Source organism: Rhizobium sp. L51/94, from assembly GCF_019355555.1.
Lineage (GTDB): Bacteria > Pseudomonadota > Alphaproteobacteria > Rhizobiales > Rhizobiaceae > Rhizobium > Rhizobium rhododendri.
Genome location: NZ_CP072141.1, coordinates 2,207,929 through 2,265,599 on the forward strand (window position 1 = coordinate 2,207,929; position 57,671 = coordinate 2,265,599).

The 57,671-nt window shown below is 60.3% G+C and carries 48 protein-coding genes, 2 tRNA genes and 2 pseudogenes (2 of these 52 only partly in view); 38 read left to right on the plus strand and 14 right to left on the minus strand.

Features of this window, described 5'->3' with window-relative positions:
• The 3 genes from clpX to J5274_RS10860 form a co-directional block, all read left to right on the plus strand.
• Nucleotides 1-562, plus strand: the 3' end of a protein-coding gene (gene clpX / locus J5274_RS10850; protein ID WP_111220562.1) for an ATP-dependent Clp protease ATP-binding subunit ClpX. The gene continues 716 nt to the left of window position 1, outside the view; only the last 562 of its 1,278 coding nucleotides appear in the window; its start codon lies beyond the left edge, outside the window; it ends in the stop codon at nucleotides 560-562.
• Nucleotides 563-972: 410 nt separating this feature from the next.
• Nucleotides 973-3,393, plus strand: a complete 2,421-nt coding sequence (lon, locus tag J5274_RS10855) for an endopeptidase La (protein WP_142829496.1) — start codon at nucleotides 973-975, stop codon at nucleotides 3,391-3,393.
• A gap of 206 nt (nucleotides 3,394-3,599) precedes the next feature.
• The gene (locus J5274_RS10860; protein ID WP_111220564.1) at nucleotides 3,600-3,875 is read left to right on the plus strand and encodes an HU family DNA-binding protein; all 276 of its coding nucleotides are present in this window, start codon (nucleotides 3,600-3,602) and stop codon (nucleotides 3,873-3,875) included.
• Between the two features lie 83 nt (nucleotides 3,876-3,958).
• Here J5274_RS10860 and J5274_RS10865 read toward each other — a convergent pair whose 3' ends face one another.
• Entirely contained in the window at nucleotides 3,959-4,945 is a 987-nt protein-coding gene (locus J5274_RS10865) for an aldo/keto reductase (protein WP_142829494.1), read from the minus strand.
• A gap of 210 nt (nucleotides 4,946-5,155) precedes the next feature.
• On the opposite strand from J5274_RS10865, the gene J5274_RS10870 reads away from it, so the two are divergent.
• The 3 genes from J5274_RS10870 to J5274_RS10880 all read left to right on the plus strand — a co-directional run bounded on the left by J5274_RS10870 (nucleotide 5,156) and on the right by J5274_RS10880 (nucleotide 10,844).
• Nucleotides 5,156-6,025 carry an aldose 1-epimerase family protein gene (locus tag J5274_RS10870; protein ID WP_142829492.1) on the plus strand — a complete coding sequence of 290 codons (870 nt, stop codon included), beginning with the start codon at nucleotides 5,156-5,158 and terminating at the stop codon, nucleotides 6,023-6,025.
• A 121-nt stretch (nucleotides 6,026-6,146) separates the two neighbouring features.
• Nucleotides 6,147-7,391, plus strand: coding sequence for a DNA repair exonuclease (locus J5274_RS10875; protein WP_142829490.1), 1,245 nt, complete (start codon nucleotides 6,147-6,149; stop codon nucleotides 7,389-7,391).
• A gap of 3 nt (nucleotides 7,392-7,394) precedes the next feature.
• On the plus strand, nucleotides 7,395-10,844 hold the full coding sequence (locus J5274_RS10880) for a YhaN family protein (RefSeq protein ID WP_142829488.1): 3,450 nt from the start codon (nucleotides 7,395-7,397) through the stop codon (nucleotides 10,842-10,844).
• Nucleotides 10,845-10,846: 2 nt separating this feature from the next.
• Here J5274_RS10880 and J5274_RS10885 read toward each other — a convergent pair whose 3' ends face one another.
• The gene (locus J5274_RS10885) at nucleotides 10,847-11,350 is read right to left on the minus strand and encodes a DUF3833 family protein (RefSeq protein WP_142829486.1); all 504 of its coding nucleotides are present in this window, start codon (nucleotides 11,348-11,350) and stop codon (nucleotides 10,847-10,849) included.
• A 404-nt stretch (nucleotides 11,351-11,754) separates the two neighbouring features.
• Here J5274_RS10885 and J5274_RS10890 point away from each other — a divergent pair.
• From J5274_RS10890 to J5274_RS11015, 26 genes and pseudogenes are all read left to right on the plus strand, one after another.
• Nucleotides 11,755-11,831: transfer RNA gene (locus J5274_RS10890), tRNA-Asp, on the plus strand.
• Nucleotides 11,832-11,907: 76 nt separating this feature from the next.
• A tRNA-Asp gene (locus J5274_RS10895) sits at nucleotides 11,908-11,984 on the plus strand.
• Between the two features lie 376 nt (nucleotides 11,985-12,360).
• Complete coding sequence (locus J5274_RS10900; protein WP_111220802.1) at nucleotides 12,361-12,726, plus strand: NADH-quinone oxidoreductase subunit A; 366 nt, start codon at nucleotides 12,361-12,363, stop codon at nucleotides 12,724-12,726.
• The gene (locus tag J5274_RS10905; RefSeq protein WP_142829058.1) at nucleotides 12,717-13,301 is read left to right on the plus strand and encodes an NADH-quinone oxidoreductase subunit B family protein; all 585 of its coding nucleotides are present in this window, start codon (nucleotides 12,717-12,719) and stop codon (nucleotides 13,299-13,301) included. Before J5274_RS10900 ends, J5274_RS10905 begins: the two co-directional genes overlap by 10 nt.
• Before the next feature lie 18 nt (nucleotides 13,302-13,319).
• Nucleotides 13,320-13,937 carry an NADH-quinone oxidoreductase subunit C gene (locus J5274_RS10910; protein WP_143123307.1) on the plus strand — a complete coding sequence of 206 codons (618 nt, stop codon included), beginning with the start codon at nucleotides 13,320-13,322 and terminating at the stop codon, nucleotides 13,935-13,937.
• Nucleotides 13,938-13,973: 36 nt separating this feature from the next.
• Nucleotides 13,974-14,363, plus strand: a complete 390-nt coding sequence (locus J5274_RS10915; protein ID WP_224128272.1) for a four helix bundle protein — start codon at nucleotides 13,974-13,976, stop codon at nucleotides 14,361-14,363.
• Nucleotides 14,364-14,429: 66 nt separating this feature from the next.
• A complete protein-coding gene (locus tag J5274_RS10920; RefSeq protein ID WP_142829055.1) occupies nucleotides 14,430-15,620 on the plus strand; it encodes an NADH-quinone oxidoreductase subunit D in 1,191 nt (396 codons plus the stop codon).
• Nucleotides 15,620-15,922: a hypothetical protein gene (locus J5274_RS10925; RefSeq protein WP_142829054.1), complete on the plus strand. Its 303-nt coding sequence runs from the start codon at nucleotides 15,620-15,622 to the stop codon at nucleotides 15,920-15,922. Before J5274_RS10920 ends, J5274_RS10925 begins: the two co-directional genes overlap by 1 nt.
• Before the next feature lie 16 nt (nucleotides 15,923-15,938).
• A pseudogene (gene nuoE, locus J5274_RS10930) lies at nucleotides 15,939-16,805 on the plus strand (NADH-quinone oxidoreductase subunit NuoE); the annotation flags it as partial.
• Nucleotides 16,806-16,840: 35 nt separating this feature from the next.
• On the plus strand, nucleotides 16,841-17,086 hold the full coding sequence (locus J5274_RS10935) for a hypothetical protein (protein ID WP_142829052.1): 246 nt from the start codon (nucleotides 16,841-16,843) through the stop codon (nucleotides 17,084-17,086).
• Between the two features lie 4 nt (nucleotides 17,087-17,090).
• A complete protein-coding gene (gene nuoF, locus J5274_RS10940) occupies nucleotides 17,091-18,395 on the plus strand; it encodes an NADH-quinone oxidoreductase subunit NuoF (RefSeq protein ID WP_142829051.1) in 1,305 nt (434 codons plus the stop codon).
• A 326-nt stretch (nucleotides 18,396-18,721) separates the two neighbouring features.
• A complete protein-coding gene (gene nuoG, locus J5274_RS10945; RefSeq protein ID WP_142829050.1) occupies nucleotides 18,722-20,803 on the plus strand; it encodes an NADH-quinone oxidoreductase subunit NuoG in 2,082 nt (693 codons plus the stop codon).
• A gap of 12 nt (nucleotides 20,804-20,815) precedes the next feature.
• Nucleotides 20,816-21,859 (plus strand): NADH-quinone oxidoreductase subunit NuoH, encoded by a 1,044-nt coding sequence (gene nuoH, locus J5274_RS10950; protein ID WP_142829049.1) that lies wholly within the window; start codon nucleotides 20,816-20,818, stop codon nucleotides 21,857-21,859.
• Nucleotides 21,860-21,898: 39 nt separating this feature from the next.
• Entirely contained in the window at nucleotides 21,899-22,390 is a 492-nt protein-coding gene (gene nuoI, locus J5274_RS10955; RefSeq protein WP_111220581.1) for an NADH-quinone oxidoreductase subunit NuoI, read from the plus strand.
• A gap of 153 nt (nucleotides 22,391-22,543) precedes the next feature.
• Entirely contained in the window at nucleotides 22,544-23,158 is a 615-nt protein-coding gene (locus J5274_RS10960) for an NADH-quinone oxidoreductase subunit J (protein ID WP_142829048.1), read from the plus strand.
• A gap of 30 nt (nucleotides 23,159-23,188) precedes the next feature.
• Nucleotides 23,189-23,497 (plus strand): NADH-quinone oxidoreductase subunit NuoK, encoded by a 309-nt coding sequence (gene nuoK / locus J5274_RS10965; protein WP_004122490.1) that lies wholly within the window; start codon nucleotides 23,189-23,191, stop codon nucleotides 23,495-23,497.
• Nucleotides 23,498-23,504: 7 nt separating this feature from the next.
• Nucleotides 23,505-25,490 carry an NADH-quinone oxidoreductase subunit L gene (nuoL, locus tag J5274_RS10970; RefSeq protein WP_219274588.1) on the plus strand — a complete coding sequence of 662 codons (1,986 nt, stop codon included), beginning with the start codon at nucleotides 23,505-23,507 and terminating at the stop codon, nucleotides 25,488-25,490.
• Nucleotides 25,490-26,998, plus strand: coding sequence for an NADH-quinone oxidoreductase subunit M (locus tag J5274_RS10975; RefSeq protein ID WP_142829046.1), 1,509 nt, complete (start codon nucleotides 25,490-25,492; stop codon nucleotides 26,996-26,998). The genes nuoL and J5274_RS10975 overlap by 1 nt, the downstream gene beginning before the upstream one ends.
• Nucleotides 26,999-27,015: 17 nt before the next feature.
• The gene (nuoN, locus tag J5274_RS10980; RefSeq protein ID WP_142829044.1) at nucleotides 27,016-28,455 is read left to right on the plus strand and encodes an NADH-quinone oxidoreductase subunit NuoN; all 1,440 of its coding nucleotides are present in this window, start codon (nucleotides 27,016-27,018) and stop codon (nucleotides 28,453-28,455) included.
• Complete coding sequence (locus tag J5274_RS10985) at nucleotides 28,452-29,216, plus strand: biotin--[acetyl-CoA-carboxylase] ligase (RefSeq protein ID WP_224128257.1); 765 nt, start codon at nucleotides 28,452-28,454, stop codon at nucleotides 29,214-29,216. Before nuoN ends, J5274_RS10985 begins: the two co-directional genes overlap by 4 nt.
• 16 nt (nucleotides 29,217-29,232) lie before the next feature.
• Complete coding sequence (locus J5274_RS10990) at nucleotides 29,233-30,903, plus strand: ribonuclease J (RefSeq protein WP_111220587.1); 1,671 nt, start codon at nucleotides 29,233-29,235, stop codon at nucleotides 30,901-30,903.
• 22 nt (nucleotides 30,904-30,925) lie between these two features.
• Entirely contained in the window at nucleotides 30,926-31,330 is a 405-nt protein-coding gene (gene mce / locus J5274_RS10995) for a methylmalonyl-CoA epimerase (RefSeq protein WP_143123311.1), read from the plus strand.
• 116 nt (nucleotides 31,331-31,446) lie between these two features.
• Nucleotides 31,447-31,722: a DUF1467 family protein gene (locus J5274_RS11000; RefSeq protein ID WP_111220589.1), complete on the plus strand. Its 276-nt coding sequence runs from the start codon at nucleotides 31,447-31,449 to the stop codon at nucleotides 31,720-31,722.
• Between the two features lie 603 nt (nucleotides 31,723-32,325).
• Nucleotides 32,326-33,648, plus strand: coding sequence for a proline--tRNA ligase (gene proS / locus J5274_RS11005; RefSeq protein WP_142829039.1), 1,323 nt, complete (start codon nucleotides 32,326-32,328; stop codon nucleotides 33,646-33,648).
• Nucleotides 33,649-33,665: 17 nt separating this feature from the next.
• A complete protein-coding gene (locus J5274_RS11010) occupies nucleotides 33,666-34,979 on the plus strand; it encodes a lipoprotein-releasing ABC transporter permease subunit (RefSeq protein WP_142829037.1) in 1,314 nt (437 codons plus the stop codon).
• Between the two features lie 16 nt (nucleotides 34,980-34,995).
• Nucleotides 34,996-35,679: an ABC transporter ATP-binding protein gene (locus tag J5274_RS11015; protein ID WP_142829072.1), complete on the plus strand. Its 684-nt coding sequence runs from the start codon at nucleotides 34,996-34,998 to the stop codon at nucleotides 35,677-35,679.
• A 12-nt stretch (nucleotides 35,680-35,691) separates the two neighbouring features.
• On the opposite strand, the pseudogene J5274_RS11020 reads toward J5274_RS11015, so the two are convergent.
• Together J5274_RS11020 and J5274_RS11025 are read right to left on the minus strand one after the other, a co-directional pair.
• Nucleotides 35,692-36,155: pseudogene (locus J5274_RS11020) on the minus strand (DUF5680 domain-containing protein).
• A gap of 107 nt (nucleotides 36,156-36,262) precedes the next feature.
• The gene (locus tag J5274_RS11025; RefSeq protein ID WP_219274589.1) at nucleotides 36,263-36,850 is read right to left on the minus strand and encodes a hypothetical protein; all 588 of its coding nucleotides are present in this window, start codon (nucleotides 36,848-36,850) and stop codon (nucleotides 36,263-36,265) included.
• A 358-nt stretch (nucleotides 36,851-37,208) separates the two neighbouring features.
• Here J5274_RS11025 and dnaE point away from each other — a divergent pair, with 358 nt between their 5' ends.
• Entirely contained in the window at nucleotides 37,209-40,703 is a 3,495-nt protein-coding gene (dnaE, locus tag J5274_RS11030; protein WP_142829035.1) for a DNA polymerase III subunit alpha, read from the plus strand.
• A gap of 4 nt (nucleotides 40,704-40,707) precedes the next feature.
• On the opposite strand, the gene J5274_RS11035 is transcribed toward dnaE, so the two are convergent.
• Nucleotides 40,708-41,970, minus strand: a complete 1,263-nt coding sequence (locus tag J5274_RS11035; protein ID WP_142829033.1) for a L,D-transpeptidase family protein — start codon at nucleotides 41,968-41,970, stop codon at nucleotides 40,708-40,710.
• A gap of 350 nt (nucleotides 41,971-42,320) precedes the next feature.
• Between J5274_RS11035 and J5274_RS11040 the strand changes: the two genes are divergently transcribed.
• On the plus strand, nucleotides 42,321-43,400 hold the full coding sequence (locus J5274_RS11040) for a glycosyltransferase family 2 protein (protein ID WP_202617108.1): 1,080 nt from the start codon (nucleotides 42,321-42,323) through the stop codon (nucleotides 43,398-43,400).
• A gap of 30 nt (nucleotides 43,401-43,430) precedes the next feature.
• On the opposite strand, the gene J5274_RS11045 is transcribed toward J5274_RS11040, so the two are convergent.
• The gene (locus J5274_RS11045; RefSeq protein ID WP_142829066.1) at nucleotides 43,431-44,348 is read right to left on the minus strand and encodes a LysR substrate-binding domain-containing protein; all 918 of its coding nucleotides are present in this window, start codon (nucleotides 44,346-44,348) and stop codon (nucleotides 43,431-43,433) included.
• 180 nt (nucleotides 44,349-44,528) lie between these two features.
• Between J5274_RS11045 and J5274_RS11050 the strand changes: the two genes are divergently transcribed.
• Both J5274_RS11050 and J5274_RS11055 read left to right on the plus strand, forming a co-directional pair.
• Nucleotides 44,529-45,221, plus strand: a complete 693-nt coding sequence (locus J5274_RS11050; protein WP_142829031.1) for a type 1 glutamine amidotransferase domain-containing protein — start codon at nucleotides 44,529-44,531, stop codon at nucleotides 45,219-45,221.
• Nucleotides 45,222-45,469: 248 nt separating this feature from the next.
• Nucleotides 45,470-47,323, plus strand: a complete 1,854-nt coding sequence (locus tag J5274_RS11055; protein ID WP_219274590.1) for an ABC transporter ATP-binding protein — start codon at nucleotides 45,470-45,472, stop codon at nucleotides 47,321-47,323.
• A gap of 71 nt (nucleotides 47,324-47,394) precedes the next feature.
• Here J5274_RS11055 and J5274_RS11060 read toward each other — a convergent pair whose 3' ends face one another.
• The 3 genes from J5274_RS11060 to J5274_RS11070 form a co-directional block, all read right to left on the minus strand.
• Entirely contained in the window at nucleotides 47,395-48,690 is a 1,296-nt protein-coding gene (locus J5274_RS11060) for a DNA polymerase IV (RefSeq protein WP_142829027.1), read from the minus strand.
• Between the two features lie 110 nt (nucleotides 48,691-48,800).
• Nucleotides 48,801-49,442, minus strand: coding sequence for a hypothetical protein (locus tag J5274_RS11065; protein WP_142829025.1), 642 nt, complete (start codon nucleotides 49,440-49,442; stop codon nucleotides 48,801-48,803).
• A gap of 2 nt (nucleotides 49,443-49,444) precedes the next feature.
• Nucleotides 49,445-49,753 carry a DUF3572 domain-containing protein gene (locus J5274_RS11070; RefSeq protein ID WP_142829023.1) on the minus strand — a complete coding sequence of 103 codons (309 nt, stop codon included), beginning with the start codon at nucleotides 49,751-49,753 and terminating at the stop codon, nucleotides 49,445-49,447.
• Between the two features lie 132 nt (nucleotides 49,754-49,885).
• Between J5274_RS11070 and J5274_RS11075 the strand changes: the two genes are divergently transcribed.
• Entirely contained in the window at nucleotides 49,886-50,257 is a 372-nt protein-coding gene (locus tag J5274_RS11075; RefSeq protein ID WP_111220600.1) for a response regulator, read from the plus strand.
• 17 nt (nucleotides 50,258-50,274) lie between these two features.
• Nucleotides 50,275-51,645: a PleD family two-component system response regulator gene (locus tag J5274_RS11080; RefSeq protein ID WP_142829021.1), complete on the plus strand. Its 1,371-nt coding sequence runs from the start codon at nucleotides 50,275-50,277 to the stop codon at nucleotides 51,643-51,645.
• Nucleotides 51,646-52,496: 851 nt separating this feature from the next.
• Here the strand turns inward: J5274_RS11080 and rpmG are convergent.
• From rpmG to topA, 5 genes are all read right to left on the minus strand, one after another.
• Nucleotides 52,497-52,664: a 50S ribosomal protein L33 gene (rpmG, locus tag J5274_RS11085; protein ID WP_111220602.1), complete on the minus strand. Its 168-nt coding sequence runs from the start codon at nucleotides 52,662-52,664 to the stop codon at nucleotides 52,497-52,499.
• Nucleotides 52,665-52,757: 93 nt separating this feature from the next.
• On the minus strand, nucleotides 52,758-53,942 hold the full coding sequence (locus J5274_RS11090) for an MFS transporter (protein ID WP_142829019.1): 1,185 nt from the start codon (nucleotides 53,940-53,942) through the stop codon (nucleotides 52,758-52,760).
• A 243-nt stretch (nucleotides 53,943-54,185) separates the two neighbouring features.
• Nucleotides 54,186-54,641: a DUF983 domain-containing protein gene (locus J5274_RS11095; protein ID WP_142829018.1), complete on the minus strand. Its 456-nt coding sequence runs from the start codon at nucleotides 54,639-54,641 to the stop codon at nucleotides 54,186-54,188.
• Nucleotides 54,642-54,669: 28 nt separating this feature from the next.
• Nucleotides 54,670-57,060 (minus strand): ribonuclease R, encoded by a 2,391-nt coding sequence (gene rnr, locus J5274_RS11100; protein ID WP_219274591.1) that lies wholly within the window; start codon nucleotides 57,058-57,060, stop codon nucleotides 54,670-54,672.
• A protein-coding gene (topA, locus tag J5274_RS11105; protein WP_142829014.1) for a type I DNA topoisomerase crosses the window boundary here: on the minus strand, nucleotides 57,057-57,671 show its 3' end. Its footprint extends 2,079 nt past the window's final position; 615 of the gene's 2,694 nt are visible here — the last part of the coding sequence; the start codon falls outside the window, past its right edge; it ends in the stop codon at nucleotides 57,057-57,059. The genes rnr and topA overlap by 4 nt, the downstream gene beginning before the upstream one ends.

The window sequence follows — 57,671 nt, forward strand, 5'->3', positions numbered from 1 at the left end:
GGTCGACACGACCAATATCCTGTTCATCTGCGGCGGTGCGTTTGCCGGTCTCGACAAGATCATCTCTGCGCGTGGCGAGAAGACCTCTATCGGCTTCGGCGCTTCGGTCAAGTCGCAGGACGATCGCCGCGTCGGTGAAGTGCTCCGCGAACTCGAGCCGGAAGACCTGGTCAAGTTCGGCCTGATCCCGGAATTCATCGGCCGCCTGCCTGTCTTGGCGACGTTGGAAGACCTGGACGCCGATGCGCTGATCCAGATCCTGTCCGAGCCCAAGAACGCGCTGGTGAAGCAGTATCAGCGGCTGTTCGAGATGGAAGACGTGGAACTCAACTTCCACGAGGACGCTCTTCGCGAAATCGCCCGCCGGGCAATCACGCGAAAGACCGGCGCTCGTGGCCTGCGGTCGATCATGGAGAAGATCCTTCTCGACACGATGTTCGATCTGCCGGCACTCGAAGGTGTTCGCGAAGTTGTGATTTCAGACGAAGTCGTGCGCGGCTCCGCCCGGCCGTTGTACATCTATGCTGATCGTCCCGATGAGAAGGCCAATGTGTCGGCCTGATGTCTGACGCAATAGTGCAGCAATCTTAAGGGGCTCGTCGGTGACGGGCTCCTTTCTGTTTGAAATACCATGCAGTTTGCTGTTAGACTTTCGAATATGGTGGTCACTGATCCGGCGTAGTCGTTGCACTTGAGATCACCGGCGGCCATGATGGCGTGATTCTTCGAGCGTTCTCGCATCAGCCATTCCGTTCCGTACCGGTGGACATGGCAGGGAGGCGAGGCGCCGGACGAGCCCGATTTGTTTTGCGTTGATCGTTGTAATAAGCCTGTCACATCTGCCACGGCCGGCAGGCGGCATGGCTTGAAATTGCCAAGGTGAAACTCCACTTCTACATCAAGTGAGAGAGGCCGGCGCACTGAATACTGCCGGCGCTTATCCCGGAAACGGGACGATGGAAAGGAATTGAAATGTCGAAGAAAACGTCTGCTGCACACGAGAGCACCGCTTATCCGGTACTTCCGTTGCGCGATATCGTGGTCTTCCCGCACATGATCGTGCCGCTGTTCGTCGGTCGCGAAAAGTCGATCCGCGCTCTGGAAGAAGTCATGGGTTCCGACAAGCAGATCATGCTCGTCACCCAGATCAACGCCAGCGACGACGACCCCGCGCCGGAAGCCATTCATAAGATCGGTACGATCGCCAACGTGCTGCAGTTGCTGAAGTTGCCAGACGGAACCGTCAAGGTTCTCGTCGAAGGCCGCTCGCGCGCCGAGATCGATAACTACACCAATCGCGAAGACTTCTACGAGGCCATGGGCCACGCTCTCGAAGAGCCGGTCGAAGATCAGGTAGAGCTTGAAGCGCTGAGCCGCTCGGTCGTTTCCGAGTTCGAAAGCTACGTAAAGCTCAACAAGAAGATCTCGCCGGAAGTCGTTGGCGCTGCTAGTCAGATCGAGGATTACTCGAAGCTGGCCGACACCGTCGCTTCGCACCTTTCGATCAAGATCACCGAAAAGCAGGAGATGCTGGAAACCACCAGCGTCAAGGGCCGCCTGGAAAAGGCGCTCGGCTTCATGGAAGGCGAGATTTCGGTCCTGCAGGTCGAAAAGCGTATCCGCTCGCGCGTCAAGCGCCAGATGGAGAAGACCCAGCGCGAGTACTATCTGAACGAACAGATGAAGGCGATCCAGAAGGAACTCGGCGACGGCGAGGAAGGCCGCGACGAGATGGCCGAGCTGGAAGAGCGCATCAACAAGACCAAGCTTTCCAAGGAAGGCAAGGAGAAGGCCGATGCCGAGCTGAAGAAGCTGCGGCAGATGAGCCCGATGTCGGCGGAAGCCACCGTCGTGCGCAACTATCTCGACTGGCTGCTCGGCATTCCGTGGAACAAGAAGTCCAAGGTCAAGACCGATCTCGCTGCTGCCGAGAAAATCCTCGAGGACGACCACTTCGGTCTCGACAAGGTCAAGGAGCGCATCGTCGAGTATCTCGCCGTGCAGGCCCGTTCCTCCAAGCTGAAGGGACCGATCCTCTGCCTCGTCGGTCCTCCCGGCGTCGGCAAGACATCGCTTGCCCAGTCGATCGCCAAGGCGACCGGCCGCGAGTATGTCCGTATGGCACTCGGCGGCGTGCGCGACGAGGCCGAGATCCGCGGTCACCGCCGCACTTATATCGGCTCGATGCCCGGCAAGGTCATCCAGTCGATGAAGAAGGCCAAGAAGTCCAACCCGCTCTTCCTGCTCGATGAAATCGACAAGATGGGCCAGGATTTCCGCGGCGATCCATCTTCGGCTCTGCTGGAGGTGCTCGATCCGGCGCAGAACGGCACATTCCAGGACCACTATCTGGAAGTCGAATACGATCTTTCGGACGTGATGTTCATCACCACGGCCAATACGCTGAACATCCCTGCGCCTTTGATGGACCGCATGGAAGTGATCCGTATTGCCGGCTACACGGAGGACGAAAAGCGGGAAATTGCCAAGCGGCACCTGCTGCCGAAGGCTATCAAGGAACATGCGTTGCAGCCGCACGAATTCTCGGTCAGCGACGATGCCCTGATGGCGATCAGCCAGCAGTACACCCGCGAGGCCGGCGTTCGCAGCTTCGAGCGTGAATTGATGAAGCTCGCCCGCAAGGCGGTCACCGAGATCATCAAGGGCAAGGCAACCTCTGTTGCCGTGACCGCAGACAATATCGACCAGTATCTGGGCGTTCCCCGCTTCCGCCATGGCGAAGCCGAGCGCGAGGATCAGGTCGGCGTTGTGACCGGTCTGGCATGGACGGAAGTCGGTGGCGAGTTGCTGACGATTGAAGGCGTGATGATGCCAGGCAAGGGCCGCATGACGGTCACCGGCAATCTGAAGGAAGTGATGAAGGAATCGATCTCGGCAGCGGCGTCCTACGTCCGTTCGCGAGCCGTCGATTTCGGTATCGAGCCGCCGCGCTTCGACAAGTCGGACATCCACGTCCACGTTCCGGAAGCGGCAACGCCGAAGGACGGTCCGTCTGCAGGCGTCGCTATGGCCACCGCCATCGTGTCGATCATGACCGGCATCCCCGTCAACAAGGATGTGGCCATGACCGGTGAGATCACGCTGCGCGGTCGCGTTCTGCCGATTGGCGGCCTGAAGGAAAAGCTGCTCGCTGCCCTTCGCGGCGGTATCAAGACGGTGCTTATCCCGGAAGAAAACGCCAAGGACCTGGCGGAGATCCCGGACAACGTCAAGAACGGCATGGAGATCATTCCGGTGTCGCGCATGGGCGAGGTGATCAAGCATGCGCTGATCCGCCAGCCTGTGGCTATCGAGTGGGATGGATCGATCGAAACGCCGCTAATTGCGACCGTCGAAGGCGTCGATGACTTCGGCAATGCGATTGCGCATTGATGTTGGCTTTTGCCATACTTGTGCCGAATTGACATAATTCACCAAAAAGGCCGGCTTAATCGCCGGCCTTTTCTGTGAAAACAACGCAGGAATGCTTGCTTTTCCTTGCTTTGCAGGGCTTTTGGGTTGCGACGGGCCAGAGCTTACGTATTCTGCGCCCGGCTTAAACGATTGAGTCGTTTCATACCGAAGAAAGGGTTGGAAACATGAACAAGAATGAACTCGTGTCTGCTGTGTCCGAGAAAGCCGGCATCACCAAGGCTGATGCAGCATCCGCTGTTGACGCTGTTTTTGAGGTTGTGCAGGGCGCACTGAAGAGCGGTGGCGACGTTCGTCTCGCCGGTTTCGGTAGCTTCACCGTTTCTCACCGTGCAGCGTCCAAGGGTCGTAACCCGTCGACCGGCGCTGAAGTCGACATTCCGGCTCGCAACGTGCCGAAGTTCACGCCCGGCAAGGGCCTGAAGGAATCCGTTAACAGCTGATTTCGCTTTGCCGGCCGGATCATGGCGATCCATGCTGGCGGCGCTTGTAAAGAGGGTCCGGTTTTTGCCGGACCCTTTTTCGTTTACCAGCGCTGATGCACGTGCGGTGCGACGAGCCTGTCGTAGACGTCGCGCGTGGCCGCCATGACGTCGGCCGATAGCGGCGCCAGATCGGCTGCGGCGGCATTTGCCTTCGCCTGCTCGCCGTTTCTAGCGCCCGGAATGACCACCGTCACGGCGTCGCTCATGAGGATCCAGCGCAGCGCGAAGGCCGCCATGGTCGTTCCCTCCGGCACCAGCTTGCGGACCTCCTCGACAGCCTGCAGCCCGACTTCGAACGGCACGCCGGCAAAGGTCTCGCCGACATCGAAGGCCTCGCCGTTGCGGTTGAACTTGCGGTGGTCGTCGTCAGCGAATGCGGTGGCGGAGTTGATCTTGCCGGAGAGCAGGCCGCTTGCCAGCGGCACGCGGGCGATGACGGCAACATTCTTGCGTCGTGCCTCTGCGAAAAACAGGTCGGACGGCCGCTGGCGGAAAATATTGTAGATGATCTGGATGCTGACGACGCCCGGGAATTCGATCGCCTTCAGGGCTTCTTCGACCTTTTCGACGCTGACGCCATATCCCTTGATCTTGCCCGCCGTCTGCATGGCGCCGAGGGCCTCGAAGACCTCAGGCCGATATAGGACTTCCGTCGGCGGGCAATGCAGTTGCACCAGATCGAGGCTGTCGACGCCAAGGTTGTTCAAGCTCCGGTCGACAAAGGCCTCGATGTTGGCCTTGGTGTAGCCGTCCGCAACATGCGGATCGAGCCGCCGGCCGGCCTTGGTAGCGACCATCGGCCGCTCGCCGCTACGCGTCTTCAGCACTTCGGCGATGATTTTTTCCGAGCGGCCGTCGCCATAGACGTCAGCAGTATCGATGAAGGTCATGCCGGCATCGAGCGCTGCGTTCAATGCGGCCCGCCCATCGGCCTCGCTGACGTCGCCCCAGGCGCCGCCGATCTGCCAGGCGCCGAAACCGACGTCGCTGACGATGAATGGTGTGCGGCCGAATGCGTGATATCTCATGGTATTCCTCCTCCAGTGGGGTGGGTGTCGGCGTAGCAGGCGGCTCGGTTTGCAGCAAGCGCACCTCGTGTACGACCGGGACGCAGATAGAGGCGGGCTGCAGCGCGGCAACCAACGTCGTGGTCGGCGCCGGTAAATTCGTCTCCTCGCTGGAAATCCCGAGGCCGCCCCGGTAAGCTCCATCTCGACTCGAAGTCATGAGGATCCGCCATGCCGACGCCCATTCGCCTCTCCAACGAATTCCTCACAGTCGACATTTCGTCTCTCGGCGCTGAAATGCAGGCGCTGACATCAGCCGATGGGCGTTCCTATCTCTGGAATGGCGATGCCGCGTTCTGGACCGGCCGCTCGCCGATCCTGTTTCCGATCGTCGGCAGGGCTCCTGACGACCAGCTGACGATCGATGGCAAGACCTATCCCATGGGGCAGCACGGCTTTGCCCGGCGCAGCGAGTTTGTCCTCGCAGCATCGACCGCGACCATGAGCCGGCACGAACTTGCAGCCTCGGCAGAAACGCGAGCGGTCTACCCCTTTGAATTCCGGCTCGCCGTCGAGCATCGGATCGCGGGGCGGGCGGTGACGGTTGCTGCCGAAGTCAGCAATCTCGGCAACACGCCGATGCCGTTCGGCCTCGGCTTCCACTCGGCCTTCGTCTGGCCGCTGCCGGGATGCGAAGGAAAGCCACACGGTGTCACCCTCGATAACGGCGCCGAACCGCCGCTGGTGAGGCTCCAGGGCGGTCTCGTGAAGCCCGGCACCCTTCCATCGCCGTTCAAGGCCGGCCACCTGCAGCTCGAACATGCAATGTTCGATGCGGATGCGATGATCTTTCCGGAGGGCGCAGGGCAGGGGCTCACCTATGGCGCGGAAGGCGGGCCACATCTTCGTTTCGCGTTCGAAAATCTCCCGAACCTCGCGCTGTGGTCCAAACCCGGTGCCCCGTTTCTGTGCGTCGAACCCTGGCATGGCACGGCAGCGAAGATCGATGGCTCGAAGGAACTGGCCGACAGGCCATACTCCGAGATCCTCGCTCCTGCGGCAACCGCACGCTTTTCGTTCACGGTCGAAATCCCGGCATAGGCAGCGTGCTGGCGGCAAGCCGTTAATGCTGGATAACCCCGGGACGAGCGACCCGTCGCCATAGCATTCGCTGCCGAAGACGCTTAAAAAAGGCGCTCGACGCCTTTGCTGTCTGGAGCGCATGTCCGCATTCACCTTCATCCACGCCGCCGACCTCCATCTTGGCAGTCCCTTCCAGGGGCTGGCACTGAAGGATGCCGACATTGCAGCTGTGTTCGTCGATGCCAGCCGTAAGGCCTTCTCGACGCTGGTCGATCGTGCGGTCGAGCGCAGGGTGGATTTCTTCGTCATCGCCGGTGACGTCTATGACGGCGACTGGAAGGACAACAAGATCGGGTTGTTCTTCAACCGCGAGATGGCGCGGCTGGAGCGGGCTGGAATCCCCGTCTATCTGCTGAAAGGCAACCACGACGCCGAAAGCGTCATCACCCGGACGATCACGCTGCCCGACAACGTCCACCAGTTCCCGACCGGAAAACCCGGCACTTTCAAGCTGGAGGCCTTGAAAGTCGCGCTGCACGGGCAGGGCTTCGCCGACCGCTCGGCAACCGACAACCTGGCGCTCGGTTATCCGGCCGCGGTCCCCGGCTGGTTCAACATCGGCGTGCTGCACACCTCGCTGACCGGCCGCGAGCCGCATGCCAACTATGCCCCTTGTTCGCTCGACGACCTGCGCTCGCGCGGCTACGACTACTGGGCGCTCGGCCATGTTCACGAATATGAGTTGCTGGCTGAAAACCCGGCGATCATGTTTCCCGGCAACCTGCAGGGGCGAAGCATCCGCGAATGCGGCCCAAAGGGCGCGCTGCTGGTGAGTGTCGAGGATGGTATCGCCACCCACACCCGGATCATCGTCGATGAGGCGCGCTTCGGCGAACTCGCCGTCCTCGTCGATGTCGATGACGATCAACCGGCGATCCTGCGTCGTATCCAGCAGGCAGTCGAGCCGCTGGTCGAGGCTATGGAGGAACGCATCCTGGCCCTGCGCATCCGGCTTTCTGGCGAAAGCCACGTCCGCAAGGCGATCATTGCCCGCCGCCAGGATTTTCACGACGAAGTACAGGCAGCCTGCCATCGTGCGCACGCCGACATCTGGTTGGAGAAGCTTGAGATCAGGCTTGAGGATCCGGCAGGTCGCGCTGTCACCGCCAGCGCGACTGCCGGGCTGGACCTGGACGCCTTGATCCCGCCGGCGTCAGACTTGCCGCCGGCCGTGATCTCGGAGGCTGAGGCCCGTCTATCGGAAATCGTCGCCAAGCTGCCGGGCGGTCTCGGCGCCCAGGAACAGCCGCTGGACGTCGATCTGCAATCGCTGCTGGCCGAAGCCCGCGACCTGCTGGTTGCCCGGTCCGGAGGGGCGGTCTAGCCGATGCGTTTCAAGAGCCTGGAAATCCTGCGCTACGGTGCGCTCACAGACCGCACCCTGACATTCCGGCCGGACGCGCGGCTGCACATCATCTACGGGCCCAACGAGGCCGGAAAGTCGTCGGCTCTGGCTGCGATTTCCGATCTGATGTTCGGTTTCCCGACGGCTGCCGAATACAGTTTCCTGCACGAGGCCAACACATTGCGGGTCGGCGCCGAAATTGTCAGCCAAGGTGGCCAGAGCCTTGCCTTCCGCCGCCGTCGTGGCCGCAAGAACACGCTGCTGTCGGCAGACGCCGCGGAAACCGCGTTGCCGGAGGATGCGCTTGCAGCCTTTATCGGGAGTCTCAACCGTGATGTTTTCGAGCGTGCCTTCGGGCTGAATTCCGATCGTCTGCGCCGTGGTGCTGCCGCGATGCTGAAAGGTGGCGGCGAGATCGGCAGCCTGCTGTTTTCGGCGGCCTCCGGTCTGCTCGGCCTGACGCAGCTGAAGCAGTCGCTGGAGAATGAGGCCGATCTCATCTTCGGGCCGCGAAAATCCAAGGATCGATCGTTCTACCAAGTGCTCGAGCGCCATGACGAGGCCAAGCGCGCCGAGCGGGACAGCGAGCTGAAATCCGGCGACTGGAAACGGCTTTTGGCCGATGCTGCCGATATCGAGGCACAGCTGGCCGCGCTTCAGGCGGAGCGACAGGAGACCAGGCACACCCTGGACCGCCTGACGATGCTGAAAACGCTGGAGCCGGTGCTGGCAGAAATCGATGCGGAGCAGGATCGGCTAGCCGAGTTCGTCGACCTTGCCCCGCTGCCGCAGGCTTTTGCAACGGAGCTGGCGCAAGCACTGGCGCGTCGTCAGGCGGTAGAGGCTGCGATCCGCGTTGCCGATGCCGAGATGGACCGCATTGCCGACGACATCAGCGCCACCCCTGTAGATGAGGCGATACGGGCAGCGGCGCCGGCGATCATGGCCCGCTACGCCGAGACAGCCGATTATCGTTCCAAGACCAAGGACATGCAGCGCGTGTCGGGCGAGATCGATGAATTCGACGCCCGTCTGGTGCAGTTCGCCCGCAGGCTTGGCCTTAGCGATGTGGCCGAGGTCGAGCGCGTTCAGCCCAGCGACGCGGAACTCGCGCGCATCCGCAGGCTCACAAGCGCGGGCATCGCCCTCCATCGCGATCATTCGGATGTCGGCCAGAGACTGGCCGAGGCGCGTGACCAGTTGCGGCGCCTTGAGGAGACGGCGGCGAGCGGCAGGCTCATCGACCCCAAGCCCTATCAGGAGCAGATGACCGTTCTGCAGCCCGATCTGTCTGAACTGTCGCGTCTGGATGCCGTTGCCGTTCAGGTGGAGCGTCTGGAGAGAGACCTCGAGGCGGCCACCGCCCGAATGTCGCCTGCGATAGACGACCTCGAGCGTCTGCTGTCCGTTCCCCTGCCGGACATCGCCGCACTTGCCAAGCAGGGCGACACGCTGGCAGAGGCCGAGGCCGATAGCCGGGACGCTGCCAACCGACTGGCGGCGCTGGAGAACGAAGCCAGCCAGATCGTCGCAAAGATCGCCGGTATGCAGCACGAGGGCTCGATCGTCACCCGCGAAGAGATCGCCGAAGCGCGCACCCTGAGAGACGGGGTTTGGCAATCCTTCGCTGCCGCACCGAAATCTACCAAGGACAATGCAGAAGTCGTGTCGCAAGCCATCCGCGAAGCCGACAGGTTGGCCGACCTGGCGCTGGCCAACGCCGACCGCGTCTCGCGCCACACGCAGCTACGTCTGCGGCAGGCCGAACTCGAGCCGCAACTGGAGGCCGCACGGTCCGAGAGCTTCACAAAAGACAAGGCGCTCGAGGCTGCGCGTAAAACGTACCGGCAGCTGTTCGAGCCGGCCGGTGTCAAACCGTTGTCGCCGGACCGCATGATCGACTGGCGCCGCGCCGTCGACGCTCTCTCCAGGCAGCGTGAAACCCTCAACGACATCAGGGATGAACTGGCTGAACTGAAACGCAAGGAAGCGCGGCTCGGACCGGTGCTTGCAGACCTCGCCGATGCGACCGGATATAGCGCCACCGCCTCCCTTGCGCCATCGGCGCTGGCTCGTGGCCTGTCGCGACACATCGAGACGATAGCCGAGCGCTGGACCGATAGCCGGTCGCTCGAGGGCAAGCGCGCTGCGGCGCGGGAAAACATCGCCGGTCTCGAACAGCGCCAGTCGGATATCAACGTCTCCATCGCCAAATTCGAGGCAGCCTTTGCCAACGCCGCGCTGGCGATAGGGCTACCGGAAGGCACCACCGTCGATATGGCGGAGGCGGCGATCGAGATATGGAAGTCGTTGCCGGAAACGCTGACGGAGCGGGAAAACCGCCGCCGCCGCGTCCGTGGCATGCAGCGCGATACGACAGCCTTCGAGCACGCCGTACGGGATCTCGTGAACGCCATCGCGCCGGACCTGAAGCCGCTGGCGCCCGATGCCGCCGCAGAAGCGCTGCACGAGCGGGCCGTGTCGGCCAATGCCGGCGACCAGCGCCGCGCGGCTCTGGAAAAGGCCCGCCAGCAGGCCGGGTTACGGCTGGCACGATGCCGGTCGGATCTGGAGGAGGTCGAGGCCGAACTCGCCGCACTTTCAATACAGGTGCCGGCTGAGCATGACCTCGATGCGCTTCTGGCGCGGCTTGAGGAGCGCCGCCGCCTGCAAAGCCGGCTCGCTGAAAGCCGGGCGCGATTTGCACTGCAGGCAAACGGACAGGATGAGGCACATGTCCGGGCCGGCCTATCGGGTTTCGACCGGGTCGTGGCGGAGCTCGAAATCGAGCAACTCGCAGCCCGGGACCAGACTCAGCTCAGCCGGTTTGCCGACCTGAACGTGCGGCTCGCGGAAAACCAGCGGCAACGCCAGCTGCTCGAGAACGGTGCGGGCGCGGAACTGGCGGTCTTCCAGAAATACGCGGCGGAAGCGGAGGCCAAGGCGCTCGCCCGCGAGTGGCTCGTCCTCAAGCTGGCATCGAGCCTGCTGGCGTCATCCATGGAAACCTACCGAGAGCGGCAGGCAGATCCTGTGATGCGCCGGGCAGGGGAGTTGTTCTCTGTGCTGACAGGTGGCCGTTTTTCGCGCCTGGTGCAGCTGTATGACGACAGGGACGAGCTGCAGCTACAGGCGGAGCGGACGGGTGGCGAGAAAGTGCCGCTCGACGGCCTCAGCGAAGGCACCGGCGACCAGCTGTACCTGGCTCTGCGGCTTGCCTTCCTCGAGGACTATTCAGCGCGCAACGAGCCAGCGCCGCTGATTGTCGACGACATTTTCCAGACGTTCGACGATGATCGCACCGCATCGGGCCTCAAAGCTCTCTGCGGTACGGCTGATCGGTTCCAGACGATTCTCTTCACCCATGAAATGAGTGTCGTCGATATCGCCACCCGCGAGATCGGCAAGGAGCTCGATCTCATCAGGCTTTAGGCTCAGGGGCGCGTGAAGACCACATGCGTGCGCGCAACGGGGAAGCCATATTTCGTTACCCAGGCGTTGTTGATCATGCTGCCATCCGGTTGGACGACCATCGAATCATGGAACCGGACGATGTTGGGTTTGCCCTTCGGTTCGAGGTTGACCAGGTACGTGAATCTCGCGGTCTGGCCGGTAATCTTCACCTCGGTGTCGCCGACCACATCCTCTCGCGTACCGCGATAAGTGTTGGGTCCGGTGCGCGTGAAGCGCCAGGTCTTGCGGTCGGTCTCGCCGTCCGCATAGCGAAAGTCCTCGCGCAGGGAAAAATGCTTGCCCGACGATGTGCCCGTAAGCTTGACCTTGAAATCGCGGCTGACGCCGTTGATTGCGCCAAAATGCCCGGTCGCCACGGTGTGCCCCGCAAAGTACTGTTCAAGCCGCAGATCGGCGGCGGATGCTCCGGCCACGCCCACCAGCTGCAGCAGGGCGGCGGCGATAAGGGTTCGTCCAAAACGCATCTATTCTCTCCCGTGATTGCCGGCGTCACCCGTTGGCACGCCGTTGCAAGACATACGCCGGCATCCCGGGCATGGATCATAGCAAGGGCTCCGCACACGAGGTGCCGCGAGCCTGCGGGGAGGGCTGTATTCGAACCAACCAATGCGGCGAGCACGAATCGGCTCCGGATTTCGGCCGAGGGCAAAGGCAACGCTGCTTCGGGCTCGATGGTTTTGGCTGCAAACGGCGGCTCCAACGTGCTTTGCGGGAAGCCCCGGATGGTCATCCAAAACAAATCACCGGCGGTCATGGAATTGTCTTCAAAGCTGCTTGACACCAAAAGGCGAACCTCGTAGTTAGCCGCTCATCGAACGGCGAGCCGCTCGGTTGGATACGCAAGTGTCCGGAATGCTTGAAATGAATTGCGGGTGTAGCTCAGTTGGTTAGAGTGCCGGCCTGTCACGCCGGAGGTCGCGGGTTCGAGCCCCGTCACTCGCGCCATTTCAAGTTAAGCAGATCTTCTGAAGATCGCCTTTCCGGTTGTTTGGGGCCACGGCTTTAGGGCCACATAATATGCGCGGGTGTAGCTCAGTTGGTTAGAGTGCCGGCCTGTCACGCCGGAGGTCGCGGGTTCGAGCCCCGTCACTCGCGCCATTAGCCAACGCTGATGACCCCTCCCAGAAAACCTTCGAAAGTGCGGCATAGTGGCATCGAAGCCGTGCGGTTTCTCCTGCTACGTGATCCGATGTCTGGTCACTCAAGACATTGCGGCTTCCGATAAGTCTTTATTTTCAATCATAATTCGGTACCTTGCCGACCTGTGCTGCCCTGTCGGTTTCTCTGTCTGCGCGCATAGGTATTAAGCTTTGCAGCCGACGTGTCCTGATGCGCGTCCAAATCCCCCGTCAAAGCTCTTGCACCGGCGCGTCGCCTGCGCTAACCACGGCGTGTTGCAATGCTCTTTCGCTTGCTGGGCAATCGCCCCGAGGTGCCGCCCCGGCGCTTCCCCCCGCAGGCAGGGATGGACACCATGACTGGACTTCTGAGCGCCTATATTCCGATCGCAATCTTCATCGGAATTGCCCTGATCATCGGCCTTGCGCTGCTGGTCACGCCTTTCGCCGTCGCCTTCAAGGCACCGGATCCGGAAAAGCTTTCGGCTTTCGAATGCGGCTTCAACGCCTTCGACGATGCCCGCATGAAATTCGACATCCGCTTCTACCTGGTATCGATTCTCTTCATCATCTTCGATCTGGAAGTTGCCTTCCTGTTTCCGTGGGCAGTGTCGTTCTCATCGATCGGCTGGTTTGGGCTGTGGTCCATGATGGTATTTCTCGGCGTGCTGACCATCGGATTCGTCTATGAATGGAAAAAGGGAGCCTTGGAATGGGAGTAGGCAATAGCAACGCGACGCTGATCGCGCCGCAGCCGAAGGGCCTTGTCGATCCGTCGACCGGCCGTCCCATCGGCAGCAACGATCCGTTTTTCGGCGAAGTGAACAACGAGCTGGCCGACAAGGGCTTCTTGACGACAACCACCGACAACCTCATCACTTGGGCTCGTACCGGCTCGCTGATGTGGATGCAGTTCGGGCTCGCCTGTTGCGCCGTGGAAGGCCTGATGCAGGTCTCCGGTCCGCGTTACGACATGGAGCGCTTCGGTGTTGCACCGCGCGCCTCTCCGCGCCAGTCCGACGTGATGATCGTGGCGGGCACTCTCACCAACAAGATGGCCCCGGCGCTCCGCAAGGTCTACGACCAGATGCCCGAGCCGCGCTATGTGATCTCGATGGGATCCTGCGCCAATGGTGGCGGCTACTACCACTATTCCTACTCGGTCGTGCGCGGCTGCGACCGCGTCGTGCCTGTCGATATCTACGTCCCGGGCTGTCCTCCTACGGCAGAAGCGCTTCTCTACGGCGTGCTCCTGCTGCAGAAAAAGATCCGCCGCACCGGCACGATCGAACGCTAGATCGAGGGACAAAGTATCATGACTGAAGCCCTGAGCGAACTTGCTGCCTACATCGGCGAAGCGCGCGGCACGCTGGTTTCCTCGTCGGAGATCAAGTTTGGCGAACTGACGCTCACAACGGATGTTGATAACATCGTCGCGCTCCTGACATTCCTGCGTGACGATCCGAAATGTGCGTTCATCGCGCTCACCGATATCTGCGGCGTAGACTGGCCACAGAGGCCGGAGCGTTTCGACGTGGTTTATCACCTTATGTCGCCGACGAAGAACCTACGCATCCGCATCAAGCTCGTTACGACGGAAGACCGTGCCGTTCCGTCCGCCGGCGGTGTATTTCGCGGTGCAGACTGGTTCGAGCGCGAGGCATGGGACCTGTTTGGGATCACATTCTCCGGCCACACGGACCTTCGCCGTATCCTTACCGACTACGGTTTCGAGGGTCATCCGCTGCGCAAGGATTTTCCGACAACGGGCTTCGTCGAAGTACGCTACGATGATCTGGCCAAGCGGGTCGTCTACGAGTCGGTCGAACTGAAACAGGAATTCCGCAATTTCGACTTCCTCAGCCCCTGGGAAGGCACAGACTACGTCCTGCCGCCCGTGGTGCTGCCGGGTGACGAGAAGGCGAAGCAGTAGGCGGCAGATTAGGCTATGGGGAATAGGCAGTAGGCAATAGTAGGGGAGACTGCGACGGCGATTAACTCTTATCAGGATCTGATAGTGTGGAAGCGCTCGATGGATATTGCAGTTGACTGCTACAGCCTGACCAAGACTTTTCCCAAAGACGAAATCTACGGCCTCGTTTCGCAGATAAGACGTTCCGCGGCCTCTGTTGCGGCGAATATTGCCGAAGGTTACGGACGAGAAACGACGGGCGCGTACCTTCATCATCTGAAGATCGCGCAGGGTTCGCTGAAGGAATTGGAAACGCATCTTATCTTGTGTTCACGCGTGGGATTGATTGAAGCGCATCAACTTGAAACGGCGCTTTCCACAAGTGAAGAAATCGGAAAAATGCTTCGCTCTCTCGTGCGGCGCCTGCAGGAGGTACGGAGCAAATGAAGGCTAAGACTGAACCGACTGCCTATTGCCTAATGGCTAATGCCTGCAGGAGCGGAGCGACGAGCAATGACTGAACACAACGTCCGTAATTTCACGATCAACTTCGGTCCGGAGCATCCGTCTGCGCATGGCGTGCTGCGTCTGGTGCTGGAGCTGGATGGGGAGATTGTCGAGCGCGTCGATCCGCACATCGGCCTGCTGCATCGTGGCACCGAGAAATTGATCGAGACCAAGACCTATCTGCAGGCTGTGCCCTATTTCGATCGGCTGGACTACGTTGCGCCGATGAACCAGGAGCACGCCTTTGCGCTCGGCGTCGAGAAGCTGCTTGGCCTCGAGATCCCTATTCGTGGCCAGTTGATTCGCGTGCTCTATTCGGAAATCGGCCGCATCCTGTCGCACATCATGAACGTCACGACCCAGGCGATGGACGTGGGCGCCATGACGCCGCCGGTCTGGGGCTTCGAAGAGCGCGAAAAGCTGATGATCTTCTACGAGCGCGCTTGCGGCGCTCGGTTACACGCAGCCTATTTCCGTCCGGGCGGCGTCCATCAGGACATTCCACCGGAGCTCGTCGAAGACATCGGCAAGTGGTGCGATCCCTTCCTGAAGATCCTCGATGACATCGAAGGCCTGCTCACCGGCAACCGAATTTTCAAGCAGCGCAACGTCGATATCGGCGTCGTGAAGCTGGAAGACGCATGGAACATGGGCTTTTCCGGCGTCATGATCCGTGGCTCCGGTGCCAAGTGGGACCTGCGTCGCTCGCAGCCGTACGAATGCTATTCCGATCTCGAATTCGACATCGCCATCGGCAAGAACGGCGACTGTTTCGACCGCTACCTGATCCGCATGGAAGAGATGCGCCAGTCGGTGCGGATCATGAAGCAGTGCGTCGACCGTCTTCTCGGTGTTGCAAAGACCGGGCCCGTGTCGTCGCTGGACGGCAAGGTCGTGCCGCCGAAGCGCGGCGATATGAAGCGTTCGATGGAAGGCCTCATCCACCATTTCAAGCTCTACACAGAGGGCTACCACGTGCCGGCCGGCGAAGTTTATGCGGCCGTCGAAGCACCGAAGGGCGAGTTCGGCGTCTACCTGGTGGCCGATGGATCGAACAAGCCATACCGCTGCAAGATCCGTGCGCCTGGCTTCGTTCACTTGCAGGCAATGGATTTCCTCTGCCGTGGGCACCAGCTGGCCGACGTCACCGCAGTTCTCGGCTCGCTCGACATCGTCTTCGGCGAGGTCGATCGCTGATGCAGCGTCTTCCCCTCGTCATTGCCGCTTTGATGTTTGCGTCGGTTGCCTCTGCGCAGCAGACGACGACCAAGCTTGGCTCGATGGGGCAGGTGGTGGGCAAGCCGATTACCGGCGACAGCACCGGGTCGGGTGCAGCCTCTGGCGAGCAGACCATGGCAGAGCTTCTGAACAAGGGTTATGATATCAAGGCCGCCGTGCCGAATGGCGGCAAGTTCATCGTATTTATGCAGAAAGACCAGTCGGCCTATGCCTGCGAGTTCCAGTCCCTGACGGGCGCGCGGTGTGGTTCCATAAACTGAGATAAGGCGTGAAAGTATGTCCGTTCGTCGACTAGCAGAAAATCAGTTCCAGCCTGCCGGCTTCGCGTTCAGCGACGAGAATTCCGCATGGGTGGACCGGACTATCCAGAAATATCCGGAAGGTCGCCAGCAATCGGCGGTGATCCCGGTGTTGATGCGCGCGCAGGATCAGGAAGGCTGGGTGTCCAAGGCTGCGATCGAAAAGGTCGCAGATATCCTCGGCATGGCCTATATCCGCGTCCTGGAAATCGCCACCTTCTACACCCAGTTCCAGCTGCAACCGGTCGGCACCCGCGCCCATGTGCAGGTATGCGGCACGACCCCTTGCATGCTGCGCGGCTCGCAGAAGCTGATGGATGTCTGCAAGAGCAAGATCCACGAGCACACCTTCGCCCGCAATGCCGAGGGCACGTTGTCCTGGGAAGAGGTCGAATGTCTCGGGGCCTGCGTCAATGCACCGATGGTGATGATCGGGCGCGATACCTACGAAGACCTGACACCGGAACGGCTTGGCGAGATCATCGATACTTTCGAGGCCGGCAAGGGCGCCGAGATCAAGCCGGGTCCGCAGATCGACCGCTGGTTCTCGTCCCCGGAAGGTGGCCCGACGGCTCTTCTCGGCGAATACCAGCCCTACACCAAGGCAGAGGACAAGCCGCCGGAGCCTGCTGCCCCTGCCGCTGAAGGCGCGACAACGCCGCCGTCTGAGGCAGCCAAGCCGAAAAGCACGGATGCCGAGACCAACGCTGCGCTGAAGAGCCCGGCCGATGGCAAGTCGGCAGCGCCAGCGGGTACTCCGAACGCACAGCCGGCAAAAGCGGACAACACTGCGTCCGGTCCGGCCAAGGCCGGCGCGACAGAGCCGGCTGAAGCGCCTGCAGCGCCGACGCCCAAGAAGCCGCAGTGATGATGACAGGAATGGCCAACGTCACGAATGATCGTCTCCAGATGAGCATGAAGCCTTTTCTGGCCGACATGGTTTTCGGAAACGCCGAAGCGGATGAATGCGTCGCGTCGATCCGTGGTCGGCTTCCAGTCCATACGCTAAACGCAAACGCTGCTCGCGGCGACGTTGCCAATCTGTATAGATCTGTTGGACGTATGAACATGCGACTGTCACGCATCGAAACACGTCTCGAAATAATCGACGAACCGGCGGAATAAGCACATGCTGAACGATCAGGATCGCATCTTCACAAACATCTACGGCCTTCGCGACAAGTCGCTGAAGGGCGCCATGAGCCGTGGCCACTGGGACGGCACCAAACAGATCCTCGAAAAGGGTCGCGACTGGATCATCAACGAGATGAAAGCCTCTGGCCTGCGCGGTCGTGGCGGCGCCGGCTTCCCGACCGGGCTTAAATGGTCGTTCATGCCGAAGGAAAACGACGGCCGCCCGCACTACCTCGTCGTCAACGCCGACGAATCGGAGCCGGGCACCTGCAAGGACCGCGACATCCTGCGCCACGATCCGCACACGCTGATCGAGGGCTGCGTCATCGCGTCCTTCGCCATGGGCGCCAACCACGCCTACATCTACGTTCGCGGCGAATACATCCGCGAGCGCGAGGCGCTTCAGGCGGCGATCGACGAATGCTATGATGCCGGCCTGCTCGGCAAGAACAACAAGCTCGGCTACGACATCGACATCATCGTCCATCACGGTGCCGGCGCCTACATCTGCGGCGAGGAAACCGCGCTGCTCGAAAGCCTCGAGGGCAAGAAGGGCCAGCCGCGCCTGAAGCCGCCGTTCCCGGCCAATATGGGCCTTTACGGCTGCCCGACGACGGTCAACAACGTCGAGTCGATCGCCGTTGCGCCGACCATCTTGCGCCGTGGCGCTGCATGGTTCTCCGGCATAGGCCGCCCGAACAACGTCGGCACCAAGCTGTTCATGCTGTCCGGTCACGTCAATAAGCCGGTCACCGTCGAAGAAAGCATGGGGATCACCTTCCGCGAGCTCGTAGAAAAGCATGCCGGTGGCATCCGCGGCGGCTGGGACAATCTGCTGGCGGTCATTCCCGGCGGCGCATCCTGCCCGATCGTTCCTGCCAAGGACATGATCGACGGCATCATGGATTTCGACGGCATGCGGGCGGCGGGTTCGTCCTTCGGTACCGGCGCCTCCATCGTCATGGACAAGTCCACCGACGTCATCAGGGCGATTGCCCGCATCTCGGCCTTCTTCAAGCACGAGAGCTGCGGCCAGTGCACGCCGTGCCGCGAAGGTACCGGCTGGATGTGGCGGGTGCTCGAGCGCATGGCGAAGGGCAATGCCCAGAAGCGCGAGATCGACATGCTTCTGCAGGTCACCAAGCAGATCGAAGGCCACACGATCTGCGCACTTGGCGACGCGGCATCATGGCCCGTGCAGGGCCTGATCCGGCATTTTCGTCCCGAGATCGAAAAGCGTATCGACCAATACAGTGCCAACGCGCTGGACCACGGCGCCGTACTCGAGGCGGCGGAATAGGAATAACGGCAATGGCGACGCACGAAGAGGCGCCGCTCTCCGACTGTGGCGGGGCAGCGAAAGCGGTGACCCGACGAGATGGCGACAGATACGCGGTTGACCCGGGCAACTGTCGGTAGAATGAAGGAAGCAGCCGTGTTGCGGATCGTCTCCGTTGATTCGGGTGCTTGGGGGGCAGGGGGCGACCAGGTGGTGGTCTCTGTAGGCGGAATGCTAGGCAATTGCATCGCGCGCGGCTTCTCGGCCGTTTGACGGCGAGGCTGTTGCGGTCATGAATTTGTTGCAGCCGGGTCCGGCGGCAAATGCGAAACAGGACTGAGTGGACGATGGCAAAACTGAAGATTGACGGCAAAGAGATCGAAGTCCCGGATCACTACACGCTCATCCAGGCGTGCGAGGAAGCCGGCGCCGAAGTTCCGCGCTTCTGTTTCCATGAACGCCTGTCGGTTGCCGGCAACTGCCGCATGTGCCTGATCGAGGTCAAGGGCGGACCGCCGAAGCCGCAGGCTTCCTGCGCCATGGGCGTGCGCGATATCAGAGGCGGCCCGAACGGCGAGCTGCCGGAAATCTTCACCAACACGCCTATGGTCAAGAAGGCCCGCGAGGGCGTGATGGAATTCCTGCTCATCAACCATCCGCTAGATTGCCCGATCTGCGACCAGGGTGGCGAATGCGACCTGCAGGACCAGGCGATGGCCTTCGGCATAGACTCGTCGCGCTACCGCGAAGACAAGCGTGCCGTCGAGGACAAGTACATCGGCCCGCTGGTCAAGACCGTGATGAACCGTTGCATCCACTGCACGCGCTGTGTCCGCTTCACCACCGAAGTCGGCGGCATCTCCGAGCTCGGCCTGATCGGCCGTGGCGAGGATGCAGAAATCACCACCTATCTCGAGCAGGCAATGACCTCCGAGCTGCAGGGCAATGTCGTGGACCTCTGCCCGGTCGGCGCGCTGACATCAAAGCCATTCGCCTTCACGGCCCGTCCTTGGGAACTCAACAAGACCGAATCGATCGACGTCATGGACGCGCTCGGTTCCGCCATCCGCGTCGATACCCGTGGTCGCGAAGTGATGCGCATCCTGCCGCGCACCAACGATGCTATCAACGAGGAATGGATCTCTGACAAGAGCCGGTACATCTGGGACGGCCTGAAGACGCAGCGTCTCGACAAGCCCTATGTCCGTCGCGACGGTCGCCTGCAGGTCGCTACCTGGGCAGAAGCCTTTGCCGCGATCAAGTCGGCAGTCGCCTCCACGTCGGGCGACAAGATCGGCGCAATCGCCGGCGATCTCGCCTCGGTCGAGGAAATGTACGCCCTTTCCGAACTCATGAAGGCGCTCGGGTCTGAAAACCTCGACTGTCGCCAGGATGGGGCGGCATTCGATCCGTCGCTCGGTCGCGCAAGCTATGTCTTCAATCCGACCATCGAGGGCATCGAGGCGGCAGACGCGCTGCTCATCGTCGGCGCCAATCCGCGGTACGAGGCCGCTGTCCTAAACGCGCGTATCCGCAAGCGCTGGCGTCGTGGCAAGTTCCCGATCGGCGTGATCGGTGAAGGCGGCGAGATGCGTTACAAGTACGATTATCTCGGTGCAGGTCCGGATACGCTGCTGGATGTCGTCAACGGCGGCCACGCTTTTGCAGAGATCCTGAAGAATGCCGAACGCCCGATGATCATCGTCGGATCCGGCGCGTTCATCCGTGAAGATGCGGCTGACATCGTTGCCAACGTCGCTAAGCTTGCCGTCGGAGTTGGTGCAGTCACCGAGGGCTGGAACGGGCTTGCCGTTCTGCACACGGTTGCCTCCCGCGTCGGTGGCCTCGATCTCGGCTTTGTGCCGGGTGAGAAGGGCGTCAACGCGGCCGCCATGCTGACGGCGATGGATGTTCTGTTCCTGCTCGGCGCCGACGAGATGGATTTCTCCGGCAAGACCGCAAAGTTCACGGTCTACATCGGGTCGCATGGCGACCAGGGTGCCCACACCGCCGACGTCATCCTGCCCGGCGCGACCTATACCGAGAAGTCGGGTATCTGGGTCAATACCGAGGGCCGTGTCCAGATGGGCAACCGCGCCGGCTTCGCACCGGGCGATGCGCGCGAGGATTGGGCGATCCTCCGGGCTCTCTCCGACGTCCTCGGAAAGAAGCTGCCATTTGATTCGCTGAGCCAGCTGCGGTCGAAACTCTACGCTGCATTCCCGCATTTCGCTGAGATCGACGAGATCGCCGTGGCTGACAGTGCCAGAATTGTCGCTTTGTCGAAGAAAGCCGGGAAGATGGGCAAATCCGCGTTTGCGTCGCCGATCAAAGACTTCTATTTGACGAACCCGATAGCGCGCGCCTCCGCTGTTATGGCGGAGTGCTCGGCATTGGCCCGCAACAACTTCCAGGCTGCGGCAGAGTAAGGGTAGGGGACGATGGATTCATTCTTCATGGCCTACGTCTGGCCGACGATCATCATGGTTGGACAGTCGCTCCTGCTGCTCGTCTGCCTGCTGATCTTCATCGCCTTCATCCTGCTTGCCGACCGCAAGATCTGGGCCGCAGTGCAACTGCGTCGCGGCCCGAACGTCGTAGGTCCTTTCGGCCTCTTCCAGTCGTTTGCCGACCTTTTGAAGTTCATGTTCAAGGAGCCGCTAATCCCGGCGGGCGCCAACAAGGGCGTCTTCCTGCTGGCGCCTCTGGTTTCGGTGACGCTGGCGCTGATGACCTGGGCGGTCATTCCGTTGGCCAACGGCTGGGTCATCGCCAACATCAATGTCGGCATCCTCTACATCCTGGCGATCTCGTCTCTCGAGGTCTACGCCATCATCATGGCCGGCTGGGGATCGAACTCGAAATATCCGTTCCTCGGCGCGCTGCGTTCTGCGGCACAGATGGTCTCCTACGAAGTCTCGATCGGCCTCGTGATCGTTACCGTGCTGCTCTGCGTTGGCTCTCTCAATCTCTCCGACATCGTGCTGTCTCAGAAGATCGGCCTTGGCACCAAGATCGGCTTGCCCTCGTCCTTCCTCGACTGGCATTGGCTGTCGCTGTTCCCGATGTTCATCATCTTCTTCATCTCGGCGCTGGCCGAGACGAACCGTCCTCCCTTCGATCTTCCTGAAGCGGAGTCCGAGCTGGTGGCCGGCTACATGGTCGAGTACGGCTCGTCGATGTACATGATGTTCATGCTTGGCGAATATTGCGCCATCGTCATGATGTGCTCGCTGACGACGATCCTGTTCCTCGGCGGCTGGTTGCCTCCGTTGGATGTCTGGTTCCTGAACTGGGTTCCCGGCGTCATCTGGTTCCTGATCAAGTCGTGCCTGGTGTTCTTCATGTTCGCCATGGTCAAGGCCTTCGTTCCGCGCTACCGCTACGACCAGCTCATGCGCCTCGGCTGGAAGGTATTCCTGCCGCTGTCGCTCGCCATGGTCGTCATCGTCGCATTCGTCCTGAAGCTGACGGGATGGGCATGATCATGTCCGTCTCGCTTTCATGCAGATTTGGAGTTTAAAATGGCCGGATTATCCAACGCCATCGGCTCGCTGTTTCTGAAGGAATTCGCCGGCGCCTTCCTGCTGACGATGCGCTATTTCTTCAAGCAGAAAGCGACCATCAACTATCCCTTCGAAAAGGGACCGGTCAGCCCGCGCTTCCGGGGCGAGCATGCGTTGCGCCGCTATCCGAACGGCGAAGAGCGCTGCATCGCCTGCAAGCTGTGCGAAGCGATCTGTCCGGCGCAGGCGATCACCATCGAGGCTGGCCCGCGCCGCAACGACGGAACCCGCCGCACCGTCCGTTATGACATTGACATGGTGAAGTGCATTTATTGCGGCTTCTGCCAGGAAGCCTGCCCGGTCGACGCCATCGTCGAGGGGCCGAATTTCGAGTTTGCCACGGAAACCCGCGAAGAACTGTATTTCGACAAGCAGCGGCTTCTGGATAACGGCGATCGCTGGGAGCGCGAAATCGCTCGCAACATCGCAATCGACTCGCCCTATCGCTGAGCCGTTGCGCCTGAATATGCCATGACGGCCGGCGGCACTATTCGCCATCGCCATGGTTCAAGATAGACCGGGGCTTCGCGTCATTGTTGCGAAGCCGCATCGGGCCGGGGGTTTTCTCCCGATTGCCCGGGGGAAGATGAAAAAGGCACCAACATGGGTCTGCAGGCTCTATTTTTCTATCTGTTCGCCTTCATCGCGGTAGCGTCGGCGTTCATGGTCATTTCGGCGCGGAACCCGGTTCACTCGGTCCTGTTCCTCATCCTGACATTCTTCAACGCGGCCGGCCTGTTCTTGCTTCTGGGTGCCGAGTTCCTGGCGATGATCCTGCTGGTCGTTTATGTCGGCGCCGTGGCGGTGTTGTTCCTTTTCGTCGTCATGATGCTCGACGTCGACTTTGCCGAACTGCGCTCCGGGCTTTTGAGCTACGCGCCGATCGGGGCGATAATCGGGATCATCCTCGCCGCCGAACTGATCGTCGTGGTCGGCGGCAGCGTCATTTCGCCTGAGATCGCCAAGACCGTGGCGATGCCTATCCCCGATCTTGCCACCCGCACGAACACCGCAGCGCTCGGCGACGTGCTCTATACAAACTACGTCTTCTTCTTCGAGATCGCCGGCCTCGTGCTGCTGGTGTCGATGATCGGCGCCATCGTGCTGACGCTGCGGCATCGGGTGAACATCAAGCGCCAGGATATTTCCAAACAGGTTGCCCGTACGCCGGCGACTGCCGTCGAGGTAGTTTCCGTCAAGCCCGGGCAGGGCATCTGAGCTGAGACGCGGGGATAAAGGAACAACACTATGGTCATCGGTCTTTCCCACTACCTGACGGTCAGCGCCATCCTCTTCGTGCTCGGCGTCTTCGGCATCTTCCTGAACCGCAAGAACGTCATCATCATCCTGATGTCGATCGAGCTCATCCTCCTTGCGGTCAACATCAACATGGTTGCCTTCTCGTCCTTCCTGAACGACATCGTCGGCCAGGTCTTCGCGCTGTTCATCCTGACCGTCGCTGCTGCTGAAGCTGCCATCGGCCTTGCAATTCTGGTGGTCTTCTACCGAAACCGCGGCTCCATCGCCGTGGAAGACGTCAATGTGATGAAGGGCTGATCGCGCTATGTTGTTGTATAAGGCAATCGTCTTTCTTCCCCTGATCGGTGCCCTGATCGTCGGCTATTTTGGCCGGCAGATGGGCGCCAAGGCGTCGGAATACCTCACATCCGGCCTGATGATCATCGTCGCCGTGCTGTCGTGGATCGTCTTCTTCCAGGTTGCCCTCGGCACCCAGGAAACGCTCGTCGTAGACCTGTTCCGCTGGATGCAGTCCGGCCGCTTCGATGTCTCCTGGCAGCTGCGCATCGACACGCTGACCGCCGTCATGTTCGTCGTGGTCAACACGGTCTCGACACTCGTGCACATATACTCGATCGGCTATATGCACGACGATCCCAACCGTCCGCGTTTCTTCGCCTATCTGTCGCTGTTCACCTTCATGATGCTCATGCTGGTGACCGCCAACAACCTGCTGCAGCTGTTCTTCGGCTGGGAAGGCGTCGGCCTGTCATCCTACCTGCTGATCGGCTTCTGGTTCCAGAAGCCTTCGGCCAACGCCGCCGCTATCAAGGCCTTCGTCGTCAACCGCATCGGCGACTTCGGCTTCCTGCTCGGCATCGCCGGCGTCTTCGTGCTGTTCGGCTCGGTCAGCTTCGACGTGATCTTCTCCAACGCCCAGTCCTTTGCTGCAAATAGCCGCGCCGATCAGGTGGTGCTTAGCTTCCTCGGCATGCACCTCAACCACACCAACGCCCTGACCGCCGTCTGCCTGCTGCTGTTCATGGGTGCCATGGGCAAGTCAGCGCAGTTCCTGCTGCACACCTGGCTGCCGGATGCCATGGAAGGCCCGACACCGGTGTCGGCGCTGATCCATGCCGCGACCATGGTGACGGCCGGTGTGTTCCTTGTTGCCCGCATGTCGCCGCTGTTCGAACTGTCGCCGGATGCGCTGGTCGTCGTCACCACCATCGGCGCCATCACCGCGTTCTTCGCGGCAACCGTCGGCCTGGTCCAGAACGACATCAAGCGCGTCATCGCCTATTCGACCTGTTCGCAGCTCGGCTACATGTTCGTGGCGCTGGGCGTCGGCGCCTATGGCCCGGCGATCTTTCACCTCTTCACCCACGCCTTCTTCAAGGCGCTGCTATTCCTCTGCGCCGGCTCTGTCATCCACTCCGTCGGCGGCGAGCAGGACATGCGCAAGATGGGCGGCCTGCGTCCACATATCCAGAAGACATTCTGGATGATGATTGTCGGCACGCTGGCAATCACCGGTTTTGGCATTCCGTTCACCTCGATCGGCTTTGCCGGCTTCTTCTCCAAGGATGCCATCATCGAGGCCTCCTTCGCCTCGAACAGCCCGGTCGCAGGCTTTGCCTTCACGCTGCTGGTCATTGCCGCGCTATTCACCAGCTTCTACTCCTGGCGCCTGATCTTCCTCACCTTCTTCGGCAAGCCACGCGCCTCGCACGAGGTCATGCACCATGTGCATGAATCCCCCAACGTCATGCTGGTGCCGCTCTATGTGCTCGGCCTCGGCGCGCTGGCGGCCGGCTTCCTCTTCCACAGCGAATTTGTCGGCGAAGGCTTCGAGCACTTCTGGAAGGGCGCCCTGTTCATGGCGCCGACCAACCATATCCTCGAAGAGATGGAGCATCTGCCGACTTGGGTCGAACTCAGCCCGTTCATCGCCATGGTGATCGGTTTCGTGCTGGCCTGGTACATGTACATCAAATCGCCGGAGACGCCGAAGGCGCTGGCCCGCCAGCAGCGCGTGCTCTACGAATTCCTGCTCAACAAGTGGTACTTCGACGAACTCTACGACTTCCTGTTCGTCCGGTCCTCCAAGGCCCTCGGCCGCTTCCTGTGGCACGGCGTGGATGAGGGCACGATCGATCGGTTCGGCCCGAACGGTGTTGCCGCCCGTGTCGTCGACCTTGCCAACCAGGTCGTTCGCTTGCAGACCGGCTACCTCTACCACTATGCCTTCGCGATGCTGCTCGGCGTTGCAGCCCTCGTTACCTGGATGATGCTCGGGAGTTCTATCTGATGACCGATTGGCCAATTCTTTCCACGGTCATTTTCCTGCCGCTGGTCGGCTGCCTGCTGTTGTTGTTCATGCGTGACGACACACCCGCCGGCCGCCAGAATATCATGATCATCTCGCTCGTGACGACGCTCGTCACCTTCGTGGTGTCACTCTTCGTCTGGATCGGCTTCGACAACGGCAATGCCGGCTTCCAGATGGTCGAGAAATACAACTGGCTTGCCCGCGGCATCTCCTATCATGTCGGCGTTGATGGCATTTCCATGCTGTTCATCGTGCTGTCGACCTTCCTGATGCCGTTCGGCGTGCTGACCTCATGGAATGCGATCACCTACCGCGTTCGCGACTACATGATCGCCTTTCTGGTGCTCGAAACGGTCATCCTCGGCGTGTTCGCGTCGCTCGATATCGTGCTGTTCTACGTATTCTTCGAGGCCAGCCTGATCCCGATGTTCCTGATCATCGGCGTATGGGGTGGCCCACGGCGCATCTATGCCTCGTTCAAGTTCTTCCTTTATACGCTGCTCGGCTCGATCTTCATGCTGGTCGCGATCATCGTCGTCTATAACGAGGTCGGCTCCACCGCCATTCCGGACATCCTTGCCCATCATTATACGGAGCGAATGCAGTTCTGGTTGTGGCTGGCGTTCTTTGTTTCCTTCGCGGTGAAAGTGCCGATGTGGCCGTTCCACACCTGGCTCCCCGACGCCCACGTCGAGGCGCCGACCGCAGGCTCGGTCGACCTTGCGGCGCTGCTTCTGAAGTTCGGCGGCTACGGCTTCCTGCGCTTCTCCCTGCCGATGTTCCCCGACGCGTCTGCCTATTTCGCGCCTATGATGATGGTGCTTTCGGTCATCGCCATCATCTACGCGTCCTACGTGGCCCTGATGCAGACGGACATCAAGAAGATGATCGCCTACTCCTCGGTCGCCCACATGGGCTACGTGACGATGGGTATCTTCGCGGTCAATCAGCAGGGCATCCACGGCGCCCTTTTCCAGATGCTGTCGCACGGTCTTATCTCTGGCGCGCTGTTCCTTTGCGTCGGCGTTATCTATGAGCGCATGCACACCCGCGACATCACCGCCTATGGCGGCATCGTCAGCACCATGCCGAAATACGCGGTGGCCTTCATGTTCTTCACCATGGCCAATGTCGGTCTGCCCGGCACGTCCGGTTTCGTCGGCGAGCTGCTGACTACGATCGGCGTCTTCCGCATCAGCACCTGGACGGCGTTCTTTGCCGCTACCGGCGTTATCCTGTCGGCTGCCTACATGCTCTGGCTCTATCGCCGAATGATCTTCGGTGCGGTCACCAACCCGAAGATCAAGGACCTCCTCGACATCTCGATCCGGGAAAAGTTCATCGTCTATCCGATGATCCTGGTGACGCTGTTCTTCGGGATCTATCCGCAGCCTGTTTTCGACGTCTCCGCTGCGTCTGTCGACTTGCTGATACATAACTACAATGCTGCGCTGCACGTCACGCCGCTTGCACCACAGCCGAAGTAAGAACGGGACGTATGGACATGATCGCGGAAACAATTTCAGCTAGTCTTTATCTCTCCGTCCCGGAGATCATCCTTGCTATCGGCGCGCTGGTGCTGCTGATGGTCGGCGTGTTCGCAGGTGAACGCTCGGGGCGGCTGGTCACCGGACTTGCCATTCTGGTGCTCATCGCCGCAGCGCTGTGGATCTTGTTCGTCCAGGGCACCGGCTCAGCCTATGGCGGTGCCTACGTCGCCGATGGCTACGCGCGCTTCATGAAGATCACGGCCCTGGTGGGCTCTGGCGTCGCCATGTTCATGGTGATGGGCGAGGGCAGCGACGAGCAGCTCGACCGCTTCGAATATCCGGTCCTGCTGCTGCTGGCGACGCTGGGCATCGTCCTGATGATCTCGGCCCACGACCTGATTTCGCTCTACCTGTCGTTGGAACTGCAGTCGCTGGCACTTTACGTCGTCTGCGCCATCAATCGCGACAGCCTGCGCTCGACGGAAGCCGGCCTCAAATATTTCGTCCTCGGCGCCCTCTCGTCCGGCATGCTGCTCTACGGCATGTCTCTGGTCTACGGCTTCACCGGCCACACGACGTTCGATGGCATCGCCACGGCGCTGGCCGGCGGACGGTCGCTCGGTCTGGTGTTCGGCCTGGTCTTCGTGATCGCCGGTCTCGCCTTCAAGATCTCGGCCGTGCCGTTCCATATGTGGACGCCTGATGTGTACGAAGGTGCACCCACCGGCGTTACAGCCTTCCTCTCGGGCGCACCTAAGGTCGCCGCCATGGCGCTGCTTGTGCGTATCACCACCACCGCTTTCCACCCCGTCATCGGCGACTGGCAGCAGATCATCATCTTCGTCGCAATCGCCTCGATGCTGCTCGGTTCCTTTGCCGCTGTCGGCCAGCCAAACATCAAGCGGCTGATGGCCTATTCGTCGATCGCAAACATGGGTTATGCGCTGGTCGGCCTTGCCGCCGCAAATGCACACGGCGTGTCGAGCGTGATGATGTATATGCTGATATACATGATCATGACGCTTGGCGCCTTTGCCTGCATCATGGCCATGCGCCTGAAGGACGGAACACGCGTAGAGAAGGTCAGCGATCTCGCCGGCCTGTCGGTGACCAACCCTTTCATGGCATTTGTGCTGACGATCCAGATGTTTTCCATGGCCGGCATTCCGCCCATGGCTGGCTTCTTTGCCAAGTATTTCGTCTTCACGGCGGCCGTCGAAGCGAAGCTCTATGCCCTGTCGGTCATCGGCCTGATGGCCTCGGTCGTCGGTGCCTACTACTATCTGCGCGTCGTTCGTGTCATGTGGTTCGATAAGGCGACTGTCGAGTTTGCGAGGGTTCCCGGCACGCTGCGCATCGTCTTCGGCGCTTCATGCATCTTCGTGCTCGCCTATGCCTTCTTCGGCGGCGCGCTTGGAACGGCGGCAGACGTCGCGGCCACGACGCTGTTTTGACGGCGGCGGATACAGGACGTCGGCGGGAGGTCGACTATCGGCACGTGGCGCTTGGCGAGACTATCTCTACCAACAGCGAATGCCTGTCGCGGGCACGGGCCGGCGACAGCGGCAATCTCTGGGTCACGGCTTCACGGCAGACAGGTGGGCGCGGGCGTCGTGGCCGTGCCTGGGCGTCCGAGCCTGGCAATCTCTATTCTTCCCTTCTGCTCATAGATCTCGCGCCGATGGAGCGGATTGGGTCGCTTCCTCTGGCTGTTGCGGTTGCGGTCCAGGAGGCAGTGCGATCGGTGATGCCAGCCGGCGGTAACCCGGTCGAAGTCAAATGGCCGAACGATGTCCTGATCGGCCGCAAAAAGACCAGCGGCATCCTGATCGAGGGCGAGGCGCTGTCTGACGGCCGCTACGCACTTGTCATAGGCATCGGCATAAATGTTGCGGTCATGCCCGACAACCCGCTATACCCGGTGACTTCGCTTGCCGAGCAAGGTGCTGCAGTTTCACCGGAAGAGTTGTTTGCGCACCTCTATGCGGCGATGGCAGAGGCTTTGAAGGAATGGAACGGCGGCCACGGTGTGGCGGATACGGTGGCGCGTTGGCGAAGGGTCGCCTGCGGCATCGGTGAGAAGATAATGGTAAACCTGCCTGACCGGTCGATTTCCGGCCATTTCGCAGGGATAGATGATAGTGGCTTGCTCAAGCTCGATACCGGCGATGGCCGGCTGATGACGATCGCCGCAGGCGACGTCTTTTTCGGATAATGGATTAAAGAACAGAATGGCTAATCAAGACGAACTGGTGTTCCTGCCGCTGGGCGGCGTTGGCGAGATCGGTATGAATCTCGCGCTCTACGGCTACGGCCCCAAGGACCATCGTCAATGGATCATGGTCGATTGCGGCGTGACTTTCCCCGGTCCGGACCTGCCGGGCGTCGATCTCGTGCTGCCTGACATCCGTTTCCTCGCCAAGGAACGCAAGAACCTCAAGGCGATCATCATCACCCACGCCCACGAGGACCACTACGGCGCCCTCAACGATCTGTGGCCAGGCCTGAATGTCCCGGTATACGCCTCCGGGTTCACCGCCGGCCTGCTGGAAGCCAAGCGCAACTATGAGCGCAACACAATGGGCCAGATCCCGATAACGCCATTCAAGGCCGGCGACCGGGTAAATATCGGTCCGTTCGAAGTCGAGGCTATCGGCGTGAACCACTCCATTCCAGAGCCGATGTCGCTTGTCATCCGAACGCCTCTGGGCAATGTCGTCCACACCGGCGACTGGAAGATCGACCACGAGCCGTCGCTTGGACCTTTCACCGATGAAGCCCGCTTCCGCCAGGTTGGCGACGAGGGCGTTCTGGCGCTGCTCTGCGATTCTACCAACGCCATGCGCGACGGCGTTTCCCCTTCCGAAAAATCCGTGTCCGAAAGCCTCGGCAGGATCATCGCCAGCGCCGAAGGCCGGGTGGCGATCACCACCTTCTCCTCGAACGTCGGTCGTATCCGCACCGTCGCCCAGGCTGCGGAAGCAGCCGGACGCGAGATCCTGCTGCTTGGTTCGTCGCTGAAGCGCGTCGTCGAGGTTGCACGCGACAATGGCCTGATGGAGGGCATTAAGCCGTTCATCGCCGAAGACGAGTACGGCTACATCCCCCGCGACAAGGTCGTCATCATCCTGACCGGCAGTCAGGGCGAGCAGCGCGCGGCACTCGCCAAGCTCTCCCGCGACGAGATGCGCAACGTCGCGCTGTCGTCCGGCGACATCGTCGTGTTTTCGTCGCGCGCCATTCCCGGCAACGAAAAGGCCATTGGCGATATCAAGAACGGCCTCATCGAGCAAGGCATCCAGATCATCACCGACAACGATGCCCTCGTGCATGTCTCCGGCCATCCCCGCCGCAACGAATTGCAGCAGATGTACCAGTGGGTTCGCCCACAGGTGCTCGTGCCTGTGCACGGCGAGGCCGCCCATCTCGTCGCCCAGAAACTGCTCGGCGAGCAGTCCGGCATTCCGCTCGTGCCGAAGGTTCGCAACGGCGACATTCTGCGCCTGGCGCCAGGTCCCGTCGAAGTCATCGGCGAAGCGCCGCACGGCCGTATTTTCAAGGACGGCACGCTGATCGGCGACTACGATGAAATGGGCATCGGCGACCGCAAGAAGCTCTCCTTCGTTGGCCATGTCACCATCAACGTTCTGCTCGACAGCAAACTGGACATCGTCGGAGACCCCGACCTCGTTGCAATCGGCCTGCCGCAGTTCGACGTCGAGGGCGAAGAGATGGAGGACACGCTGTTCGACGCGGTCGTCAGCGCCATCGAAAGCATTCCGCGCGCTCGCCGCAAGGATATCGCCATGCTGCAGGAAGCGGTACGCCGCGCCGTTCGCTCGACAGCCAATGCCGTCTGGGGGAAGAAGCCGATCGTCACCGTCTTCATGAACAAGATCTGAGGCATCACACACGGAGGCAGCCATGCTCGGGCGGGTTAATCACATTGCCATTGCCGTTCCCGACCTGGCTGCCGCTGCTGCTGTCTACCGGGACACACTGGGGGCGGCAGTGTCTCAGCCGCAGGCGCTCGCCGACCACGGCGTGACAGTCGTCTTCGTGGAACTTCCCAATACCAAGATCGAATTGCTGGAGCCGCTCGGCACCGGCTCGCCGCTTTCGGCATTCCTTGCCCGAAATCCGGATGGCGGCATGCACCATGTCTGCTACGAGGTGGACGACATCATCGTGGCCCGCGACCGGATGCTTGCCGGCGGGGCGAGGGTGCTTGGCGACGGTCAGCCGAAGATAGGCGCCCATGGCAGGCCGGTGCTCTTTCTCCATCCAAAGGATTTCATGGGCACGCTGATCGAGCTCGAACAGATCTGACAAGAAGCATGCGGCAGTGCTTGGCGCCGCCCCGCGTTGCCCTTATAGTCGGAGCGGGAGAGTGTGCAGTCCGGTCTTGATTTCCGCTGGCTGCCATCTGTGGTGAGGAGCGCAGCATGATACAGCCTGTACTATCGGCAATGGCAGTCTATTTTGTAGTGTGGTGGATCACGCTCTTCGCCATTCTGCCAATCGGCCTCCGGACGCAGGAGGAAGATAACCATGTTGTGCTCGGCACCGTGGCAAGCGCCCCAACGAAATTCAGGGCTGCAAGGGTGGTGATGCTGACGACGCTGACATCCGGTATTCTCTACGGCACGTGGTATATCTGTTCCACCTATCTGGGCCTCAGCATCGACGCCATTCCGCAGATCGTTCCGCGCTTCGAATAGTGGAATTGGATGTGGCAGCGCTTTGCGCGCGATAATCGGCAAGGTTGCTGTCATCGCTGCAACCCATGCAGTGTGTCATACGCCCGTCATCTATCGGATGCATAGACCGCACTGCGGGAAGTCCGATCCGCCGCCTGGATGTTAATATTTCGGGCTTCGTGAAAGGCCAAAAAAAAACAAGGCCAGAAGCCTTGTTTTCAAAGTATCGCGTGATCCGTAACCGTTACCGGGGCTGCGACTAAGCGCGCCTAAGATCTAATCCTCCCAAGACTTGACCGCGAGATCGACAGGAATTTAATCATCCTGCCTCTTTTGTGAGCTGAAACTAGCCCAAGGAGGGGGCTTTGTCATCTGTTTTTTTGCATATTTGTTACACCTGCGCAAATTTTTTCTGTTGACAAGTTTTTGCTAAAGTCGTCAATCGTGCGTCATTTTGGCGCGGTGGGCCGAAAGGTGGGGATGGCGCATGCCGGTCCCCCGATGCGCCGTGAAGGCGGGCAAATGCGGGTTTCTTTCCGTCCGCGAAGCAGCTATGAACGCCCCCAGCGTTAACTTTTTTGCGATTCCGCCAATAGCGGATTCGTACAACCTCTGGAATATGCGATGCGCCTGTCCCGATACTTCATGCCTATCCTCAAGGAAAATCCCAAGGAAGCGGAAATCGTCTCGCATCGACTGATGCTGCGCGCCGGCATGATCCGCCAGCAGAGCCAGGGCATCTACTCGTGGCTGCCGCTCGGCAAGCGTGTTCTCGACAAGGTCAACAACATCATTCGCGAGGAGCAAAACCGCTCCGGCGCCATCGAACTGTCGATGCCGACCCTACAGTCAGCCGAACTCTGGCAGGAAAGCGGACGTTACGAAGCGTACGGCAAGGAAATGCTGCGCATCAAGGACCGTCAGGACCGGCCAATGCTCTACGGCCCGACCAACGAGGAAATGATCACCGACATTTTCCGTTCGTCGGTCAAATCCTACAAGGATCTGCCCCTCAACCTCTATCACATCCAGCTGAAATTCCGCGATGAGATCCGTCCGCGCTTCGGCACCATGCGCTCGCGCGAGTTCATGATGAAGGACGCCTATTCCTTCGACCTGACCAAGGAGGGTGCCGAACATTCTTACAAGAAGATGTTCGCGGCCTACCTGCGGACGTTCGAGCGGCTTGGCCTGCGCGCCATCCCGATGCGTGCCGACACCGGCCCCATCGGCGGCGACCTTAGCCATGAGTTCATCATTCTGGCCGACACCGGCGAGTCGGAAGTCTTCAGCCACCGCGACTTTGTGAAATTCGACATCCCCGCCGAGGACACTGACTTCGACGATATCGCCGGCATCAACGCGATCTTCGAAAAGTGGACATCGGTCTACGCCGCCACTTCCGAAATGCACGACGAGGCGGCCTTCGACGCCATCCCCGATAGCGAGCGCCTGTCCGCACGCGGTATCGAAGTCGGCCACATCTTCTATTTCGGAACCAAATATTCCGAGCCGATGAACGCCAAGGTACAGGGTCCCGATGGCAAGGAGCACCTCGTTCACATGGGCTCCTACGGCATCGGACCGACACGTCTGGTGCCTGCCATCATCGAAGCGTCGCACGATGAAAACGGAATCATCTGGCCAGCATCCGTGTCCCCCTTCGATGCCATCATCATCAACATGAAGGCGGGTGACGAAGCCTGTGATTCTGCCTGCGAAAAGCTTTATTCGACGCTTACCAAGGCGGGTAGGGACATCCTCCTCGATGACCGCGACGAACGAGCCGGCACGAAATTCGCGACGGCAGACCTGATCGGCGTGCCGCTGCAGATCATCGTCGGTCCGCGCTCCGTTGCGTCGGGCGAGGTGGAGGTCAAGGATCGCAAGACCGGTGCGCGCGAGACCATGACCATGGACGCTGCAATCAACCGGCTTCTGGGCTGAGCGAAGGACGACAGGGTATGGCGGTAAGCGGCGCAGCAGTGGCCAAACAGGAAAAGACATCTGGCGCTCGCTCGCCGTCGCGTGCATTTTCTGCATTCGAACGGCTCGTTGCCTGGCGCTACCTGCGCGCCCGGCGCAAGGAAGCCTATATCTCGGTGATTGCGGGCTTTTCCTTCATTGGCATCATGCTCGGCGTCGCGACGCTGATCATCGTGATGGCGGTCATGAACGGTTTCCGCACCGAACTGATTTCGCGCATCCTCGGCCTTAACGGCCATGTCATCGTCCAGCCTATCGACACTCCGCTGAACGACTACGCGGCACTTGCCAAGAAGTTTGCGGCCGTTCCCGGCGTGACCATGGCCCTGCCGCTGGTGGAGGGCGAAACGCTCGCCTCCGGCCGGGGTGGCGTCGGCAGCGGTGCGTTGATCCGCGGTATTCGTGCCGAGGATCTTGAGAAGCTGAAGACCGTCTCCGGCAACATAAAGAGCGGCGACATGGTGGGCTTTGCCGCCGGCACCGGTGTGCTGATCGGCTCGCGCATGGCACAGCAGCTGGGGCTGGCCGCCGGCGACCAGATCACTCTCATTGCACCCGACGGCGACGTCACGCCATTCGGCGTCAACCCGCGCGTAAAATCCTACACCGTCTCCGGTATCTTCGAGATAGGCATGTCCGAATACGATTCCTCCATCGTCTTCATGCCGCTCGAAGAGGCGCAGCTCTATTTCAACTCGCCCGGCATCGTCCAATCCATCGAGATCTTCGTCAACAAGCCCGACGATGTCGACACCATCAAGCCTTTGATAGAGGCAGCAGCCGGCCGGCAGGTCTACCTCACTGACTGGCGCGCCCGCAACGAGACGTTCTTCTCGGCCCTCCAAGTCGAGCGCAACGTCATGTTCATGATCCTGACGATGATCGTGCTGGTCGCGGCACTGAACATCATCTCCGGCCTCATCATGCTGGTGAAGGACAAGGGCAGCGACATCGCCATCCTCAGGACGATGGGGGCGACATCCGGCTCCATCATGCGGATATTCTTCATGACCGGGGCAGCTATCGGCATCGTCGGCACTTTTGGTGGGGTCGCGCTCGGCGTCCTCGTTTGCATCAACATCGAATCCATCCGCAAATTTTTCTCTTGGGTTTCCGGCACCGTGCTGTTCGATCCGCAGCTGTATTTCCTGAGCAAGCTGCCGGCCGAGATGAACCTCAGCGAAACTGTCACTGTCGTCGTCATGGCGCTTGGCCTGTCGTTCCTCGCCACGATCTTCCCCGCCTGGCGTGCCTCGCGGCTCGACCCGGTCCAGGCGCTGCGCTATGAATAAGGATGCCAGCATTTCCATGAAATCCAACGTCGTGCTTCAGCTGACCGGCATCGATCGCCACTATGGTGAGGGCGAGACCATGCTCTCCATCCTGAAGGATGCAGATTTCGCGCTCCATCGCGGCGAAATCGTCGCGCTCGTTGCACCGTCCGGCACCGGCAAGTCGACGCTGCTGCACGTCGCCGGCCTGCTCGAGCAGCCCGATGCCGGCGATGTCACGATCAACGGCAATCCCTGCAACAACCTCACCGACGAGAAGCGCACGGCCATCCGTCGCAACGACATCGGCTTTGTCTACCAGTTCCACCACCTGCTGCCGGAGTTCTCGGCCATCGAGAATGTCATGATGCCGCAGATGATCGCCGGACTGACGCAGAAGGAAGCCCGGGCCAGGGCAAGCCAGCTTCTCGACTACATGCGCGTCGGCCATCGCGGCGAGCACCGCCCGGCCGAGCTCTCCGGCGGCGAACAGCAGCGAGTCGCCATCGCCCGTGCCGTCGCCAACGCGCCACTGGTGCTTCTCGCCGACGAACCCACCGGCAATCTCGACCCCGGCACCGCCCACTACGTCTTCGATGCCCTGGAGGCGCTGGTGCGCCAATCGGGACTGGCCGCGATGATTGCCACCCACAATCACGATCTGGCTGCCCGCATGGACCGTCGCGTTACAATCTCGGGCGGCAAGGTCGTCGAATTCTGATCGTCGTGCCGGTCAAGGCACGATGAGGCCGCCGCGATAGTCGAGTTCATAGGCCGCGCGACCGTCTACGATAATATGCTCGCGCCCGCTGAAATGGGTGCAATCACCGCTACTCTCGTCCGTGTAGCGACCGAAGTCATGGTCGAACTGCAACCCACCGAGGAACCGCTTCTCCTCGACATACAGATGCCGCAACGCTGCCTTGATGACGCAGCCCGCCTTCACAGCATCGATCGTGCCGGCTCGATGATCCTCCCGAAATAATTCATCGCCCAGACGGGATCGCCTGATAACCACACCACCTCCTGGCCGGCAAAATCGGAGCCTCCGAAATAGCTGTCGAGATAACGCCACCGACCGCGCTCGTAACCGGTGTCGTGAGACCCCGGACGACAGGAAGATAGTTTTACCGCATCCGCTACATAGGTCTGCGATTTCGCCACGACAATAAAGTCATTCAGCAGCGTCCGATCCATAACTGCTCCCCTGGATGCATTCCCAGGGTTGCATTTTCACGCGGCCATGTAAAGAACAAAATAAGAACAAAGGCATCTGGCTGCAGGCGCTGTAATTGTCCCGGCGCTCATTCATCGCGGATGCCACACGCGTCCATGGCAGTTTGATCCGCCCAGTCGGCAACTGCGACCGTCCTCGCGTCGACTTTGCGTTCCTTGCCACCGCTGCTGACCTTGCCGCTGAGCACATTATAGTCGCAGGTGCCGCTGTTGTCGGGATCCAGCGTGTCGTGATGGGTGTAAGTGAAGCCGGCAACGACGAACGTCGCGTTGCGATAGGCGATCGTCAGCGTCTGCTCCCAGCGGTCGCGTCCACCACCGCTGTTTTCCGAATGGACGGAGATCGAGCCGTTAGGCAGCGTCGATATGCCTGCGTCCCTGCCGAACATTCCGTCGAGACTGGTATTGCCGGATACCTTGTTCGGTGCTGCTGCGGCGAGATGAAGGAGAAGATGCTCCCTGTCGCGCACGTAGATGTAGATGCCGATGTCGTCGCCATCATCCTCAGGGGCAATCAGCAGGGCGAGGTCAGCATTGTCGTCCCTGTTCCAGTCGCCGATCGCAGCTCCGATGATCTTTTCCGGCGCGATATCGCCGGCAAACGCACTCGACACGCATAAGGCGGCACCGACCAGCGCCAAGGCCAAATTTTTCATGATCATCTCCTCCACGCACGCTCATAGCATGGCGTCGGTGTACGTCCCAGCCATAGGGAATAGCGTAGCAGCATTTGAATCAAGCTCGCTGAAAATGCTGTTGACAGGTGAATATAAAGGGAACATATAAGGAACATAACAACACCGGAGAGGCCCAATGACCGATATTATTCGAGACGTCGCCGCTTTCGCCTCCATCGTCATGTTCGTCACCAGCCTGTCGATCATCGTCATGGCGATGTAAGTTTTCGGGTATGACGACCGCCACGTGGTCTTGCCGACCTGAGTTGTTCTGGACTTTGCTAACCGCTATGCCGACAATAGGACCGATTCATTCGGGCATGCGGAAGGGCTTATCATGGCAGAGGCAACTGACAGGCAGGGCGGACCCTCTGGATCGTCGCCGGAGTTCGTGCATCTGCGTGTGCATTCGGCATATTCGCTTCTAGAAGGCGCTTTGCCGCTGAAGAAGATCCTCGCCAAGGCTTCAAGCGACAGCCAGCCGGCTCTGGCGATCACCGATACCAACAACCTGTTCATCGCGCTCGAGTTCTCCCAGAAGGCGATGGACGAGGGTCTGCAGCCGATCATCGGCTGCCAGGTTTCGATCGACATGGAAGACAGTGTCGAGGGCGAGAAGCGCAACGGCCAGCAGGGGCTCGCCAAGCTGCCTGCCATCGTGCTTCTGGCGGCCAGCGACGCCGGCTACGAGCGCATGGTCGATCTCGTCAGTCGCGCCTATCTCGGCGGCGACAATAGTCAGGCCGTGCATGTCAAGGCGTCCTGGCTGGAGGAGATCGGTACCGACGGCCTGATCGCGCTGTCCGGCTCCGTTGGCGGGCCCGTCGATATCGAAATCAAGGAAGGCCATCCGCAGAAGGCGGTGGCGAGGCTGCTGCGCCTGAAGGCGCTTTTCGGCGACCGGCTCTATGTCGAGTTGCAGCGCCACGGCACCTATGATCGCCGCCACGAACAACGCATGATTGCACTCGCCTACGAGCACGAACTGCCGTTGGTCGCCACCAACGAGGCCTTCTTTCCGACCCGCGACGACTACGATGCCCATGATGCGCTGATGGCTGTCGCCCACAATGCGATCGTCTCGGACGACAGCCGGTTTCGCCTCACGCCGGACCACTATCTGAAAAGCCGCGCCGAAATGGCAAGGCTGTTTGCCGATCTGCCGGAGGCGCTGGCCAACACCGTCGAGATCGCCGAGCGCTGTGCTTTCGTGCTGCAGACCCGCAAGCCGATCCTGCCGCGCTTCACCGGCGCCAGCGATGATCCGAAGGAGGCTGAGCGCGCCGAGGCACTCGAATTGCGGGCGCAAGCTGTCGAGGGGCTCGACCTGCGGCTGGCGACGCTCGGCACGGCGCCGGGCTATGACGAACGGGTCTATCGCGACCGGCTGGAATTCGAACTCGGTGTTATCGAGCGCATGGGTTTTCCGGGCTACTTCCTGATCGTTGCCGACTTCATCAAGTGGGCGAAGAACGAGGATATCCCGGTCGGTCCCGGGCGCGGATCGGGTGCGGGCTCGCTGGTGGCCTATGCCCTGACCATCACCGACGTCGACCCTTTGCGTTTCTCGCTGCTGTTCGAACGCTTTCTCAATCCCGATCGTGTGTCGATGCCAGACTTCGACATCGACTTCTGCCAGGACCGGCGCGAAGAAGTCATCCGCTACGTCCAGAAGAAATACGGCCGCGAGCAGGTGGCGCAGATCATCACCTTCGGATCCCTGCAGGCCCGCGCTGCCCTGCGCGACGTCGGCCGCGTGCTGGAAATGCCCTATGGCCAGGTCGACAAGATCTCGAAGCTGGTGCCGAACAACCCGGCCAATCCGGTGACGCTCGCACAGGCGATCAAGGACGAGCCGCGATTTCAGGAGGAGGCCGAGAAGGAGCCGGTGGTCGCCCGCCTGCTTGACATCGCGCAGAAGCTGGAGGGTCTTTATCGCCACGCCTCGACCCATGCCGCCGGTATCGTCATCGGCGACCGGCCGCTGTCGAAGCTGGTGCCGATGTACCGCGATCCGCGCTCCGACATGCCGGTCACCCAGTTCAACATGAAGTGGGTCGAACAGGCGGGCCTCGTCAAGTTCGACTTTCTCGGCCTCAAGACCCTGACGGTGCTGAAGACGGCAGTCGATTTTGTGAAGCTACGCGGCATCTCGGTCGACCTCGCCACCATTCCGCTTGATGACGCGGTAACCTACGAGAAGCTGGCGCGCGGCGAAACGGTCGGCATCTTCCAGGTGGAAAGCCAGGGGATGCGCAAGGCGCTGCTCGGCATGCGGCCGGACTGCATCGAGGACATCATCGCACTGGTGGCGCTTTATCGTCCCGGCCCGATGGAAAATATCCCGACCTACAATGCCCGCAAGCACGGCGAGGAGGAGATCGAGTCGATCCACCCGATGATCGATCACCTTGTCAAGGAAACGCAGGGCGTCATCGTCTACCAGGAACAGGTGATGCAGATCGCCCAGGTCCTGTCAGGCTATTCGCTTGGCGAGGCGGATCTTTTGCGCCGCGCCATGGGCAAGAAGATCAAGGCGGAGATGGACCAGCAGCGCGTTCGCTTCGTCGAAGGTTCGATGAAGAACGGCGTCTCGAAGGTGCAGTCCGACAACATCTTCGAACTCTTGGCCAAATTCGCCAATTACGGCTTCAACAAGTCGCATGCCGCCGCCTACGCCATCGTCTCCTACCAAACGGCCTATATGAAGGCCCATTACCCGGTCGAGTTCCTCGCCGCGTCGATGACGCTGGATATGGCCAACACTGAAAAGGTCAACGATTTCCGCCAGGATGCCAAGCGCCTCGGCATCGAGGTCGTGGCGCCGTCGGTACAGACTTCTTTCCGCCATTTCCAGACCGGCGACCGAACGATCTTTTATTCGCTGGCTGCCATCAAGGGCGTTGGCGATGCCGCCGTCGAGCACATCGTCGAGGTGCGTGGCGACAAGCCTTTCGCTAGCATCGAGGATTTCTGCCTGCGCATCGACCCGAAACAAGTCAATCGCCGTGTCCTCGAAAGCCTGCTCTATGCCGGCGCCTTTGATTGCTTCGGCATCGACCGGGCCCAGCTTCTGGCGGGCATGGAACGGCTGATCGGCTATGCCCAGCTTGCACAGGAAAACCGCCGCAGCGGCCAGCATGACATGTTCGGCTCGGGCTCCGCCTCCGGCCCGGAAAAGATTTCCTTCCCGGCCTTCACGCCGTGGCTTGCGTCCGAACGGCTGCTGAAGGAGTTCCAGGTACTCGGCTTCTATCTCACGGCCCATCCGCTCGATGCCTATAGCGGCGTGCTCGACAAGTTACGGGTGCAGAGCTTTGCGGACTTCTCTGCCGGCATCAAGCACGGCGCCGGCAATGCGCGGCTGGCCGGCACCGTCATCGCCAAGCAGGAGCGCAAGACGCGCACCGGCAACAAGATGGGGATCTACACATTCTCGGATGCCACCGGGCAGTTCGAGGCTGTCATGTTTTCCGAACTGCTGGCCCAGTACCGCGAAATCCTTGAGGTGGGCAAATCCTTCGTGCTGACCGCCGCCGCCGAGGAGAGGCCGGAAGGTATCAGCCTGCGGCTGAATTCCGTGCAGTCGCTGGAGGAAAAATCGCTGCAGATGCAGAAGGCCATGCGCGTCTTCGTGCGTGATTCAGGCCCGCTGAAGATGGTCGCCGCTCATCTCAACGCCAGGGGCGACGGCTTGGTATCCTTCATCGTCATCAAGGAAGACGGCAAGCGAGAGGTCGAAGTCGCACTGCCCAACAAGTATCGCATCTCCCCCGAAATCGCCGCCGCGATGCGCTCCGCACCGGGGGTGATCGACGTCGAACTGGTTTGATAGGTTACCCCTTCGTAGCCAGCCCGCCATGCCGCGTGATAGTGATGAAGTCGGTGCCTTCGCCGGTCTCCGGGCCGACGCCGGTGTCCGATATGGTCAGCGACGATCCCGTTGTCAGCAGGCCCTCGATCTTTTGCCTGACGTCGTCGGGGATCGAGATGCGGTCGAGTGCCCGGTCGGCGGCATCCAAGGCTTCCGATTGTTTCTCGCTGGTAATGCCGAAGCGCTTTTTCGTATCCCTGGACAGGTCGCCCTCAAGCGTCATGCCGTACCACTGCGCCTGGCCAATGGCGCGTTCCACGTCGTGGGCGGTAAAGAAATGCGTTCCGAGAGCTTCCTGTGGCTCCGCAATGGTTGCCGACGCCTCGAGCACCGGCTTGAAGCCCTGGCGGACCATGATGGCACCGTTCGGTGGTTCGCCCTTGCCGGCGGCGGCATAGACGGCCTTCATCAGTTCCGGCCCGATCAGCCCGCCTGTTGCGGGGAGACCATGGGCACTCCGAAAATCGCGGATAGCCCGGACGGTGGCAGGGCCGAGATAGCCGTCAGGAAGGCCTGCATCGAAGCCGAGCGTGGATAGAAGTTGCTGCAGGTCGCGGACGTTTTCGCGCAAGCCCCGTCGGGTGATCAAGATGCTCAGCGGCGCCTCGTTGCGCGGGGCAGTGAGTGCCGGCGGCGGTGGCAGCGCGGCAGTGTCGTTCATGGCTACTTCCACCGGCTCGGCGCGCAACAGAAAGCCTGACGTCGTCGGACGCAGAGACAGCTCGGAAAACATCGGGCCACTGACCGTCGGGGCCAGCGGATGAAACAGCGTCGCATGCTCGATCGGCTGGGGTACGACGGCGGCGTCATTGATGACAACGTGCACGCCGGGCTGCGTCATTGCGTAGAGCTTCTTGGCGAAGGCTTTTGGCATGCGGACGCAGCCGTGAGAGGCCGGATAGTTCGGCACAGAGCTGGATTCGTGGAGCGCGATGCCCGACCACGTCAGCCTTTGCATGAACGGCATCGGCGAATTCGAATAGATGTTTGAGCGGTGGTAGACCTCCTTTTCCAGGACCGAAAAGATGCCCGATGGCGTCGAATGGCCGGATTTTCCAGTCGATACTTTCGAGGTCGCGACCACGGTGTCGCCGTCATAGACCGATAACTGCTGCCGGTTCGTCGACACGACGATCTGAAGCACCCGGGCATCGGCCGCCTCGGCCGGATGGGTCACTGCGGTAGCCGAAAGCAAGCCGATACCAAGAACCAGACGCGTAAACATGATGTCCACCAAAAACGCAATACTCGTGACTATGACCATAGCAAGGGAAGTTTAAGGAAGACTTGAGACCGCATCGAATGCAAGTTAAGATTGTGTCGAGCGGGGATACCACTTTCATAACGGTTTAATAATAAACCTCTTGGCAACAACTCAAGAGATTGGTATTGCATCGAAAAAGCGGTATAGGTTGCTGTATGTTTCTGTCATGCGATGCACTTATACGTCTGCATGAATGACATTTTATCGTAAATACTAATGAACCTTAAGGTAGATTAAATGTCGTCTACCGCCGTATATTCGGAAGGTGTCTCGGTATTAAGCCTCAGTGAGTTAGCCAGTTTGGAATATCTATGTCTGATAGTGATGTCGAAATGAAAATGCCGCACCAAGAGACTGCGTCGCGGATAGAAACTGTTGCTGTTATAATACCCTATTATAATGGTTCGAAATATATTCGTAGGTCGGCCGAGAGTGTGTTGGCGCAGACCGTTCCTGCGACAGAATTTGTAGTCGTCGATGACGGATCTTCACCAGAGGAAGCCGCCTTGCTTGACGAAATAGCCCAGTCCATGGGCTTTCGTGTCTTGAGAAAAGAGAATGGCGGCCAGGGGACTGCAAGAAACTACGGTGTTGCACATACGTCTTCGAGGTTCATCTGCTTTCTCGATCAGGATGACTTCTACCTGAAAACGCATATAGCAACGCTCCTCGACGCAGTTCCTCTTGACGATCCGCATTTTGGTTGGGTTTATGGCGACCTGATGGAGGCGGATGGCGAGGGCAATATAGTGCGCTCGGACATGGTCAAGCAGCATGCGTTGCACCCTAAGCGGTTCATCAATGACCTGCTTGCGAACGACATGTTTGTACTGCCGTCAGCGTCGTTGATCGAGCGCACAGCTTTCGAGGCAGTCGGCGGCTTCGATCCGCAATTTACCGGCTACGAAGATGACGACCTTTTCCTGCGTATCTTCCGTCGCGGGTATACGAATTACTTTGTCGATAAAGCCGTCACCGTCTGGTGCATCAACAGTGAGAGCACGTCGTACAGCATCAAGATGAGCCGAAGCCGGCTTCGCTATGTGAAAAAGCTCTGCTCGCAGTTTCCCGATGATGTCGACAAGAGGCGCAACTATGTGAGGGACCTCATCGCGCCGCGTTTTACGCATATGATAATTTCGGATGCCTTTACGGCCGTGGCATTTTCCAAGACGCCGCAACAGAAAAAGATGGCGGCTTACAAGGACGAACTGGTCGAAATCATGAATGGTTATGTAGAAACCATATTCGGATGTACGAAGCTGAGTATCAAAAATCGTATTGCGATATATGTGCAGTCAAAGATCATCAATCTGAAGTCGAAAAATCTTTCGTTGGCGGCGTTGTATCTTTTCCGGACGTCTAGACGGGCGAGAAATTTCATTCGGTGAAAATTGAGTGTGTCCACATCAGGCCTATCTCTATTTGCCACCAAGGCTCCCGACCATGTCTTTCGTGACCTCGACGATAAGGGATCTTAGCCAGCGGTGAGCCGGGTCTTGGCGATAGCGCACGTGCCAGGCCATTTCGACGGGAAATGTGCCGAGGTCCACGGGCGCAGGCAGGACCCGCAATCGCGGGTCCGCAGCAAGGTGGCGGCAAATAAGGCCGGGCAGGGTGGCGCAGTAGTCCGTCACGGCGATCATCTCCGGCACGGCCAGAAAGTGGGTGACGGACACAGCGACCTCGCGGTTCAAGCCCTTCTGTCCAAGCGCCTGGAAAAGACCGGCCCGCAGCCGTCCAGGCGGGATGACGTTGACATGCTTGAGGGTCTCGTACTGTTCCCGTGAAATACCGTCGCGGATGTCGGGATGTCCGGCTCTCACCACGCAGGCCAGCCCGTCGTCCATCAGGTGCTGGACGACCAGATTATCCGGCGGATCTACGATCCGGCCCATCACCATATCGGTCGCACCGGATACCGCGCCGGCTTCCGTGGCATCGTTGTTGAAGGGTATGAGACGCAGCCTGATGCCGGGCGCGCGTTCGCGTAGTTTCGAAACGATCGAGGGCATCAGGACAAATTCGACATAGCTGTTCGGTGCGATAGTGAAGAGCCGCTCGGCGTGCCACGGATCGAAATCCTGTTGCCCGACGATTGCCTCGTCGATCTTGGCGAGAGCATCGATGATCACAGGGGCTAGCTCTTCTGCCATCTGCGTCGGCCTCATGCCATAGCGCTCCCGGATAAACAGCGGGTCGCGCAGTGTCTCTCGCAGTCGGTTCAGGGCGTTCGACAAGGCCGGCTGGGTTATGCCCAACCGCTCGGCTGCACGGGTGACATTGCGCTCCTCCATCATGACGATGAAGACCGGTAGCAGATTGAGATCATACTTCATCCAGTCATCATCTTTCATGAATATCTGAAATACAACTAATAAATTTCCGAAATTCCTCGCCGAGGCGCATAGTCACCTCATCGGAAACGATGGCCGCGCCGCAAGCGGTTCGTCGGTACCGGAAGGAGGGCGTGGCGTGGTGCCGGGCCCGATTTCAAAACCCTCGATGGGATCTATAAAATGAAAATTCTGATGGTTCTGACCTCGCATGACGAACTCGGCAACACTGGCCGCAAGACCGGTTTCTGGCTCGAGGAGTTCGCCGCTCCCTATTATGCTTTCCTTCAGGCAGGCGCTGAGATCACCGTTGCTTCGCCGGCTGGCGGCCAGCCGCCTCTCGATCCGAAAAGCGACGAGGAGGGCTCCCAGACGGAGCAGACCCGCCGTTTCCATAACGACCAGAAGGCCCAGGCGGTTCTCGCCTCCACCGTCAAGCTTGGCTCCGTTTCGCACGAAGACTTTGACGGCGTCTTTTATCCCGGCGGCCATGGCCCCCTGTGGGATCTTGCCGAAGACAAGACCTCGATCGCGCTGATCGAAAGCACTTATCGGGCGGGCAAGCCGGTTGCCCTCGTCTGCCACGCGCCGGGTGTCCTGCGCCATGTGAAGGCTGCGGACGGAACACCGCTGGTGAGCGGCAAGAAGGTCACGGGCTTCAAGAACTCGGAAGAAGATGGCGTCGGCCTCACGGATGTCGTGCCTTTCCTGGTCGAGGATATGTTGAAGCAGAACGGCGGCGTCTATTCCAGCGGCGATGACTGGGCGTCCTACACGATCAAGGACGGTCTCCTGATCACCGGCCAGAATCCAGGCTCTTCCGTTGAGACGGCAGGCATCCTTGTCGCAGCACTGACCACCGCCAAGGCTGTGTAAGCACGGTTAACAGCTTTTCTCGCAGATATTTTTCGAACAATGGCCAGGCCGTCAAGCCTGGCCATTTTTATGGGGCCATGAGAGTTGCGGCAGGTGTGTCGTCTCCGAATTTGGCTCGGCTGACCACTTCGGTCGCCTTCACTTTTCGGATGCCGGTTCGTTTTCCCATTGAGATTGGGCCCGTGAACTGCTGGTATGCCATTCATTAGTCCAGAGTTTTCGCTTTCCGATGATCACCGGAGCGGCTTATGTCGATTTCAAATGCGATCTATCGTCCCTTCGAAACCTTGATCCGGCCGCTCGATATCCCTTATCGGCCATTACCCACCAAAGGCCCCATCGCAGTTCTGCTCCACCTGATTAAGATGTTCCGCGGCGTGCTGATTGCCATGGCGCTGTGTTCGATGGTGGTCGAGGCGATCAACCTTACGATCATCTGGGGGCTCTCTGTGATTGTCGATGGCATCACCACACAGGGCGTCGCGAGCTTTGTCGATAGCAGGTCAGAACTGCTGGTCTTGCTTGCCCTCATGATCTTCCCGGTCATGCCGATATTTTTCTACGTCACCAACATCCTGAATTCCCACACCGTCGGCATCAGCCTGCCCATCGCCATCCAGTGGCAGGGGCACATGGCGGTGGAGCGGCAGGACCTTGCCTTCTTCCATGACCTGTTTGCAGGCCAGGTGGCGTCGCGGCTCAATCAGGTTGCCTATGCCGTTCAGCAACAGATGCTGATTACCTTCCAGACAGCACCGCGCTTCATGTTGCAGATTGTCGGCTCCGTATTCCTGCTGGCGACATTGTCGTGGCAACTGGCGCTTCCCGTCATCGTCTGGATTGCGCTGAACATTGCCTTCACCATCAAGGTCGTCCCCGATTTCACGGAGCGTGCCCGTCGCTCCGCCAAGCAGAACAGCCTTATCTCCGGTGCGCTGACAGACCTCTACAGCAATATCCAGATGGTCAAGCAGTTTGCCGCCGAAGACAGCGAGGCGGGCACGCTGAGGAAGATCATGTCCGAGGCGGTGCGTACACTCCATCATGAGCAGCGTATCTACCGGACGACCGAACTGGTCGTCATCAGCTTCAATATGCTGCTCTGGCTGGTGATGCTGGGGATCGGGTTTGTCGGGCTCTACGACCGCTTTGTCACCGTCGGCGATTTCGTGGCGACGGTCTATATCCTGCAGCGTCTGTCGGCGGGATCCTTCACCTTCCTGCAGATGGGCCAGCAAATCTTCAAGGCGCTCGGCACCATCAAGGACGCGATGCCTGTGATGACGACGCCGCCGACGATTACCGATATGCCCGGTGCGAAGAAACTCTCTGTGTCGCATGGGGAGATCCGCTTCGAGGGCGTCGCCTTCTCCTATGCATCCGGCAGGGCCATCATCACCGATCTCTCGCTGACGATAAGACCCGGCGAAAAGATCGGGCTTGTCGGCCTCTCCGGCGCCGGCAAGACGACGTTGGTGAACCTGCTGCTTCGATTTTATGATATCACTGCCGGCACGATCCGCATCGATGGCCAGGATATCCGGGAGGTCACCCAGGCGAGCCTGCGCAAGGGGATCGGCGTCATCGCCCAGGATGTAGCGCTCCTCCACCGCTCGGTTGCCGACAATATCCGCTACGGTCGCCCCGACGCGGATCAAGCGGAGATCGAGGCAGCAGCACAGGCTGCACGGGCCAACGATTTCATTGCCGAGCTTGCCGATGGCGAGGGGCGCAAGGGATTGGATGCCTTCGTCGGAGATCGCGGCATCAAGCTCTCCGGCGGCCAGCGCCAGCGGATTGCGATTGCACGCGTCATTCTGAAGGATGCGCCGATCCTGGTGCTCGACGAGGCGACCTCCGCCCTGGACAGCGAGTCGGAGGCGGCCATCGAGGAAAGGCTGAGCGCAGTGATGGAAGGGAAAACGGTGATTGCCATCGCCCATCGACTGTCGACAATTGCAAGAATGGACAGGATCGTGGTGCTCGATCAGGGAAGGATCGTCGAGGAGGGCACGCCGGATGCGTTGATCGAACAGGACGGTCTGTTTGCTCGTCTGTGGAAACGCCAGACAGGTGGCTTTATGCCGGAGGAGATCGGCTAGAGAATTGCATGCATCGCAGTTTTGCTGGGCGGCTCTGGCAGCATCAGTGAAGGGGGCACCTGTTCAGGCCTTCAAGACCGCTCCCGCTTGCCGGCGCCAAACGTGTACCCCGTTTCCACCGACGCATCCCCGAACTTGGCCCTGAGCTTGTCCATCGCTGCCTCGGCTGCAGCCCGGCGGGCGGCGGGTTCGTCCACCAGATCTGGCGGATCGGCGCGGCCGGCGTCGCAGAGGTCGCCGACCCCGATGCCGAGAAGGCGGAATTTCGTGCCGTCGGTCTCGGCCTCCAGCAGCCTGAGCCCGGTCCGGAAAATCCGGTCGGCCAGTTGTGTCGGGTCTTCGAGCTTGCGGTTGCGGGTGCGGCTCTTGAAGTCCGCCGTCTTCAGCTTCAGCACCACGGTATGGCCGGCGATGTCGCCCTTCTTCAGGCGTCTCGACACTTTTTCGGAGAGGTTGCGCAGAACAGGCACTAGGTCGTCATATCGGGAGATATCTTCGAAAAAGGTCGTCTCCGCAGACACGCTCTTGGCCGGGTCGTTCAGATGCACCTCGCGATCGTCTATGCCGCGCGCCAGCCGGAACAGCCGCTGCCCCATGACGCCGTAGCGGCGCATCAAGGCTCCTTCGTCCATTGCCTGCAACTGGCCGATGGTGCGGATGCCGTCGCCCTCCAGCGTCGCGGCAAACGCCTTGCCGACACCCCAGATGGTGGTGACGGGACGTGGCGCCAGGAACTCGACTGCCTCCTGTCGGCCAATGATCGAAAAGCCGCGTGGTTTATTGAGGTCGGAGGCGACCTTGGCGAGGAATTTGCAGTAGGACAGGCCGACCGACACCGTGATGCCGATCTCGGACTGCACCCGCCTGGCAAACTTCGCCAGGATACGGGCAGGGCGATCCTGGTGCAGAAGCTGCGTGCCGGCAAGTTCGAGAAAGGCCTCATCGATGGAAAGCGGCTGCACCAGAGGCGTCAGTTCCTCCATCATCGCCCTGACCTCGCGCCCGACCCGGACATATTTCTCCATGTCCGGGCGAATGACGACCGCGTTGGGACAGGCCTCGAGCGCTTTGTACATCGGCATGGCCGAACGAACGCCGTGAATGCGGGCGACGTAGCAGCAGGTCGAGACGACGCCGCGCTTGCCGCCGCCGATGATCACAGGCTTGTCTGCAAGCTCCGGATTGTCGCGCTTTTCGACCGACGCGTAGAAGGCGTCGCAGTCGATATGCGCGAGCGTCAGGTCGTTGAGTTCGCGGTGGTAGACAAGCCTTGGACTGCCGCACGCACGGCAACGCTTCACGACCGCCGGCTGTTCGCTCAGGCAATCGCGGCAGAAGCCGGGCGTGGTATCAGGCAAGTTGGTCATGATGAGAACAAATGTTGAACATCATCACTCTATGCATTATGGTCTAGCCACTCAAGGATGAAAATCGGCGCAAGAGGTGGAGCATGTATAAGTGCCTGCAGTCCAGGACCTCAAAGCCCGATATGCGCCCGGATCAACATGTCCGCCGCAGACCAGTCCTCGACGCTGACGATCCCGGGCGAGGGCACTGGAAGGAACGGCCGGAAATCGGCATTGGCCATGAGGTTGACCAGCAGGCAATCCGGCACGGCCTGTCCGACGGAGAGCAGATTTCTCTCGATGTCGTCCAGAAACACAACCGGCTGCGGCCTGTCGCCATGCAGCTGCGCGAGCACCGGCCCCTTTGGCTGCTCGGTAGCGATCATCGGGAAATGAAGCCCGAACCTGTCGAGCACGGCGCGGCGGGTTTGCTGGTGGCGCGGCGGCATGGCCGTCAGGAAGACGATATCGGCATCTCCGGCAAGGCCGGTGAGCGTTTCGACGACGCGCTCGGCCGGCGTCTGCCACTGGTCCTGCGTCAGGAAGAAATCCTCGAGGAAGGCCGAAACGGTTTCGTCGTCCGGCACCGTCCCATCCTGGTTCGAGACGACGTTGCCGTGAATACGGAAGGAGCGCGCCAGAAGGTCGTGATCCCTGGCGCGCAAAAAGCGGGTGAACGGCGTCAGAAACTCCAGAACAACCTCGTCGATGTCGCAAACCACGAGAGGTCTGTCCCGAAGCGGCACATGTCCTATGTCAGTTGTCTCGTCCAAGATCAGTATTCCCCCGAGCCGAGGCCTGGAGCTGAGAAGTGTGCGGAAGCCGCCATGACCGCCTCCGGCGCAGTGCCTGTCGCCGCACAGAAGGCCATAAGCGATGGCTCGTGGTTCATCAGGAAATCCAGGAGACCGCCGAGAAAGCTTGGCTCGTTGACAGCATTGCGCAACTGGGCGGCCTCCATTCCGGTCAGTGCCAGGAAGCGGCCGAACATATCCGGCTCGTTCGCCAGCCATCCGAGTACAGCGATAGCGATTTCCTGCGGATCTGCGTCAGATCCTTTCGGCTTCTTGAAGTTGCTTTGCATTTCGCGGGGCAAATTACCTTTTTCTCAACCAAATGCCGCTAGCGTCACCCTAACGGATTTATCGAATCGGCTTCCGCGCGACCTTATATTTTCGCTGAGTGGATTCAAGGCCGGTGGCGAGGACACTGTATTATGCCGAAGCAAGTGATGATTGTCGAAGACAACGAGCTGAACATGAAGCTCTTTCGCGATCTCATCGAGGCGTGCGGTTACTCGACGATCCAGACCCGCAACGGCATGGAGGCGCTCGAACTCGCCCGCAAGCACCGTCCCGACCTGATCCTGATGGACATTCAGCTGCCGGAAGTCTCTGGGCTGGAAGTGACGAAATGGTTGAAGGAAGACGACGAGCTGCACGTCATTCCTGTGATTGCCGTCACTGCTTTCGCGATGAAGGGCGACGAGGAGCGTATCCGCCAGGGCGGCTGCGAAGCTTATGTCTCCAAGCCGATTTCCGTGCCGAAATTCATTGAAACAATAAAGACCTATCTGGGCGACGCCTGAGCGTTGAAAAAGGCCATATGACCGCGCGAATTCTGGTTGTTGACGATATTCCGGCGAATGTGAAGCTTCTCGAAGCAAGGCTTCTGGCCGAGTATTTCGAAGTGCTGACCGCCGATAATGGCAGGGATGCGCTGGCCATCTGCGACACCACCCAGGTGGATCTCATTCTGCTCGATATCATGATGCCTGGCATGGATGGCTTTGAGGTCTGCGAGCGGCTGAAGGCAGATCCGAAGGTTGCCCATATCCCTGTTGTCATGGTGACGGCGCTCGACCAGCCGGCAGACCGTGTTCGCGGCCTCAAGGCCGGTGCCGACGACTTCCTGACAAAGCCGGTCAATGACCTCCAGCTGATTTCACGCGTCAAGAGCCTGCTGCGGCTGAAGACCCTGAGTGACGAGCTGCGCTCGCGTGCCGAGACCGCACGCACGCTCGGCTTTGAGGATGGCAGGATCGGCGAGGGCAAGGGCGAGGAGATTGCGCAGGTCCTGCTGGTCGACGGCCGCGCCAATTCGCAGGAGCGCATCGTGCGCGCCTTGAAGCCGATTGCCAATGTCGTGGCCATGTCCGACGCCCAGGCAGCCTTATTCGAAGCAGCGGAAAGCTCCTTCGAGCTGGTGATCGTCAACTCCAATTTCGACGACTATGATCCGCTGCGCCTTTGCTCGCAGTTGCGCTCGCTGGAGCGGACGCGATTTCTTCCGGTCCTGCTGATCACCGATCAGGGTGCCGACGAGATGATCGTCCGGGCACTCGAGCTCGGGGTCAACGATTACATCGTGCGTCCGGTGGATACCAACGAGCTCGTGGCGCGCTGCCTGACGCAGATCAAGCGCAAGCGCTACAATGATCGTCTGCGCGCCAGCGTCCAGGAGACCATCGAGCTTGCCGTCACCGACGCGCTGACCGGGCTGCACAACCGACGTTATCTCGACAACCACCTGGCCATTCTCTTCAAGCGATCCGTCCAGCGCGCCAGGCCGCTTTCGATCCTCATCAGTGATATCGACCGCTTCAAGGCCGTCAATGACCTCTACGGTCACGATGCCGGCGATCAGGTCCTGCGGGAATTTGCCGCCCGCGTACGCTCCACCGTCCGGGGCGCCGATCTCGCCTGCCGTTTCGGCGGTGAGGAATTCGTGGTCGTCATGCCGGATACATCGGCACCGGTCGCAGCCGCTATTGCGGAACGACTGCGTTCAGCCGTCGAAAGTACACCATTCACCCTGCGTGGAACCGGCCAGACCATCGCCATCACGGCTTCTTTCGGGATCTCATCCCGCGAGACATCGCTCGATGGGCCAGACGAACTGCTGAAGCAAGCCGACCGCGCCCTCTATGAGGCGAAAAACGGTGGACGAAACCGCGTGGTCGCTGCGGCCGCCTAGGACTGCAGCGCGTCCGGCGGTGCGAGAGGAAGTCAATCCAAGCTGTTTTGTGCGGCCATTACAAAAGTTTAATATCTGAAAAGTATCGCTTCCGGAATTCGTTCGCAGAAGATTAATAAGTAATTCTGCGTCATTTTATTTTCAAAGTCGCGAGAGTTCGCAATTTCAGTCAATAAGCACTTAAGATATATTGAGTTTTCGACAGTAGTGCAGGATGATTTCTGTCGTAATGCTGGCATACATCCATATCCATGCTGATGTCTTCGGACACAGATTTTGCAAGCAACGCCTGCTCAGTATAAAAAGATTGAGTCGTAACTGAAGGTATACTGACGTTTTACAGTATTTTTGAGTTTAAGCTAAAAAGCGTCGCATCCCAAGCTAGTTTCAACCGCATCCTATTTAACCATAGAGTCAGTCTGACCTCTTTTGACACTGAAGACTTCTTGATTTTAACCGACTTTTAAGCGAGTTTGCCGAGGTCGAACATCGTCCAGCCGGACAGAAATACCCCATGATGCTCAGGTCCGCCGCATCACCTGGTTCGTGGGGTCGGTCGGTCGGATGCATGCCCTGCGGTTCCTCGTACCGCTTTGCATCCGTCCGACCCCTAGTGAGCGCCGCTCTTTCCCGCCGGAAGAGCGGCGTTTTCTATAATGACAGGTCACGCGAACCGCTACCGCCGATCGGAGTTCGATACATCATATTAGTGATGTATGATTTATCATGCCGCGATTTTGCGTGCAATATCGCCCAGGAGATCGGTAGATATTAAACAAACGATCGGCAGACATTAAAAAAGGCGCAACCCCTGCAGGTGCGCCTTCTAAAACCTGAAAACCATAATGATCTTACTTGATCTTGGTTTCCTTGAACTCGACGTGCTTCTTGGCAATCGGGTCGTACTTCGTCTTGTTCATCTTGTCGGTCATCGTGCGGCTGTTCTTTGTGGTGACGTAGAAGAAGCCGGTGTCGGCCGTCGACAGAAGCTTGATCTTGATTGTTGTTGCCTTGGCCATGGTCGTCCTGCCTTTAAGAAAAATGATGCCGTGGACGGCCGGTTGCGGTCCACGGCAAATTATGGCGCGAAATTACAAATCGCGCCCGAAAAGTCAACCCCTCTTCCCCAGGAACAACAGTCTGACCCCGGAAAGCAACACATAAAGCCCGAAGAAACCGGCAATTGCCCAGGCAAATCCATCGGTGCCTGCTGCGTCGATAGCTGTACCGATCGCCTGTGGGCCGGCAACCGTGCCGATTGCATAACAAAACACGAATGCCGCATTGGCAGCGGCAAGATCCGGCCCTGTCAGCTGGGATCCGAGGTGGCTGAGGCCTACCGTATAGAGGCCGGAGACGCATCCTCCGAAGAAAAGAAGCAGGCCTGCGGTTATCATCCAGTTGCCCACCACCCATGGCAGCGCGAGCGCGCCGACCAGGCCCATGCAGGCCATGATGACTAGCAGCGGGCGCTTGTCCGTCAGTTTGTCCGATAGCAGGCCGAGCGGGATCTGGAAGACGACGTTGCCTATACCCATCATCGTCAGCAGCAAGGCGGCATGCGATTCGGTAAAGCCGGAGCGCGTCGCATAGATCGGAAACAGCGACAGACCGCCTGCCTCGACTGCGCCAAACACGAACACCGCGGCGGTAGCCGTCGGCACCAGGAAGACATAGCGCATGAAATGCATCTCGGGCTTTTCTTCCAGCACCGGGCTTTCGTTGCGGGCAATGAAGATTGGGATGGCGGCAACGAGAATGGCGACCGCGCCGATCAGGAAGGGCAAAATACCCTCGCTGCCAACCATGGAGAAAATCAGCGGTCCGGCAGCAAATCCCAACGACAGGACCGTGGCGTAGAGCCCGAGCACGAAGCCGCGCCTTGCCGGGGGAGAGGCGGCATTGATCCAGAATTCCGAAAGGATGAACAGCGTGGTCGTCGCGCCGTGGAAGACCAGCCGCAGCGGGAACCACATCCAGAAGGCCGTCGCATAGTAGAAGCCGACAGCGCTGACGGCCGAGAGAAATACCGCCCACATCATTGTCGAGGCAACGCCGAAGCGGTGCGCCAGCCGTGTGGTGATGGGCGCGGCGATCATTGCCGCGATCCCTGCCATCGCTGTGTTGAGGCCGATCAGCGACGACGAGATACCGCGCTTTTCAAGGATGATGCTGAAAAGGGGCAGGCCGAGACCGATGGCAATGCCAACGGCCGAAATCGACGAGATCGCGGCGAAAAGCGAGGGCCAGTGAATTTCTTCGACATGGCCGACCTTGCCGTTCGTCGGTTCAGTCATGGTTGATCCTTAGCATGGAGCGAACGAAACGTCCGCGTCGCAGAATTGAGAAAGGCATCTTGCCGGCTAATCCAGAGCGCCACATTCCGGGGCGTCCGGTCGATCGCAGCGGCCGGAGCATGCCCGACAATGCCGGCAATGTTCAGACAAGAATTAGCCTCCATGTCAACCCATGGCCGGTGCTGATGTCAGGTCGCGTGGGGAAAACCCTGCCGTTTCGGCTTGTCGCGGCGTCCTGCAGCCTTACCCGGTGCCGTTGCCTTCATCGAACTCGTCCGGCCGGTCTTCGTGACCGCCGAAGCCGTGCATGCGCAGAGCCCATTGCAGGCCGATCACGCCACCCTTGATCGGCTGGATGACGGCAAGTGCCGTCAGCACCGTGATCGGCGCCCAGATGGAAAGCGTCGCCCACATCGGCAGATGGTGCATCGTGTCCGATATCATGTAGCCGCCGACGACAACGTGGCCGAGCACGAGGATGACGAGATAGGGCGGCAGGTCGTCCGAGCGGTGGTGAAACATCTCCTCGCCGCAGACAGCGCAACTGTCCACCGGTTTCAGAAACGCCCGGAACAGCTTCCCACGTCCGCAGTTGGGACAACGGCTGCAGGCGCCGCGCAGGATAGCCTGGCCGAGCGCGCGCTCGGTTTTTTCAGGCCCGCCATAGCGAATGACGGGTGTCGAACCGCTTGCTGTCATCACTCCTCCTCCAGCCGCCCTCCAGCAGCTATTTACGTCCGCGCGGTGGCCTTGTCCCCGGCTTCTTGCGCACCGGCGTCGCGCCGCGTCCAGACTTGTGGAACGAGCGCATGCCACGCGGCAGTTCGCGGCCCTCGCTCAGCATCTCGAAGCGCAGGGCGCCCGCCAGCGGCACCGCTTCAACCAGCTTCACCTTGACGCTGTCGCCAAGCCGATAGCCGAGCCCTGTGCGGTCGCCGACCAGCGCCTGGTGCGCCTCGTCATAGATGTAATAGTCGTTGCCGAGCGTCGAGATCGGAATGAAACCATCGGCGCCGAATTCCGGCAGTCCGATGAACAGTCCCGACTTGGTGACGCCGCCAACGCGGCCGTCAAACTCTTCGCCGACACGGTTGCTCAGGTGATGGGCAATCAGGCGGTCTACGGTCTCGCGTTCGGCCGCCATGGCGCGCCGCTCGAAGGTCGAGATTTCGGCTGCGATGTCGTCGAGACCGGCTTCCTGCTCCGGCGTGATGCCGCCTTCGCCAAACCCGAGCGAACCCACCAGAGCGCGGTGAACGATAAGGTCGGCGTAGCGGCGGATCGGCGAGGTGAAGTGGGCGTACTTCATCAGGTTGAGGCCGAAATGGCCGATGTTTTCCGGGCTGTAGATCGCCTGGCTCTGGGAGCGCAGCACCATCTCGCTGACCATCGTCTGGTGCGGCGTGCCTTCTGCCTTGGCAAGGATACCGTTGAAATTGTTGGCCCGCATGTTGCCGCCCTTGGCGAGCGGAATGTCGAGCGTCGCAAGAAACGTTCCCAGGATCTCCTGCTTGGCGAGCGACGGGCCGTCATGGATGCGGAACACCAGCGGCTGCCGCTGCTTTTCCAGCGTCTCGGCAGCAGCGACGTTCGCCTGGATCATCATCTCTTCGATCAGTTTGTGCGCATCCAGCCGCGGCGGCACGACGACACGGTCGACAGTCCCGTCCGGCTTCAGCTGGATCTTGCGCTCGGGCATGTCGAGTTCCAGCGGCTGCCTGCGGTCGCGGCCGCGTTTCATCACGCCATAGGCATGGTAGAGCGGCTTCAGGATCGGTTCCAGCAGCGGTCCTGTCTGATCGTCAGGTGTTCCGTCGATCGCTGCCTGCGCCTGCTGGTAGGAGAGCTTGGCGGCACTCTTCATCATGATGCGGTGGAAGGTGTGGCCAATCTTGCGGCCCTCGCGCGAAAACACCATGCGCACGGCAATCGCCGGCCTGTCGACGCCTTCCTTCAGCGAGCAGAGATCGTTGGAGATCCGCTCCGGCAGCATCGGCACCACCCGGTCGGGGAAATAGACCGAGTTGCCGCGCTTCTGCGCCTCGCGGTCGAGCATGGAATTCGGCCTGACATACCAGGAGACGTCAGCGATTGCGACGTTGACGATGACGCCTTCGACATTGTCGGGAGAAGGGTCCAGCTCGGCATATACGGCGTCGTCGTGGTCCTTGGCGTCGGCCGGATCGATGGTGATCAATGGCACGTTGCGCCAGTCTTCGCGGCTTTTCATCGTCGCTGGCTTGGCATCGTCAGCCTCGGCCAGCACCGGCAGCGGGAAGATGTAGGGGATGCCATGGGCATGGATGGCAATCATCGAGATTGCCTTTTCCGAGCCGACGGAGCCAAGCACCGACAGGACTTTGGCGCGCGGCAGGCCAAAGCGGCCGAGACGCGCAACTTCGATCTCGACCAGGTCGCCATCCTTCGCGGTGCCGATATCCTCGGGATCGATGACCATTTCCTCGCCGCGCCGCTCCACCGGCATCAGCCGTCCGCCACCACCGGGCGTCTCTCGGAAAACGCCAAGTGCAGCACTGCGGCGGCGGTCTAGAACCTTGATGATCCGTGCCGTGTAAGCCGGTCCGCCGCGGTCTCCGGCCGGAAATATCTTTGCCAAAACCCGGTCGCCCATGCCGGCCACGGGTGCCTTGCCCTTGCCGTTGCGGCCGGCGGGCGAAGACGTCTGGCGGATGGCAACGGCAGGCGCGACGCCGGCATCTTCCGGCCATTCGGCCGGGCGGCCGATCAGCTCGCCGTCCTTGTCGCGGGTGGTGATGTCGAGCACGGTCACGGGGGGAAGGGCGCCGGGTCGCATCAGCGACTTGCGGTTCTTCTGCACCATGCCGTCCTCTTCGAGGTCGCGCAGCAGGTTTTTCAGCTCGACGCGTTGCTCGCCCTTCAGCCCGAAGGCCTTGGCCAGTTCGCGTTTGGAGGCTTGCTGTGGATGGTCGGCAATGAAGCGCAGAATGACTTCGCGCGGCGGCAATACACCCTGGACGATCGTGTCCCTGGCTGGCGCCGTAACATCACCCTTGGCAGCGCCAGTCTTGGCGGCACGCACGGGCTTGCCGAGACGACGTTCGACTGGCGACGGTCTGCTGCGCGGTTCTCTGCTCACTCTGCTGCCTTCTTCACTGTCTTCTTGGCGGCTGGCTTGGCCTTGGCCTTGGCTGCCGGCTTGGCGGCGGTCTTGGTCGTCTTTGCCGATGCGGCAGCGGTCTTCGTCTTCGCTGCTGCCTTCGCCTTCGGTGCGGCCTTGGCCTTGGCGGCAGCCTTCGGCTTGGCAGGCTTGCCGGCCTTCTCGACGATCAGGGCAAGCGCTTCCTCGACACTGACGCTCTGCGGATCCTTGCCCTTCGGCAACGTCGCATTGACCTTGCCCCAGTTGACATAGGGCCCATACTTGCCGTCGCGCACGGTGATCTTGCCGCCACCGTCCGGATGGTCGCCAAGGTCCTTCAACGCTGCCGGCGTGCCGCGACCGCTTGGGCCCTTGGCCTGCTTGTCGGCGAGCACCGTAACGGCGCGGTTGAGACCGACGGTGAATACGTCCTCGATGGTCTCGAGGTTGGCGTAGGAGCCGTCATGCAGCAGGAATGGCCCGTAGCGGCCGAGGCCGGACGAGATCATCTTGCCGCTTTCCGGATGCTTGCCGATATCGCGCGGCAGCGCGATCAGTGCCATCGCCTTCTCGTAATCGATATCCTCGGGCTTCCAACCCTTCGGCAG

Excerpts from the sequence above, each read along its gene's own strand:
- lon (WP_142829496.1), top strand. The coding sequence starts at position 973 with ATGTCGAAGAAAACGTCTGCTGCACACGAGAGCACCGCTTATCCGGTA.
- J5274_RS10860 (WP_111220564.1), top strand. The coding sequence starts at position 3,600 with ATGAACAAGAATGAACTCGTGTCTGCTGTGTCCGAGAAAGCCGGCATC.
- J5274_RS10865 (WP_142829494.1), bottom strand. The coding sequence starts at position 4,945 with ATGAGATATCACGCATTCGGCCGCACACCATTCATCGTCAGCGACGTC.
- J5274_RS10870 (WP_142829492.1), top strand. The coding sequence starts at position 5,156 with ATGCCGACGCCCATTCGCCTCTCCAACGAATTCCTCACAGTCGACATT.
- J5274_RS10875 (WP_142829490.1), top strand. The coding sequence starts at position 6,147 with ATGTCCGCATTCACCTTCATCCACGCCGCCGACCTCCATCTTGGCAGT.
- J5274_RS10880 (WP_142829488.1), top strand. The coding sequence starts at position 7,395 with ATGCGTTTCAAGAGCCTGGAAATCCTGCGCTACGGTGCGCTCACAGAC.
- J5274_RS10885 (WP_142829486.1), bottom strand. The coding sequence starts at position 11,350 with ATGCGTTTTGGACGAACCCTTATCGCCGCCGCCCTGCTGCAGCTGGTG.
- J5274_RS10900 (WP_111220802.1), top strand. The coding sequence starts at position 12,361 with ATGACTGGACTTCTGAGCGCCTATATTCCGATCGCAATCTTCATCGGA.
- J5274_RS10905 (WP_142829058.1), top strand. The coding sequence starts at position 12,717 with ATGGGAGTAGGCAATAGCAACGCGACGCTGATCGCGCCGCAGCCGAAG.
- J5274_RS10910 (WP_143123307.1), top strand. The coding sequence starts at position 13,320 with ATGACTGAAGCCCTGAGCGAACTTGCTGCCTACATCGGCGAAGCGCGC.
- J5274_RS10920 (WP_142829055.1), top strand. The coding sequence starts at position 14,430 with ATGACTGAACACAACGTCCGTAATTTCACGATCAACTTCGGTCCGGAG.
- J5274_RS10925 (WP_142829054.1), top strand. The coding sequence starts at position 15,620 with ATGCAGCGTCTTCCCCTCGTCATTGCCGCTTTGATGTTTGCGTCGGTT.
- J5274_RS10935 (WP_142829052.1), top strand. The coding sequence starts at position 16,841 with ATGGCCAACGTCACGAATGATCGTCTCCAGATGAGCATGAAGCCTTTT.
- nuoF (WP_142829051.1), top strand. The coding sequence starts at position 17,091 with ATGCTGAACGATCAGGATCGCATCTTCACAAACATCTACGGCCTTCGC.
- nuoG (WP_142829050.1), top strand. The coding sequence starts at position 18,722 with ATGGCAAAACTGAAGATTGACGGCAAAGAGATCGAAGTCCCGGATCAC.
- nuoH (WP_142829049.1), top strand. The coding sequence starts at position 20,816 with ATGGATTCATTCTTCATGGCCTACGTCTGGCCGACGATCATCATGGTT.
- nuoI (WP_111220581.1), top strand. The coding sequence starts at position 21,899 with ATGGCCGGATTATCCAACGCCATCGGCTCGCTGTTTCTGAAGGAATTC.
- J5274_RS10960 (WP_142829048.1), top strand. The coding sequence starts at position 22,544 with ATGGGTCTGCAGGCTCTATTTTTCTATCTGTTCGCCTTCATCGCGGTA.
- nuoK (WP_004122490.1), top strand. The coding sequence starts at position 23,189 with ATGGTCATCGGTCTTTCCCACTACCTGACGGTCAGCGCCATCCTCTTC.
- nuoL (WP_219274588.1), top strand. The coding sequence starts at position 23,505 with ATGTTGTTGTATAAGGCAATCGTCTTTCTTCCCCTGATCGGTGCCCTG.
- J5274_RS10975 (WP_142829046.1), top strand. The coding sequence starts at position 25,490 with ATGACCGATTGGCCAATTCTTTCCACGGTCATTTTCCTGCCGCTGGTC.
- nuoN (WP_142829044.1), top strand. The coding sequence starts at position 27,016 with ATGATCGCGGAAACAATTTCAGCTAGTCTTTATCTCTCCGTCCCGGAG.
- J5274_RS10990 (WP_111220587.1), top strand. The coding sequence starts at position 29,233 with ATGGCTAATCAAGACGAACTGGTGTTCCTGCCGCTGGGCGGCGTTGGC.
- mce (WP_143123311.1), top strand. The coding sequence starts at position 30,926 with ATGCTCGGGCGGGTTAATCACATTGCCATTGCCGTTCCCGACCTGGCT.
- J5274_RS11000 (WP_111220589.1), top strand. The coding sequence starts at position 31,447 with ATGATACAGCCTGTACTATCGGCAATGGCAGTCTATTTTGTAGTGTGG.
- proS (WP_142829039.1), top strand. The coding sequence starts at position 32,326 with ATGCGCCTGTCCCGATACTTCATGCCTATCCTCAAGGAAAATCCCAAG.
- J5274_RS11010 (WP_142829037.1), top strand. The coding sequence starts at position 33,666 with ATGGCGGTAAGCGGCGCAGCAGTGGCCAAACAGGAAAAGACATCTGGC.
- J5274_RS11015 (WP_142829072.1), top strand. The coding sequence starts at position 34,996 with ATGAAATCCAACGTCGTGCTTCAGCTGACCGGCATCGATCGCCACTAT.
- J5274_RS11025 (WP_219274589.1), bottom strand. The coding sequence starts at position 36,850 with ATGAAAAATTTGGCCTTGGCGCTGGTCGGTGCCGCCTTATGCGTGTCG.
- dnaE (WP_142829035.1), top strand. The coding sequence starts at position 37,209 with ATGGCAGAGGCAACTGACAGGCAGGGCGGACCCTCTGGATCGTCGCCG.
- J5274_RS11035 (WP_142829033.1), bottom strand. The coding sequence starts at position 41,970 with ATGTTTACGCGTCTGGTTCTTGGTATCGGCTTGCTTTCGGCTACCGCA.
- J5274_RS11040 (WP_202617108.1), top strand. The coding sequence starts at position 42,321 with ATGTCTGATAGTGATGTCGAAATGAAAATGCCGCACCAAGAGACTGCG.
- J5274_RS11045 (WP_142829066.1), bottom strand. The coding sequence starts at position 44,348 with ATGAAGTATGATCTCAATCTGCTACCGGTCTTCATCGTCATGATGGAG.
- J5274_RS11050 (WP_142829031.1), top strand. The coding sequence starts at position 44,529 with ATGAAAATTCTGATGGTTCTGACCTCGCATGACGAACTCGGCAACACT.
- J5274_RS11055 (WP_219274590.1), top strand. The coding sequence starts at position 45,470 with ATGTCGATTTCAAATGCGATCTATCGTCCCTTCGAAACCTTGATCCGG.
- J5274_RS11060 (WP_142829027.1), bottom strand. The coding sequence starts at position 48,690 with ATGACCAACTTGCCTGATACCACGCCCGGCTTCTGCCGCGATTGCCTG.
- J5274_RS11070 (WP_142829023.1), bottom strand. The coding sequence starts at position 49,753 with ATGCAAAGCAACTTCAAGAAGCCGAAAGGATCTGACGCAGATCCGCAG.
- J5274_RS11075 (WP_111220600.1), top strand. The coding sequence starts at position 49,886 with ATGCCGAAGCAAGTGATGATTGTCGAAGACAACGAGCTGAACATGAAG.
- J5274_RS11080 (WP_142829021.1), top strand. The coding sequence starts at position 50,275 with ATGACCGCGCGAATTCTGGTTGTTGACGATATTCCGGCGAATGTGAAG.
- rpmG (WP_111220602.1), bottom strand. The coding sequence starts at position 52,664 with ATGGCCAAGGCAACAACAATCAAGATCAAGCTTCTGTCGACGGCCGAC.
- J5274_RS11090 (WP_142829019.1), bottom strand. The coding sequence starts at position 53,942 with ATGACTGAACCGACGAACGGCAAGGTCGGCCATGTCGAAGAAATTCAC.
- J5274_RS11095 (WP_142829018.1), bottom strand. The coding sequence starts at position 54,641 with ATGACAGCAAGCGGTTCGACACCCGTCATTCGCTATGGCGGGCCTGAA.